The sequence below is a fragment of the Klebsiella sp. CN_Kp091 genome (assembly GCF_040065095.1).
Taxonomy (GTDB): Bacteria; Pseudomonadota; Gammaproteobacteria; order Enterobacterales; family Enterobacteriaceae; genus Klebsiella; species Klebsiella aerogenes.
On record NZ_JBEAIO010000049.1, the window covers coordinates 113,724 to 171,394 of the forward strand.

Annotated in this window: 47 protein-coding genes (2 of these 47 cut by a window edge); 19 read left to right on the forward strand and 28 right to left on the reverse strand. The window is 56.4% G+C overall.

Going from position 1 to position 57,671, the window contains the following annotated elements; all coding sequences use genetic code 11:
* Positions 1-847, forward strand: partial view of an AraC family transcriptional regulator ligand-binding domain-containing protein gene (locus ABLV17_RS21105; protein ID WP_348854594.1) — the 3' portion only. 164 nt of this gene lie to the left of the window's left edge; the window shows 847 of its 1,011 coding nt (coding positions 165-1,011); its start codon lies beyond the left edge, outside the window; the stop codon is at positions 845-847.
* 59 nt (positions 848-906) lie between these two features.
* Here ABLV17_RS21105 and fdhF (ABLV17_RS21110) read toward each other — a convergent pair whose 3' ends face one another.
* Both fdhF (ABLV17_RS21110) and ABLV17_RS21115 read right to left on the reverse strand, forming a co-directional pair.
* Positions 907-3,057: a formate dehydrogenase subunit alpha gene (gene fdhF / locus ABLV17_RS21110; RefSeq protein WP_113375016.1), complete on the reverse strand. Its 2,151-nt coding sequence runs from the start codon at positions 3,055-3,057 to the stop codon at positions 907-909.
* 244 nt (positions 3,058-3,301) lie between these two features.
* Positions 3,302-4,393, reverse strand: a complete 1,092-nt coding sequence (locus ABLV17_RS21115; RefSeq protein ID WP_015705181.1) for a malate/lactate/ureidoglycolate dehydrogenase — start codon at positions 4,391-4,393, stop codon at positions 3,302-3,304.
* A gap of 371 nt (positions 4,394-4,764) precedes the next feature.
* Here ABLV17_RS21115 and ABLV17_RS21120 point away from each other — a divergent pair, with 371 nt between their 5' ends.
* Positions 4,765-5,388 carry a DUF2272 domain-containing protein gene (locus ABLV17_RS21120; protein ID WP_348854596.1) on the forward strand — a complete coding sequence of 208 codons (624 nt, stop codon included), beginning with the start codon at positions 4,765-4,767 and terminating at the stop codon, positions 5,386-5,388.
* Between the two features lie 54 nt (positions 5,389-5,442).
* Here ABLV17_RS21120 and ABLV17_RS21125 read toward each other — a convergent pair whose 3' ends face one another.
* On the reverse strand, positions 5,443-6,135 hold the full coding sequence (locus ABLV17_RS21125; protein ID WP_348854597.1) for a hypothetical protein: 693 nt from the start codon (positions 6,133-6,135) through the stop codon (positions 5,443-5,445).
* Between the two features lie 2 nt (positions 6,136-6,137).
* Positions 6,138-6,812, reverse strand: coding sequence for a hypothetical protein (locus ABLV17_RS21130; RefSeq protein WP_348854598.1), 675 nt, complete (start codon positions 6,810-6,812; stop codon positions 6,138-6,140).
* 522 nt (positions 6,813-7,334) lie between these two features.
* Here ABLV17_RS21130 and ABLV17_RS21135 point away from each other — a divergent pair.
* From ABLV17_RS21135 to ABLV17_RS21145, 3 genes are all read left to right on the forward strand, one after another.
* On the forward strand, positions 7,335-8,423 hold the full coding sequence (locus ABLV17_RS21135) for an ABC transporter substrate-binding protein (RefSeq protein WP_348854599.1): 1,089 nt from the start codon (positions 7,335-7,337) through the stop codon (positions 8,421-8,423).
* A gap of 125 nt (positions 8,424-8,548) precedes the next feature.
* Entirely contained in the window at positions 8,549-10,318 is a 1,770-nt protein-coding gene (locus ABLV17_RS21140; RefSeq protein WP_316424622.1) for an iron ABC transporter permease, read from the forward strand.
* A complete protein-coding gene (locus ABLV17_RS21145) occupies positions 10,311-11,381 on the forward strand; it encodes an ABC transporter ATP-binding protein (protein WP_348854601.1) in 1,071 nt (356 codons plus the stop codon). Before ABLV17_RS21140 ends, ABLV17_RS21145 begins: the two co-directional genes overlap by 8 nt.
* 7 nt (positions 11,382-11,388) lie before the next feature.
* Here the strand turns inward: ABLV17_RS21145 and ABLV17_RS21150 are convergent, their stop codons facing one another.
* Positions 11,389-11,760, reverse strand: a complete 372-nt coding sequence (locus tag ABLV17_RS21150) for a VOC family protein (protein ID WP_020079032.1) — start codon at positions 11,758-11,760, stop codon at positions 11,389-11,391.
* A gap of 510 nt (positions 11,761-12,270) precedes the next feature.
* On the opposite strand from ABLV17_RS21150, the gene ABLV17_RS21155 reads away from it, so the two are divergent.
* The 4 genes from ABLV17_RS21155 to ccmI all read left to right on the forward strand — a co-directional run bounded on the left by ABLV17_RS21155 (position 12,271) and on the right by ccmI (position 18,946).
* Positions 12,271-13,020: a gluconate 2-dehydrogenase subunit 3 family protein gene (locus ABLV17_RS21155; RefSeq protein WP_183269031.1), complete on the forward strand. Its 750-nt coding sequence runs from the start codon at positions 12,271-12,273 to the stop codon at positions 13,018-13,020.
* Between the two features lie 2 nt (positions 13,021-13,022).
* Entirely contained in the window at positions 13,023-14,807 is a 1,785-nt protein-coding gene (locus ABLV17_RS21160; protein ID WP_015366945.1) for a GMC family oxidoreductase, read from the forward strand.
* Positions 14,808-14,817: 10 nt separating this feature from the next.
* The gene (locus ABLV17_RS21165; RefSeq protein WP_164513135.1) at positions 14,818-16,161 is read left to right on the forward strand and encodes a cytochrome c; all 1,344 of its coding nucleotides are present in this window, start codon (positions 14,818-14,820) and stop codon (positions 16,159-16,161) included.
* A gap of 79 nt (positions 16,162-16,240) precedes the next feature.
* A complete protein-coding gene (ccmI, locus tag ABLV17_RS21170) occupies positions 16,241-18,946 on the forward strand; it encodes a c-type cytochrome biogenesis protein CcmI (protein WP_308958415.1) in 2,706 nt (901 codons plus the stop codon).
* A 181-nt stretch (positions 18,947-19,127) separates the two neighbouring features.
* On the opposite strand, the gene ABLV17_RS21175 is transcribed toward ccmI, so the two are convergent.
* Genes ABLV17_RS21175 through budA form a run of 3 tightly spaced genes read right to left on the reverse strand, consistent with a single transcriptional unit; the run spans position 19,128 to position 22,389 of the window.
* The gene (locus ABLV17_RS21175; RefSeq protein ID WP_087857867.1) at positions 19,128-19,898 is read right to left on the reverse strand and encodes a (S)-acetoin forming diacetyl reductase; all 771 of its coding nucleotides are present in this window, start codon (positions 19,896-19,898) and stop codon (positions 19,128-19,130) included.
* A gap of 22 nt (positions 19,899-19,920) precedes the next feature.
* Complete coding sequence (gene alsS, locus ABLV17_RS21180; protein WP_308958416.1) at positions 19,921-21,600, reverse strand: acetolactate synthase AlsS; 1,680 nt, start codon at positions 21,598-21,600, stop codon at positions 19,921-19,923.
* 9 nt (positions 21,601-21,609) lie between these two features.
* Positions 21,610-22,389 carry an acetolactate decarboxylase gene (gene budA / locus ABLV17_RS21185; protein ID WP_015366940.1) on the reverse strand — a complete coding sequence of 260 codons (780 nt, stop codon included), beginning with the start codon at positions 22,387-22,389 and terminating at the stop codon, positions 21,610-21,612.
* Positions 22,390-22,495: 106 nt separating this feature from the next.
* Here budA and ABLV17_RS21190 point away from each other — a divergent pair, with 106 nt between their 5' ends.
* Entirely contained in the window at positions 22,496-23,368 is an 873-nt protein-coding gene (locus ABLV17_RS21190; RefSeq protein WP_048228686.1) for a LysR family transcriptional regulator, read from the forward strand.
* A 63-nt stretch (positions 23,369-23,431) separates the two neighbouring features.
* On the opposite strand, the gene ABLV17_RS21195 is transcribed toward ABLV17_RS21190, so the two are convergent.
* Genes ABLV17_RS21195 through ABLV17_RS21220 form a run of 6 tightly spaced genes read right to left on the reverse strand, consistent with a single transcriptional unit; the run spans position 23,432 to position 29,157 of the window.
* On the reverse strand, positions 23,432-24,202 hold the full coding sequence (locus ABLV17_RS21195) for a 3-hydroxybutyrate dehydrogenase (RefSeq protein ID WP_015366937.1): 771 nt from the start codon (positions 24,200-24,202) through the stop codon (positions 23,432-23,434).
* Positions 24,203-24,225: 23 nt separating this feature from the next.
* Complete coding sequence (locus ABLV17_RS21200; protein ID WP_308958417.1) at positions 24,226-25,617, reverse strand: GntP family permease; 1,392 nt, start codon at positions 25,615-25,617, stop codon at positions 24,226-24,228.
* Between the two features lie 47 nt (positions 25,618-25,664).
* Positions 25,665-26,588, reverse strand: a complete 924-nt coding sequence (locus ABLV17_RS21205; protein ID WP_308958418.1) for a 3-hydroxyacyl-CoA dehydrogenase family protein — start codon at positions 26,586-26,588, stop codon at positions 25,665-25,667.
* 11 nt (positions 26,589-26,599) lie between these two features.
* Positions 26,600-27,781 (reverse strand): acetyl-CoA C-acetyltransferase, encoded by a 1,182-nt coding sequence (locus ABLV17_RS21210; protein WP_308958419.1) that lies wholly within the window; start codon positions 27,779-27,781, stop codon positions 26,600-26,602.
* 9 nt (positions 27,782-27,790) lie between these two features.
* Entirely contained in the window at positions 27,791-28,447 is a 657-nt protein-coding gene (locus ABLV17_RS21215; RefSeq protein WP_087857861.1) for a CoA transferase subunit B, read from the reverse strand.
* 2 nt (positions 28,448-28,449) lie between these two features.
* Positions 28,450-29,157, reverse strand: a complete 708-nt coding sequence (locus ABLV17_RS21220; protein ID WP_308958426.1) for a CoA transferase subunit A — start codon at positions 29,155-29,157, stop codon at positions 28,450-28,452.
* 140 nt (positions 29,158-29,297) lie between these two features.
* Between ABLV17_RS21220 and ABLV17_RS21225 the strand changes: the two genes are divergently transcribed.
* Positions 29,298-30,188, forward strand: coding sequence for a LysR family transcriptional regulator (locus ABLV17_RS21225; RefSeq protein WP_020079025.1), 891 nt, complete (start codon positions 29,298-29,300; stop codon positions 30,186-30,188).
* Between the two features lie 45 nt (positions 30,189-30,233).
* Here the strand turns inward: ABLV17_RS21225 and ABLV17_RS21230 are convergent, their stop codons facing one another.
* Positions 30,234-30,374: a hypothetical protein gene (locus ABLV17_RS21230; RefSeq protein ID WP_015705194.1), complete on the reverse strand. Its 141-nt coding sequence runs from the start codon at positions 30,372-30,374 to the stop codon at positions 30,234-30,236.
* A gap of 315 nt (positions 30,375-30,689) precedes the next feature.
* On the opposite strand from ABLV17_RS21230, the gene ABLV17_RS21235 reads away from it, so the two are divergent.
* Positions 30,690-31,604, forward strand: a complete 915-nt coding sequence (locus tag ABLV17_RS21235; protein WP_087857858.1) for a DUF535 family protein — start codon at positions 30,690-30,692, stop codon at positions 31,602-31,604.
* A gap of 320 nt (positions 31,605-31,924) precedes the next feature.
* Complete coding sequence (locus tag ABLV17_RS21240; protein WP_308958420.1) at positions 31,925-34,324, forward strand: membrane-bound PQQ-dependent dehydrogenase, glucose/quinate/shikimate family; 2,400 nt, start codon at positions 31,925-31,927, stop codon at positions 34,322-34,324.
* A gap of 68 nt (positions 34,325-34,392) precedes the next feature.
* Here ABLV17_RS21240 and ABLV17_RS21245 read toward each other — a convergent pair whose 3' ends face one another.
* Positions 34,393-34,851, reverse strand: coding sequence for a helix-turn-helix domain-containing protein (locus tag ABLV17_RS21245; RefSeq protein ID WP_087857856.1), 459 nt, complete (start codon positions 34,849-34,851; stop codon positions 34,393-34,395).
* A gap of 60 nt (positions 34,852-34,911) precedes the next feature.
* On the opposite strand from ABLV17_RS21245, the gene ABLV17_RS21250 reads away from it, so the two are divergent.
* On the forward strand, positions 34,912-35,142 hold the full coding sequence (locus ABLV17_RS21250; protein WP_113375027.1) for a tautomerase family protein: 231 nt from the start codon (positions 34,912-34,914) through the stop codon (positions 35,140-35,142).
* A gap of 17 nt (positions 35,143-35,159) precedes the next feature.
* Here the strand turns inward: ABLV17_RS21250 and ABLV17_RS21255 are convergent, their stop codons facing one another.
* The 7 genes from ABLV17_RS21255 to ABLV17_RS21285 all read right to left on the reverse strand — a co-directional run bounded on the left by ABLV17_RS21255 (position 35,160) and on the right by ABLV17_RS21285 (position 42,026).
* The gene (locus ABLV17_RS21255) at positions 35,160-36,152 is read right to left on the reverse strand and encodes an oligopeptide/dipeptide ABC transporter ATP-binding protein (protein ID WP_113375028.1); all 993 of its coding nucleotides are present in this window, start codon (positions 36,150-36,152) and stop codon (positions 35,160-35,162) included.
* Complete coding sequence (locus ABLV17_RS21260) at positions 36,149-37,129, reverse strand: ABC transporter ATP-binding protein (protein WP_348854602.1); 981 nt, start codon at positions 37,127-37,129, stop codon at positions 36,149-36,151. Before ABLV17_RS21260 ends, ABLV17_RS21255 begins: the two co-directional genes overlap by 4 nt.
* Positions 37,126-38,073, reverse strand: coding sequence for an oligopeptide ABC transporter permease (gene opp4C, locus ABLV17_RS21265; protein ID WP_183269029.1), 948 nt, complete (start codon positions 38,071-38,073; stop codon positions 37,126-37,128). Before opp4C ends, ABLV17_RS21260 begins: the two co-directional genes overlap by 4 nt.
* A 2-nt stretch (positions 38,074-38,075) precedes the next feature.
* Complete coding sequence (locus tag ABLV17_RS21270) at positions 38,076-39,032, reverse strand: ABC transporter permease (RefSeq protein ID WP_271031829.1); 957 nt, start codon at positions 39,030-39,032, stop codon at positions 38,076-38,078.
* Positions 39,033-39,075: 43 nt separating this feature from the next.
* The gene (locus tag ABLV17_RS21275) at positions 39,076-40,779 is read right to left on the reverse strand and encodes an ABC transporter substrate-binding protein (RefSeq protein WP_308958422.1); all 1,704 of its coding nucleotides are present in this window, start codon (positions 40,777-40,779) and stop codon (positions 39,076-39,078) included.
* A gap of 183 nt (positions 40,780-40,962) precedes the next feature.
* Positions 40,963-41,613 carry a CatA-like O-acetyltransferase, family 1 gene (locus tag ABLV17_RS21280; RefSeq protein WP_213793711.1) on the reverse strand — a complete coding sequence of 217 codons (651 nt, stop codon included), beginning with the start codon at positions 41,611-41,613 and terminating at the stop codon, positions 40,963-40,965.
* Between the two features lie 29 nt (positions 41,614-41,642).
* Complete coding sequence (locus tag ABLV17_RS21285; protein ID WP_113375034.1) at positions 41,643-42,026, reverse strand: VOC family protein; 384 nt, start codon at positions 42,024-42,026, stop codon at positions 41,643-41,645.
* Between the two features lie 92 nt (positions 42,027-42,118).
* On the opposite strand from ABLV17_RS21285, the gene ABLV17_RS21290 reads away from it, so the two are divergent.
* From ABLV17_RS21290 to ABLV17_RS21300, 3 genes are all read left to right on the forward strand, one after another.
* Positions 42,119-42,889: a DeoR/GlpR family DNA-binding transcription regulator gene (locus ABLV17_RS21290; RefSeq protein WP_015705204.1), complete on the forward strand. Its 771-nt coding sequence runs from the start codon at positions 42,119-42,121 to the stop codon at positions 42,887-42,889.
* 289 nt (positions 42,890-43,178) lie between these two features.
* The gene (locus tag ABLV17_RS21295; protein WP_308958423.1) at positions 43,179-46,394 is read left to right on the forward strand and encodes a molybdopterin cofactor-binding domain-containing protein; all 3,216 of its coding nucleotides are present in this window, start codon (positions 43,179-43,181) and stop codon (positions 46,392-46,394) included.
* Between the two features lie 43 nt (positions 46,395-46,437).
* The gene (locus ABLV17_RS21300; RefSeq protein WP_045367023.1) at positions 46,438-46,896 is read left to right on the forward strand and encodes a (2Fe-2S)-binding protein; all 459 of its coding nucleotides are present in this window, start codon (positions 46,438-46,440) and stop codon (positions 46,894-46,896) included.
* Positions 46,897-47,108: 212 nt separating this feature from the next.
* On the opposite strand, the gene fdhF (ABLV17_RS21305) is transcribed toward ABLV17_RS21300, so the two are convergent.
* From fdhF (ABLV17_RS21305) to ABLV17_RS21315, 3 genes are read right to left on the reverse strand one after another with little or no spacing between them, the layout of a single operon-like run.
* Complete coding sequence (gene fdhF, locus ABLV17_RS21305; RefSeq protein WP_348854603.1) at positions 47,109-49,256, reverse strand: formate dehydrogenase subunit alpha; 2,148 nt, start codon at positions 49,254-49,256, stop codon at positions 47,109-47,111.
* A gap of 11 nt (positions 49,257-49,267) precedes the next feature.
* Positions 49,268-49,396, reverse strand: a complete 129-nt coding sequence (locus ABLV17_RS21310) for a hypothetical protein (RefSeq protein WP_015366915.1) — start codon at positions 49,394-49,396, stop codon at positions 49,268-49,270.
* Between the two features lie 2 nt (positions 49,397-49,398).
* Complete coding sequence (locus ABLV17_RS21315) at positions 49,399-50,868, reverse strand: nucleobase:cation symporter-2 family protein (RefSeq protein ID WP_015366914.1); 1,470 nt, start codon at positions 50,866-50,868, stop codon at positions 49,399-49,401.
* 532 nt (positions 50,869-51,400) lie between these two features.
* On the opposite strand from ABLV17_RS21315, the gene ygfT reads away from it, so the two are divergent.
* On the forward strand, positions 51,401-53,338 hold the full coding sequence (gene ygfT, locus ABLV17_RS21320; protein WP_308958294.1) for a formate-dependent uric acid utilization protein YgfT: 1,938 nt from the start codon (positions 51,401-51,403) through the stop codon (positions 53,336-53,338).
* The gene (locus ABLV17_RS21325; protein WP_308958295.1) at positions 53,338-53,814 is read left to right on the forward strand and encodes a 4Fe-4S dicluster domain-containing protein; all 477 of its coding nucleotides are present in this window, start codon (positions 53,338-53,340) and stop codon (positions 53,812-53,814) included. The genes ygfT and ABLV17_RS21325 overlap by 1 nt, the downstream gene beginning before the upstream one ends.
* A 132-nt stretch (positions 53,815-53,946) precedes the next feature.
* Here the strand turns inward: ABLV17_RS21325 and ssnA are convergent, their stop codons facing one another.
* Positions 53,947-55,281 (reverse strand): putative aminohydrolase SsnA, encoded by a 1,335-nt coding sequence (gene ssnA, locus ABLV17_RS21330; RefSeq protein WP_308958296.1) that lies wholly within the window; start codon positions 55,279-55,281, stop codon positions 53,947-53,949.
* Positions 55,278-57,671, reverse strand: the 3' portion of a protein-coding gene (gene ygfK, locus ABLV17_RS21335; RefSeq protein WP_087858450.1) for a putative selenate reductase subunit YgfK. Its footprint extends 711 nt past the window's final position; 2,394 of the gene's 3,105 nt are visible here — the last part of the coding sequence; its start codon lies off the right edge, out of view — the gene reads right to left on this strand; it ends in the stop codon at positions 55,278-55,280. The genes ssnA and ygfK overlap by 4 nt, the downstream gene beginning before the upstream one ends.

Below are 57,671 nucleotides of genomic sequence, written 5' to 3' on the forward strand. Positions count from 1 at the left end.
TTTAGAGGCTGAGGCAAGTGATGCCATGTTTCCCTTACGCATTGTCGAGACTCTCTCGGCTGATTCTTTCAACCCACCACTATTCGCTGCCCTGTGCAGCGCGAATCTGGTACAGGCTATGCAGCGCCTCGCCAAATACAAGCAACTTGTGGCGCCCATGAGCCTGGAAGTCAATACGGGTGACGCAGGCGAACTGGTCGTGACGCCTCGCTGGTTGTCGATACAAACCGAGGTACCTTACTCGCTGCAAGTGGCTGAGATTGCGTTTTTTGTGCGACTAGCCAGACTGGCTACCCGTGAGCACATTAAGGCGTATCGCGTTATCCTGCCGCGACTTCCATCCAGTCATTATCTCCGGCGTTACGAGAATTTCTTCGGCGTACCTGTGCAAAAAGGAGAGTATCCAGCAATCGCTTTCGCCGCTGTGGATGCTTTGCGTCCATTCCTGACGGTCAACGAAAGCATGTTTCACGCGTTCGAACCCGATCTTCGCCGTCGGCTCAGTGAACTCGATTCGACGGCGTCAACGGCGGAACGCGTGCGTGCTGTCTTACTGGAGCTGTTGCCTGGTAACGCGGCTACCATTGAGAAGGTCGCGGAGCGACTGGGCTTGAGCAAGCGTACGCTTCAACGTCGTCTCGAGGAAGAGGGGGAAAACTTTCGCGCCCTGGTCAATATGGTGCGGGAGAGCCTTGCCCGACACTACCTGGCAAATACCACGATGTCCGGCGCAGAGATCGCTTTCCTCCTGGGATTCGAAGATCCCAATTCCTTTTATCGCGCATTCCAGGGGTGGACTGGGAAAACACCTGACAGCGTGCGTCATGCCAAAGAAGGCCTATTTTGATGTCAATCCAGACAACGTCAGATTCCAGGGAGAAGCTAAGCTTCTCCCTGAATTTACCCTCAGGCGTTTGCCGCCGCCTTTAACCGCGCCTTCATCAGGCTATAGGTCGTCCAGGCGTACCGTTCCGCCCAGTCCTGGTCGGCAATAGCCTCTACCTTCACCGCGCAGTACTTGGTTTCCGGCGTTTTCGAGATAGGATCCAGATTATCCTGGGTAAGCTCATTACAGGCGCCGACCCACCACTGATAGGTCATGTACACCGCGCCGGGGTTGATCCGCTCGCTGAGATCGGCGCGAGTCATCACTTTGCCGCGCCGCGAACTCACCCATACCAGCTGACGATCGGCGATACCCGCCCGCTCGGCATCAGCAGGGTGCATTTGGATCCGGCCCGGTTCGTCCGCCAGCGACTGCAGCGCCGCGCAGTTGCCGGTCATTGAACGGCAGGAGTAATGGCCGACTTCGCGCACCGTGCAGAGCACCAGCGGGAAATCATCGTCCGGCGTTTCCGCCGGCGCGCGCCATGGCGCGGCGAACAGTTGCCCTTTGCCCGATGGGGTATCAAAGTGATTATCCTGATACAACCACGGCGTGCCGGGGTGATCGAGCGTCGGGCACGGCCACTGCACGTGGCCCATATCGCCCATTTTCTCCCAGGTTACGCCGTAGAACAGCGGGCAGAGTTCGCGCATTTCATCCCAGATTTGCTGGTTACTGGTGTAATGCATTGGATAGCCCATCTCGCTGGCCAGTAGGCTGATAATTTCCCAATCGCGTTTCACGTTACCTGTGGGCGGAATAGCCTGTTCAAAACGCTGGAAGCCGCGGTCGGCGCAGGTAAAGACGCCGCCGTGCTCGCCCCAGGATGTCGCCGGCAGCAGTACGTCAGCCACTTCCGCCGTTTTAGTCATAAAGATATCCTGCACCACCACGAAATCCAGCGCTTCCATCCCTTTGCGTACCAGCCCCAGATCGGCCTCGGTTTGCAGCGGATCCTCGCCCATGATGTAGTAGGCTTTGATTTCTCCCGCCAGCGCTTTATGCGGGACTTCAGTGATACGGGTGCCGATTTGCGTATCCATTAGCGCCGGATCGATGCCCCAGGCATTGGCGAATTTGGCGCGCACCGCGGCGTCGGTGACGTCCTGATAGCCCGGGAACTGGTTGGGTAGCACCCCCATGTCGCAGGCGCCCTGGACGTTATTTTGTCCGCGCACCGGGCCGACGCCGACGTTGGCCCGTCCGAGGTTGCCGGTCAGCAGCGCGAGGCTGGCGAGACCGCGGACGACATCAACCGCCTGGCCGAACTGGGTTACGCCCATTCCCCACATAATGGTGGCGGAAGGGGCGGCGGCGAAGGTGCGCATCGCCCGCCGGATGGCCAGCGCGGGGACGCCGACCAGCGCTTCCACAGCTTCGGGAGAGTAGTCTTTCACCGCCTCGCGGTAGGCCTCCAGCCCTTCGGTATAACGCTCAACGTAATCGTGATTGTAGAGATCTTCTTCCAGCAGGACATAGGCGAAGGCGTTGACCAGCGCCATATTGCTGCCATTGTTGAGTTGCAGATGCTGGTCGGCGATGCGGGCGGTTTCAATGCGCCGCGGATCGCAGACGATGATTTTCGCGCCGTTGTCGCGGGCTCTCAGTACCCGTCTCGCCACGATAGGGTGAGAATCGGCGCAGTTATAGCCAAAGACCAGCAGACATTTTGAGTTCTCAATATCGCTTATCGAGTTGCTCATCGCGCCATTGCCGAGAGAAGCCTGTAGGCCGGCGACCGACGGCCCGTGGCAAACGCGGGCGCAGCAGTCGACGTTATTGGTATTGAGTACCGCACGGGCGAATTTCTGCATCACGTAATTGGTTTCATTACCGGTGCCGCGGGACGATCCGGTAGTCATAATGGCGCGCGGGCCATATTTGGCCTTGATCTCGCGGAGCTTAGCGGCGGTGTAGCGAATCGCTTCTTCCCAGCTGACCGGGGTGAACGGGCCGCCTTTCTGATAACGAATCATCGGCTGCTTGAGGCGAGGCGTGAGAAGCTGCGTGTCGTTGAGGAAATCCCAGCCGTAGTAGCCTTTCAGGCATAGCTGGTTTTGATTGGTGACGCCGTCAGCGGCCTCGGCGCGAATGATTTTATCATTTTCGACAACCAATTTGAGTTTACAACCCGCCCCGCAATAGGGGCACACGCTGGTAATTTTATTCATCAGTAACAGACCTGTTAACAGTGAAGATAGGGCGATAGCGCGCCGGGCCCGGCAGGCTACCGTCAGCAAACGCGCGACGTCGAACGTCGTGCGATGCACTTCGATTGCATAATGCGTGCCAAAGTGAAAATAGCGCTGATGACGCGGGATGAAGGTGATGAAGACGCGGGAAAATCACTGACGTCGTCACAAGTGACGATGACGCGGGACGCCGTGGCTGACGATCGCCCCGCGGGGGCTGAGGTTAAGCGTTGACTTCCATGTTCTGCTGCAATTGGTTCAACGTCTCCTGCGACATCCCGGCCTGGCGCGCGGCGGCGCAGATCGCCTGCCAGCTACTGGCATCGAGCGGAATACCGTTTGCCAGCCGCTGCTGACGATTGGCCGCTTCCCACTCACCCGGCGCCAGAATAGGCGTATCGGCATCGTGCGGCGACTGTTTACACCAGTCGATAAAGGCCTCGGTTTCGCGCTGCATCTGCGGCGCATCGAAGGCTTCCGGGCTGAGAATAATGGTAGTCATGCAGTTGAAGATGGCGTCGACGCAGCCCTGCAGGCTATCCTGGTGGGTCGTTTGTCCGCCCGAGACCGCGCCGCCGAGCACCTCGCACAGCGTCGCCAGGGCATAGCCTTTGTGTTGGGCAAAGGTGAGCAGGGCGCCAAGCGGCGAGGTCTGCATCACCGCCGGATCGGTGGTCGGTTCGCCGCGAGAATCAATCAATGAGCCGGCAGGCACCGCTTCGCCTTTATGCCATGCGACGCGGGTTTTGCCAAAAGCGATGGCGCTGGTGGCGTAATCGAGCAGCAGCGGCGGGTGGCCTTCACGCGGGAAGACCACGCAGAGCGGGTTAGTGCCGAAGCGGCTATCTTTGCCGCGAAATGGCGCCACCATCGGGTCGCCGACGACGCTGACGAAATGAATGGATATTAACCCCTGCGCGGCGCACTGTTCCGCCCAGTAACCGATGCGCCCGATATGGTGAGCATTGCGCAGCGCCACGGCGGCCAGGCCGTGCTGTTTGGCTTTTTCAATCCCCAACTGCATGGCTTCATGGGCAACGACCTGGCCGAAACCGGCGTTGCCGTCGAGGGTGACGACGGCGCCGGCGTCTTTCATCACGCTGGCGTGACGGTTAAGTTGCAGAAACCCTTCGCTATGGGATTTTACGTAACTCGGGATCATGCCGACGCCGTGGGAATCGTGTCCGGCAAGGTTGGCGGCGATCAGGTGGTCTGCGACCAGAGCGGCTTCGGTTGGCGTACTGCCCAGCTGCGTGAACAGGGTAGTGACGAAGTGGTGTAGCTCCGTGGGGCGAAATCGATGTCCTGTAGGCACGGATAGTCTCCTCGATGTATGTTGTTGTTTTGTTGCGTTTGCCGTTCCATGCTGCGCCGCAAGGCGCAGAAGATCAAGGAGCTAGCCGTAGAATTTAGGTTTAGAGATAATAAATCGGTATACTTGTTCGTGTAAAAAATAACCGATATATCATATGGATACGATCTTCTTAGTAAAGTGTTGTTTATAGGAGATAGTAAATAGCGATACCGCCTTTATTTATTGAGGCTTTATATCTAGAGTTATATCTGTGACGCATCAAATGCGCATCTGGCATTCGCCTGCATACCAATAAATATGCTCAGAGTATTTTCTTAAAAGCATGGAAACTAACACTAATGATATTCTACCTTATCATATAGAGGTTTATTATGCCGTTTTCTGCACAGCAATTATCTCAGGTTGTTATTAATGAGTGGGACAGATGGGGAACCTATCCAGGAACGCCGAATTTAAAATCCCAACATTTGGAGTCACAGGCTAAGTTCTCGCCTATTGTTCATCAATACTGGCAATCTATAGGTGCTGATTTGGACGGAACGAGCCCTTATGCATGGTCGGCTGCTTTTATTTGTTTTTGTATAAAACAGATAGGCTATACTGGCCATGATTTTCCACTAAAATCGTATCATTCCGAATATTGCGCCTATATCTATGCGGGGAAATATCCAAAATTTTCATTGTTAGATCCAGAACTTACCCCGGTGCAAGTAGGCGATATCATTTGTAAAAGACGGCCTGATGCGAATGGCAACTATCATGAGCCATTAACCTACTATAGTGCAATTTCCTTTTATAATAACATTCTTGTTGACGATAATAATAATTTTGATTCTCACAGTGATATTGTTATTGAGGTTAACAATGGTACGATTTTAGCCGTAGGGGGAAACGTTAGCGATGCAGTTGCTTCATCAACCTATGATCTGACAAGTAATGGCGGGCTGAACATGAATGATGCTCCTTTTTTAGCTATTATTAGAATAAACTCATAATATAGCTAAGGTAAATGACAGGGGAACATCAATGATGTTCTCCTGGTTTATATCCTAGTTCAGTTTGGTTTCGCATTTTTTCATTTCGTTGAATAGCTCGTTGGTTTCCGCTTGGGACATATCAGAAACAGTATTTGCATTATTTCCTGTAATCACTGGAGTTGGCATTTTATATGGGTTGTTAATAATGGCGATTAAGCCAGAAATATCGGGGGTGCCGAGTACCATCGAATATTGCAACTGTCTTAACTTCCCTCTGACATTAGTTAATGAGTCCAGCGCTGCGTTACGAATGGCATGATTATCAGGAAACTTACGGTCTTTGAAAGGCAATGTTGCCATATACAGACACTGCATCGCCTGAGAAGCCAAATCGTAATTATGCGATTGCACTTCAAGGCGGTATCGCTTGCTGTATAGGGTACCTGCCGCACCCACTGACGCGCCAGCAATCACCGTCTCAGGGGATTTAGTGGCTAGTCCGACAGCACTGGCCAGTAATCCGTAAAAGGTTATTTCATCTGCTGTTTGCGATTCCAACTTTTTGGTATCGGCAACGTGTTCCCATTTTATGGCGAAGGCTTTGTATGCACCAACTACCTTTTTAAAAGAATCCAGACCATCGGCATAATTATGACATGTACGAGCGTTCTGAATACACTCTTTATCGGCATCAATAACCGGAACCGGGAGTGGTGAGCTGCAGGAGATAAGCATTGATAACCCGGACAACAGCCAGTATTTCATAGTTAATGATGCTTGGTGGGGAGTAACGGGAATCCCGGCGTGGCTTTACCGGGCCAAATTTCATACCTGACGGCGATTTCATCAATACCTCCGTGTCGCGGATTTCCGCTTACCCCTAGCGCCTCTGCTGCAGCAATACTTAATTCACCAATACCATTGCCGCTACTATCTGCAACCACGCAATTTATAGATTTATCTTTCCATGTTACTCTCGCCTGGCATCCAATCACTGTGCCTTTTGTTTGCGCGATCACTATCTTTGGTACGGCAATGTAAAGAACTGTCGCTGCATCGATATAAGCTTTGGGGTCATCTAATGAAATATGTTGATAATGTAATGATGTTTTAGATGCAATAATTCCTTGCGGAAATATTTTTGGTTGACCATTGCTTTCTAAGATGGCATTAACTCCACTTGTAGGGTTTATTTTGTGGAATACACCATTGGAATCTATTTTTAAATTAAGGCTAACTAAACGATCGCTGCCGATTTCCTTAAAATGGTCATTTATTTGGTAAGCAGCGGGAGAGCCGTTTTGCCCATTGGCGCCATCCGCATCAATACTGGCATCCGCCGTATAATAGACATATTCGCCTTCCTCAGTATTTTCAAGGTGTATATCAACCGGGGTTTTATGTTCTTTTTGGACGACATAAAGTGTACCAATAATAGGCATAAGATTTGCTCCAGATTAAATAGAGATAGATGACTTGTTAAAAGTAAACGGAATTGCACTCGCTTAAAATATTCAACATCAACAGACTGATAGCCGCAAATTGCTATCAGGTGATTTATGAAAAACGGTCAACGAAAAATACGGCAGATAAAAATGTTATTGTCGATTAAAATGAGTCTGGCACAAAAGCAAGAAAATACAATGCTGGCCGTTAAAAATAATTTCGCATAGTAACTTTATGTATTTATAAGAAATTACCATGATGACTGTATAGGCTCGTGACTGAGACCCGCAGTTAGTGGCCGACTATAGGCGCTGGATAAACAGGCTTCAATACGCAGCATTAATCTGTGACCTCGCTCGCTGTTTTCACTATTCGCTGAATAAACTCCATAAACACTACTTTTTAAACTACACCACTGTCACAAAAGCCATAAAAACCCCACCCGCAGCGTTGCAGAGGGTGTTGTAGCACTATATGTTAAATTTGTGTTTAATTATTGATGCTTAGGGGTTGATTTTATGTATAATAAAATCGGTGGTTTAGTGGTTTCACTGACGACAGTCTTCTCGTACTCCGCGCTGGCGGAGGTGCCGCAGGGCTACCCGGCAGATTATCAAAAAGTCGTTGATGCCGGGGTGAAAGAGGGTAAAGTCGTGGTTTATTCCACAACGGACACCAAAGCGGCAGGGCCGTTAATTAAAGGCTTTGAAGCGCAATATCCTGGGATTAAAGTTGAATATAACGATATGAACAGCACCGAGCTGTACAACCGTTATATTAGTGAACAAGCCGCCGGCGGCGGGAGCGGCGACGTGGTGTGGAGCTCTTCCATGGACACGGCGCTGAAATTAGCCACCGATTATGCGCAAGAGTACGCTTCACCGGAAGTTGGCAAGCTGCCGAAATGGGCGGTCTGGCAGCAAAAAGCCTACGGCACAACCTATGAGCCGGTGGTCTTTATCTATAACAAACGGCTGATCCCACAAAATGAAGTGCCGGATTCACATACCGCATTGGCCAAACTTATCGCCGGGCAGGCTGATAAATTTAAAGGCAAAGTCACTACCTACGATATCGAGAAATCGGGGCTTGGTTTTATGCTGGCGGTGCAGGATAGCAAAGCTGACGCCAACTACTTCGCCGACCTGGCGAATATCGCCAAAGGCGGCCTGACGGTGCAATCTTCTACCGGCACCATGATGGAGCGCGTCTCCTCCGGTGAAAACCTGATCGGCTATAACATCCTGGGATCCTATGCCGAAGCGCGCGCTAAAACCGACCCGTCATTAGGCATTGCCTATCCGAAAGACTACGTGCTGGTGCTGTCCCGCGTCTCATTTATTACTGCGGAAGCAGGACACCCTAATGCGGCGAAACTGTGGTTCGACTACGTACTGTCGGAAAAAGGGCAAACGATTCTTGCCTCTCAGGGCGATATCCCGTCAATTCGCAACGACATTGAAGGTAAAAATGATATCGACGGGATGACCAAATTACTGGGCAATGCGCTGAAGCCGATTCCGGTGGATGAAAGCCTGCTGCAATATCTGCAACCCAAACAGCGTCTGGAATTTATTAAGCAATGGCGTGCCGCTGCTGCGAAATAAAGTAATTACCTATGAAACTTCCCCTGGAACGTATCCGGGGGAATGATCGTATCAGTATTCAGTAAATAAGTACTCATTATCTCTTCTTGATAATTTATCTCTGCACTTTGCCAGGGGAATTAAAGATGAACATTTTACGCAGAAAGTGGCAAGGGCTACCGCGTGGCATGGTGGTATTGATAGCGGCACTGGTAATTTACGTTCCGCTATTATTTATCGTGGCGCAAAGTTTTCTTTCAGCACCATTTTTTGCCCGCTCTAAAGAGTGGAGCCTCGAAGCCTTCGGTTTTATTTTTACCGACCCGGATTTTTACCTGGCCTTACGCTCTGGATTTATCCTCGCTTTTGGTCTGGTCATTATCGCGATTCCGCTGGGCGGAATTCTGGCCTTTTTAATGGTACGTACCGATTTACCCGGCAGGCGCTTTATTGAGCCGCTGATCCTGGTGCCGATTTTCGTCTCGCCGATGGTGTTGGGCTTTGGTTATGTGGTGGCCGCCGGGCCGGTCGGTTTCCTGTCGCAGTGGGCGCAGGCGTGGCTGGGTTTTGTGCCCTGGAATATCTACTCGATGTTCAGCATCGTGGTAATAGCCGGTTTAACGCACGTTCCGCACGCCTATCTTTATATCTCCTCGGCGCTACGTAGCGTCGGTTCGGATGTGGAAGAGGCGGCGCGTACCGTCGGCGCCACGCCGCTGCAGGTGATGACCTCGGTGAGCCTGCCGATGGTACGGCCGTCCATTCTCTACGCCTGCGTGCTGCTGTTCTTCCTCGGCCTGGAGGTCTTCGGCCTGATGCTGGTGCTCGGCGATCCGGAAGGCAACATGGTGCTGGCGACCTATCTCTATAAGTTGACCAATAAACTGGGAACGCCCTCTTACCATCTGATGGCGGCGGTCGCGGTGGTGTTAATCTGCATTACCATTCCGCTGGTGATGTTGCAGCGCCGGTTGATGCGTACCGCCAACCGCTTCGTGACCATGAAAGGTAAAGCGTCGCAGTCGCGCGCCTTGCCGCTGGGGAAATGGCGTTGGGTCGCGGGCGCGGTCGTGGTGGCGTGGCTGACGGTGACCATTGGCGTCCCGCTGCTGGGTGTGGCGCTACGGGCCTTTATTTCCAACTGGGGCGTTGGCGTTTCACTATGGGATGAGCTGTCGCTGGCGACTTTCCGCAACATCTGGCAGCAGCCGAATCTGCTGCGGGCGATCGTCAACTCGATGGCGATCGGGATTATCGGCGGCGCGTTGGCGGTGGTGTGCTATCTGTTTGTCGGTATCGCCATGCACCGTAAACCGGATAACGTCACGCGCTTTCTCGACTACAGCGTGCTGGTACCTCGTGCGGTGCCGGGCCTGTTGGCCGGTTTGGCGTTTCTGTGGGTGTTTCTGTTTGTGCCGATGTGGCTCGATCAGTCATTGAAAAATGGCTGGCTCTCGGCGCTGCCGGTCGCCGACTGGCTGCGCGAACACCTTATCGTGCAACTGCGCGCGCTGCGCAACACCATTTTCAGCGTCTGGTTGGCCTATACGGTGGTGTGGATGGCCTACGGCCTGCGCCTTATCTCATCAACGCTGCTGCAGGTGGCGCCGGAGCTGGAGGAGGCCGCGCGCAGTACCGGCGCTTCTCGCGGACAAATCACCCGCCACGTCACCATTCCGCTGGCGCGCTACGGGCTAATCGGTTCCTGGCTGCTGATGTTCCTGATCTTTGAACGCGAGTATTCAACCGGCGTTTATTTGTTGTCGCCAGGCACCGAAACGATCGGGTCGATGCTGGTCTCGTTGTGGGCGGCGGGCGCCATTGATATCGTCGCGGCGCTATCGTTTATCAATATTCTGCTGGTGGTAGTCGGTCTGGGTATCGCCCTGCGCTTTGGAGTGAAATTACATGATTGAGTTATCGGTAGACAATTTGCATCTGACCTATGGCGACAACCCGGTGCTGAAAGGGGTGTCGATGGAGCTCAAACGCGGGGAGGTGGTGTCGCTGCTTGGCCCTTCAGGTAGCGGGAAAACCACGCTGCTACGTGCGGTCGCCGGGCTGGAGAAACCGACCGCCGGGCGGATCAGCATCGGCAATAGCGTGGTTTATGACGGTAGTCCGCGTAGCGAAATCCCGGCGGAAGAGCGTAATCTCGGGCTGGTGTTCCAGTCCTACGCCCTGTGGCCGCATAAAACGGTATTCGACAACGTGGCCTATCCGCTGAAACTGCGTAAAGTGGCCAGCGGCGAGATTAAACAGCGGGTGCAGAGCGTACTTGATCAGTTAGGTCTGGGACATCTGGGCAACCGGCACCCGCATCAGCTTTCCGGCGGCCAGCAACAGCGTGTGGCGATAGGACGGGCGCTGGTCTATAACCCGCCGGTTATTCTGCTGGATGAGCCGCTATCCAACCTCGACGCCAAGCTGCGTGAAGAGGCGCGGGTATTCCTGCGCGAGCTCATTATCAAGCTGGGCCTGTCGGCGCTGATGGTCACCCACGATCAGAATGAAGCGATGGCGATTTCCGATCGCATTTTGCTGCTTAACAACGGCGTGATTGAACAGCAGGGGACGCCGCAGGAGATGTACGGTAACCCAGCCACCCTGTTCGCCGCCGAGTTTATGGGCAGCAATAACCGCCTGCACGGTAAGGTGACGGCGCTGGAGAATGGGCGAGCGCGGGTTGAAGGCGCCAGTTGGGCGCTATGGGGGCGCGCGGGCGAGGGGGTCAGCATCGGTCAGCCGGCGACGGCGGTGATCCGCGTCGAACGGCTGCGCCTTGACTGCTCGCCGCAGGACAACAGCCTGGAACTTCCGCTGCTGACCAGCATGTACCTCGGCGATCGGTGGGAATATCTGTTCCGTACCGAGGGCGATGACTTTGCTATCCGCGCCTACGGCACGGCCCTGCGTGATGCCGAACATTGTCATCTGACGCTGCCCGCGGATGATGTGTGGATTTTCCCGCAGCGATAAACTTTGCTTAGGGCGCCAGATGACACACCGCTTCGATATTGTGTCCATCTGGCGCAATGACAAAGGCGGCGTAGTAATTGGCGTGGTAATTAGGTCGTAATCCCGGCGCCCCGTTATCCTTGCCTCCGGCGGCCAGCGCCGCGTGCCAGAAGGCATCAACCTGCTCGCGGCTGTCGGCGCAAAAGGCGATATGCAGCGGCGCGGGTTTATCTTCGCTTTGATAGAGGCATAAAGAGGCGTCGTTCGCTCCGGCTAACTCCGCGCCGTAAGCTGGCTCGCCTTCGCCTGCCAGCGTCACGCCGAGCGGCGCCAGCGCCTGTAAAAAGAATGCCTTGCTCGCGGCATAATCACTGACGCCAAATTTGACATGATCGAACATAAATTCTCCTTGTGGTTGGGAATATCTGTACGACATCACCGTGTCGTTAAATTGATAAGGGAACCAGTATCGATTTAATTAACAACGGTGATTAACTAATTTAACAGCTCGAATTGTTTAATTATTCATTAAGCGAGTATTTACAGGTGCTTAATCTGCCATGTACCATAAACAAAAAATAACAAATGTGATACATATCACCCTTTATTGGCGCTTTGGTAAAACCAAAGGCGCGAAATTTCCGCATGACTTACCGCACTCAGGTTATTAAATGCCCGATCTTATCGTGACAACCCGGTGAATATTTGCGCCATTTTCCCGCGTTGCGTTGAGAATCGTCTAATATCCAAACGATAACCCTATAAATCTTATCGCTATTGGCGATTTATTGTACGTCTTATTGGCCAGAGCCAGAGGGTCTGTTGCGTAATCGCTGAATGGTATCGGTACCAGAGCGAGATTTGCTGGGCTTGTAAGCGTCAAAACAGTAATTTAATTGACAGGAATGTGATTATGTCGAGCGAGAAAACCAACAATTCGAGGCGTGATTTTTTAGTAAAATCAATGGCCTTGATTCCAACGGTCGTCATCGGCGGCGGTAGCGTGGGCGCCATTGGCGTGGCGACGAGCGCCACGGCGCAGGCGGCTTCCGCACCCTCTGCCGGTGGCAACGCCGCATCCAGCGACTGGAAGCCGCAATTCTTCAACGATCGTGAGTGGCTGTTTATCAACGCCGCCGTCGCTCGCTTAATCCCAGCCGATGAACTCGGTCCAGGTGCTAAAGAGGCCGGTGTGCCGGAGTTTATCGACCGTCAGCTCAACACCCCTTATGCCACCGGTTCCATCTGGTATATGCAGGGGCCATTTAACCCCGACGTGCCGAAAGAGATGGGCTACCAGCTGCCGCTGGTACCAAAGCAGATTTATAACCTCGGTATCGCCGATGCCGAAGAGTGGTGTCAAAACCAGTATCACAAGAGCTTTGCTGAACTGAGCGGCGAACAGCAGGATGAGGCGCTCGGTCTGTGGGAATCCGGCAAGGCGCAGTTCAAACAGCTGCCGGCCTCGCTGTTTTTCTCCTATCTGTTGCAAAACACCCGCGAAGGCTTCTTCAGCGACCCTATCCATGGCGGCAATAAAGGCATGGTCGGCTGGACGCTGATTAATTTTCCCGGCGCGCGCGCCGACTTTATGGACTGGGTTGAACGAGGCGAACGCTATCCCTTCCCGCCGGTATCAATTAATGGGGAGAGGGCGTAATCATGGCGACCGTATTGAAAAAAACCGATGTAGCGATCGTTGGCTTCGGCTGGGTTGGCGCGATTATGGCCAAAGAGCTGACGGAAGCGGGGCTCAACGTCGTCGCGCTGGAGCGCGGCCCGATGCGCGATACCTGGCCGGACGGCGCTTATCCGCAGGTTATCGATGAGCTGACCTATAACATCCGCCGCAAGCTGTTCCAGGATCTCTCTAAAAGCACGGTGACGATTCGTCACAACACCAGCCAGCAGGCGGTACCCTATCGCCAACTGGCCGCCTTCCTGCCGGGGACCGGCGTTGGCGGCGCGGGTCTGCACTGGTCCGGCGTGCATTTCCGCGTCGATCCGATCGAACTTCGTATGCGCAGCCATTATGAAGAGCGTTACGGCAAAAACTTCATTCCCCAGGATATGATCATCCAGGATTTCGGCGTCACCTACGACGAACTGGAACCGTTCTTCGATAAAGCGGAAAAAGTCTTTGGCACCTCCGGTACCGCCTGGTCGGTTAAAGGGAAGGTTGTCGGTAAAGGCCGCGGCGGTAACGCCTTCGCGCCGGATCGCTCGGACGATTTCCCGCTGCCGGCGCAGAAAAATACCTGGTCGGCGCAGCTGTTTGAAAAAGCGGCGCTGGAAGTGGGCTATCATCCCTATAACCTGCCTTCCGCAAACACCTCCGACTCCTATACCAACCCGTATGGCGCGCAGATGGGGCCGTGTAACTTCTGCGGTTTCTGCAGCGGCTACGCCTGCTACATGTATTCGAAAGCCTCGCCGAACGTGAACATCCTGCCGGCGCTGCGCCAGGAAAAACGCTTTGAACTGCGTACCAACGCCAACGTGCTGAAGGTCAATCTGACCGACGATAAATCCCGCGCCACCGGTGTGACCTATGTCGACGGTCAGGGCCGTGAAATGGAACAGCCGGCGGATCTGGTGATTATCGGCGCCTTCCAGTTCCATAACGTGCATCTGATGCTGCTTTCCGGGATCGGTAAACCGTACAATCCTGAGACGGGCGAAGGGGTGGTCGGGCGTAACTTCGCCTATCAGAACATGACCACTATCAAGGCTATTTTCGATAAAGATACCTTCACCAACCCGTTCATCGGCGCGGGCGGCAACGGCGTCGGCGTCGATGACTTCAACGCCGATAACTTCGATCACGGCGCGGCGGGCTTCGTCGGCGGTTCGCCGTTCTGGGTCAACCAGGCGGGGACTAAACCGATCTCCGGCGTGCCGGTGCCTCCGGGTACCCCGGCGTGGGGCAGTAAATGGAAATCGGCGGTGGCCGACACCTACACCCACCACCTGTCGATGGATGCCCACGGCGCGCATCAGTCCTATCGCCAGAACTATCTCGATCTCGATCCGAACTACAAAAACGTCTTTGGTCAGCCGCTGCTGCGCATGACCTTCGACTGGCAGGAAAACGACATCAAGATGGCGCAGTTTATGTTCGATAAGATGGCGCCGATCGCCAAAGCGATGAAGCCGAAATATATGCTCGGCAGCCCGAAAAACGCCAATAGCCACTTTGACACCACCAGCTACCAGACCACCCATATGAACGGCGGCGCGGTGATGGGCGAAGATCCGAAAACCAGCGCGGTGAACCGTTATCTGCAGAGCTGGGACGTGCATAACGTCTTCGTCATCGGCGCTTCCGCTTTCCCGCAGGGGCTGGGCTACAACCCGACGGGGACCGTTGCTGCGCTGGCCTACTGGTCGGCGAAGGCTATCCGCGAACAGTACCTGAGAAATCCGGGTCCATTGGTGCAGGCATAAGGGAAAGCAAATCATGAAAATGCAATGGTTATCGGCACTGGTTCTCGGTGCGTTAAGCTGCGCGGCGTTCGCCGAAGAGGCGCCTGCGGACAGTAATCTGATTAAGCAGGGCGAATATCTGGCGCGTGCCGGCGACTGCGTGGCCTGCCACACCAACGGTAAAGAGGGCAAACCTTTTGCCGGTGGTCTGCCGATGGAAACGCCGATCGGCACCATTTATTCCACCAACATCACGCCGGACAAAGCGCATGGTATTGGCGGTTATACCTTCGAAGAGTTTGACGATGCGGTGCGTAAAGGCGTGCGTAAAGACGGCTCAACGCTCTATCCGGCGATGCCGTATCCTTCCTTCGCCCGTATCAACGAAGCGGATATGCGCGCCATGTACGCCTACTTTATGCACGGCGTGGAGCCGGTTAACGTCGCCAACAAAGACACGGACATTCCGTGGCCGCTGTCGATGCGCTGGCCGCTGGCGTTCTGGCGCGGCATCTTCGCTCCGTCCCCGAGCGACTTTGTCGCCAATCCGCAGGTGGACCCGGTACTGGAGCGCGGCCGTTACCTGGTGGAAGGGCTTGGCCACTGCGGCGCCTGCCACACCCCGCGTAGCCTGACGATGCAGGAAAAAGCGCTTAGCGAAAGCGAAGGTGATAACTACCTGGCGGGTAGCAATGCGCCGATTGACGGTTGGGTGGCATCCAGCCTGCGCGGTGAAAATCGCGACGGGCTGGGAAGCTGGAGCGAAGCTGAACTGGCCGAGTTCCTGAAAACCGGGCGCAATGATAAATCCGTGGTCTTCGGCGGCATGAGCGACGTGGTTGAGCACAGCCTGCAGTATCTCTCCAATGACGATATCACCGCTATTGCCCGCTATCTGAAGTCGTTACCGCCGCGCGGCGGTAAACAGACGCCAGCTCCGGTGGAAGATAGCGTGGCGAAAGATCTGTGGAAAGGCGATGACAGCAAAACCGGCGCGGCGCTGTACGTCGATAACTGCGCTGCCTGCCACCGTACCGACGGCGTCGGTTATAAACGCGCTTTCCCGTCGTTGAAAGGCAACCCGGTGGTACAGACCGAAGATGCGACCTCGCTGATTCACATCATTCTGACCGGCAACACCACGCCGGCGGTGAAGGATGCGGTCTCGAACCTGACTATGCCGTCATTCGGCTGGCGTCTTGACGATCAACAGGTTGCGGATGTGGTCAACTTCATCCGCACCAGTTGGGGCAACAACGCGCCGCCGGTGAGCGCCAGCGATGTGGCGAAAGTACGAAAAGATAAGTCGATGATTCGCGACGAGAAGGCGTTAGGTAACGCCGACGTCTCGAAACTGCCGGCTGCTGCAGAGTAACTGGGCCGGGGCGGGGCACTGGATTCGCCCCGCCTGAGGTAAAAAACGTGATGACACCTGAACAACAGGGGACACAGCCATGATGCCGGAACTGGGCAACTACCTGCTGTGTCTGGCGGCGGGGCTGGCGCTGCTGCTAAGTATCTTTCCGCTATGGGGCGCGGCGCGTCAGGAACGATGGCTGATGGCATTAGCCCGGCCGCTGGCCTGTGCGCTGTTTATCTGCATCATCGGCGCGTTTGCGCTGCTGGTGCATGCCTTTGTAATCAATGACTTCACCATCCGCTACGTGGCGGAAAACTCCAACAGCGCGCTGCCGGTGTGGTACCGGGTGGCGGCTACCTGGGGAGCGCACGAAGGCTCTTTGCTGCTGTGGGTGCTGCTGCTCAGCGTGTGGACGTTCGCCGTCGCGATCTTCAGTCGCCAGATGCCGCCCGACGCGGTAGCGCGGGTGCTGGCGGTGATGGGGATGATCGCCTTCGGTTTCCTGCTATTTATCCTGTTCACCTCCAATCCGTTCAGCCGCAGCCTGCCGCTGTATCCCGTAGATGGCCGCGATCTCAATCCTATGCTGCAGGATATTGGGATGATTTTTCATCCACCGATCCTCTACATGGGCTACGTTGGCTTCTCGGTGGCCTTCGCCTTCGCGATTGCGTCACTGCTGGCGGGACGGCTGGATACCGCGTGGGCGCGGTGGTCGCGCCCGTGGACGCAGGCGGCGTGGATGTTCCTGACACTTGGGATCGTGCTGGGCTCGGCGTGGGCCTATTACGAACTGGGCTGGGGCGGCTGGTGGTTCTGGGACCCGGTGGAAAATGCCTCGTTTATGCCGTGGCTGGTTGGCACCGCGTTGCTGCATTCACTGGCGGTAACCGAAAAGCGCGGCAGCTTCCGCGCCTGGACCGTGCTGCTGGCGCTGGCTGCGTTTTCGCTATGCCTGTTGGGGACTTTCCTTGTGCGATCTGGCGTGCTGGTATCGGTGCACTCCTTTGCCTCCGATCCGGCGCGCGGGATGTTTATACTGGCTTTGTTGACCCTCGCGATTGGCGGCTCGCTGCTGCTGTATGCGGTGAAAGGCGGGCGAGTGCGGGCGCGAGTGGAACATACGCTCTGGTCGCGCGAGTCGTTCCTGCTTGGCAACAATATTCTGCTGATGGCTGCGATGCTGGTGGTGCTGTTAGGCACGCTGCTGCCGTTGGTGCATAAAGCGTTGGGGCTGGGGACGATATCGATCGGCGAACCGTTCTTCAATACCATGTTCACCGCGCTGATGGCGCCGTTTGCGCTGCTGCTGGGGCTAGGGCCGCTGATTCGTTGGCGCCGCGATGAGCCACGTAAACAGCTTAAACGACTGGCGATATCGCTTCTGGTGACGTTGTCACTTTCTCTGGTCTTACCATGGCTTCTTCAGGACCGCATCACCGCGATGGCGGTTATCGGCCTGATGATGGCGCTGTGGGTGCTTATCTTCGCGCTGATTGAAGTCCATGAACGGGCCACGCATCGCCACGGCTTCTGGCGCGGCCTGCGTACCTTAACCCGCAGCCAGTGGGGCATGGCGCTCGGCCATGTTGGCGTGGCGGTAACCGTCATTGGCATCACCTTCAGCCAGAACTATAGCATCGAGCGCGATGTCCGCATGCGGGCTGGCGACAGCCTCGATATTCATCGTTATCACTTCGTCTTCAAGGGCGTGCGTAATATCGTCGGGCCGAACTGGAGCGGCGGCGAGGGGGTGATTGCCGTCAGCCGGAACGGTCGCCCGGAAGCCACGCTGTATGCCGAAAAACGCTTTTACACCGCCAGCCGGATGATGATGACCGAAGCGGCCATCAGCGGCGGGTTTACCCGCGATCTTTACGCCGCGCTGGGAGAAGAGCTGGATGATGGCAGTTGGGCGGTGCGTCTGTACTACAAACCGTTCGTGCGCTGGATCTGGTACGGCGGCGTACTGATGGCGCTGGGAGGGCTCTGCTGCATGCTCGATCCGCGTTACCGCCGGTCGCGGCAACAGAAAACAGCAGTGGATCGCAATGACATAAACCGCTCGCTGTACCAGTCCCGACTGCGCGAACTTGAGCAGGAGCGTACTGACGGTAATGAGGAGATGATTGTCGAGCTGCAACGTACGTTGCTGGCGGATATCTCGCCGCAGGAACCAACGCGCGTTCGGCCGCTTAGCCGCTGGTTGCTGCTACCGGGGGCGCTATTGTTGGTCTTCGTCAGCGGCGGGCTCTATCTGAAAACCAGCGATGTGGGTCAGGTGCTGCTGTGGCGACAAAGCGAGCGTCATTATCCCGCGCTGCTGGCGCAGGCGAAGGATCCGACCGCTGCGCCGCTGCGGATGGATGAGTTGGCTCAACTGAGGCTTGGGCTGCGCAGCCATCTGCAGGATAGCCCTGACGATCTCGCCGGCTGGCAACTGCTTGGGCGGCTCGGCCTGCTGCTAAACGATGGCGAGACGGCGATCGGCGCTTTTGGACGGGCGCATAAGCTGGCCCCGGCTGACCCGGCGGCAGGCTTTGATTATGCCAGCGCGCTGGTGCGGGCGGGCGATAACGCGCAGATGCGGATGGGCGAGCTGTTGCTGCGCGAGCTGCATCAGCGGCAGCCGAAAAACCTGCCGGTGCTGGAGATGCTGGCGCTCAGCGCGGTCCGCAATGAAGACTATCCGCAGGCGGTAGCGGCGCTACAGCAACTGCTGATGTTGTTGCCGGAGGGCGATGCCCGCCGTGAGGCGATTGCCCGCCAGCTGGCGCAGGCGCAGCAGCAGGCGCGGTAAATATTTGCTTTTGCACTGCTCCCCGGTCGCGCTGTCGCTTACCGGGGCTACAAATGGCAGTGACCGCGCGAACGGTAGGCCGGATAAGGCGCAGCCGCCATCCGGCAAAATAACGCCGTAACAGACGAAAAAAAGCCCCTGCGAACAGGCAGGGGCAAACCATGTCAGAGCTTATTTTTTATTAATTGAACACCATGCCGCCATCGATCAGCAGCGATTGACCGGTCATATAATCGGAATCCGGGCTGGCAAGGTAAGAGACGCAGGCGGCGACATCTTCTGGTTCCGACAGGCGGCCGAGGGTGATGCGTTTGGCGAATTCGGCGGTGCCATAGCCCAGAGGTTTTCCGGCCGCTTCGGAGACCTGACGATCGATCTCGGCCCACATCGGCGTTTTCACAATCCCCGGGCAGTAGCCGTTGACGGTAATACCCAGCGGCGCCAGGTCGCGGGCGGCGGTTTGCGTTAAACCGCGTACGGCGAATTTGCTCGAGCTGTAGACCGCCAGTTCCGGGTTGCCGACGTGACCGGCCTGGGAACAGGCGTTGATGATTTTGCCGCCGTGACCCTCTTTTTTAAAGGCATCGACTGCCGCCTGAATCCCCCAGATCACCCCTTTAACGTTGATGTTGTAGACTTTGTCGACAATCTCCGGCGTAATGGATTCGATAGGCGTTGATGGCGCAACCCCGGCGTTGTTGACGATGACGTTGAATCCGCCCAGCGTTTTGCGCGCCTGTTCGACGGCGGCAAACACCTGCTCGCGGTCGGAAACATCGACTTTGACCGCGATTGCTCGCCCACCGTGCTGATTGATTTCATCCGCCACGGCTTTTGCCGTAACGTCATTGTAATCGGCGATCGCCACGGCAAAACCGTCCTTCACGAGGCGTAACGCGATAGCTTTACCAATGCCCTGACCGGCACCGGTGACAAGTGCGACTTTTTTCATTTCCATTTCCTTTTGTGATGACTTAAAGAATCTGACTCAGATGTAGCTGGCCCATCAGCAGCGGGTTATCGCGGTAATCTACGGGGATGGCGACCACCGCCGGGCCGTCGACATCCATCGCCGCGCGTAGCGTTGGCTCCAGCGCATCAGCGCTTTCCACCGCAAACCCTTTCGCGCCGAAGGATTCGGCATAGGCTTTAAAATCCATTGGTCCGAACTCGACGCCGGACAGGCGTTGATATTTTTTCTCTTCCTGGATAGCGACCATGTTGTAGCCGTTATCGACCCAGATAAGATGCAGGATGTTGGCTTTCAGGCGGACCGCCGTTTCCAGCTCCATACTGGATTGCAGAAAACCGCCATCGCCGGAGACCGAGACCACTTTGCGCTGCGGATTGACCAGCCAGGCCCCGATGGCCCACGGTAGGGCGACGCCCATGGTCTGCTGACCGTTGGAGATCATCACCTGACGGGCTCGGAAGCTGTAGAGATAGCGGGCGATCCAAATATGAAAGCTCCCCATATCGACCGTCAGCGTGACGTCGCTATTCACGATATCCTGCATGGCGCGGACGATGCGCAGCGGGTGCAGAGCAAACTGATTCAACTGCGCCCCGCGGCGATCGAGCAGTTCGCGCTGATGCTGGCGGTCGTGGAGGATTTCAGCGGCCTGCGGCGAGAGCACCAGCCGATGATCGATATTTTGCGCCAGCTTGTTCAGCGTGCCGGCGATATCGCCCACCAGCTCGACATCCGGCGTGTAGTTACGCTCTTCATAGGCGGGCAGCACGTCGATGTGTACCAGCGTCGCGTTGCCGCTGTTCCACATCGCCGGCTCGTATTCCACCGGGCTATAGCCGATGCAGATAACCAGGTCGGCCAGTTGCAATAAGCGGTCACCGGCCTGATTGTTAAACAGCCCAACGCGCCCGGCGAAGCGCGAGAAGTTATCCTGATTGACCGCTCCGGCGGCCTGATAGGTGCTGGTGACCGGAATATGGCTGGTTTCCAGCAAACGATGCAGCGCGGCGCTGTTTTCCGTCTGGCTGGCCATTAATCCAAGCAGGAACACCGGATTCTTCGCCTGGGTAATCAACTTCGCAACCTGATTGATTGCCTCGTCAGGCGCGGCGCCCATCTGCGGCGCGCTGCTGGCGGGCAGCACTTTGCCGGTCGCCGGGCCATCGACGATATCCTGCGGCAGGCTGACGAAGGCGCTGCCCGGGCGACCCTGCTCGGCGGCGCGAAAGGCATTGGAAACCACCTCGGCCAGCGCATCCGGCGAGGTCACTTCTACGGCGTATTTGGTGACCGGGCTGAACATCGCCACCGTGTCCATACTCTGGTGTACCTGTTTGGCTTTATCGGCGCGTTTGACCGCGCCGCCCAGCGCCACCACCGGGTCACCTTCACTGTTAGCGGTGGCCATCCCGGTTATCAAGTTGGAACAACCGGGTCCGGAGGTCACCAGCGCGACGCCCGCTTTGCCGGTAATGCGCCCGACCGCGGCGGCCATAAAGGCGGCGTTGGCCTCGTGGCGCACCGGAATAATGCGGATTGAGGAGTCCAGTAACGAGTCGAAAACCTTATCGATTTTAGCGCCGGGGATCCCGAAGACCTGGCGTACGCCTTGCGCTTCCAGTTGGCTGACGACCAGATCGGCGCCGTGCGCCCACTGGCGCAGCGGATACTGTTTGTCCATGTGAACCTCCTAACTTTCTACTGAACGGATGGCGGCATCGAGATTATCGGGATGCAGATTGGCCTGCAGGAACGCGCTGTCGGCGGGAAGGTCGATCATCAGCTTATGAATTTCGCCGAAGGTCAATACCCCACGGTCGAGCTGGTAGTCCAGCAGGTGGCCGCCGCCCTGGCGGTCATCGGTGATGAAGTGTTCGTGATAGCCGGCGACGTTTATGCCCTGCATATGCTGCGGGGTACGAAAACCGACCAGTACGCCGTCACGCTGGTTAAAGCGGAAAACCGGCTGATCGTCGAGCACGTCGGTCATCGCCCGGTAGGGCGGCGTCTGACGAGGCACGGTGCGGGTATGGGCGTGGCGGAAATGACCATCGATTCGCAGCGCGCAGAACAGATTGTCGGAAGGAATTTGCTGGTCAATAACCTCATGCAGTTGCTGGCGGCTGACCGGATGGTCAAAGGTTTTACGGTACTGCGGCTGGAACCAGGTCATCACAGCAAACGGCGTTTTCTGTTCCGGCCGCGCTTTACGCGCGCTGCCGTCGGCACGCAGTTGATACACCTGGCTGCTAAACGCGATCAGCTCGCCGTCGAGTTCATTAAAGGTGCCGAGGCCGAAATCGCCGTGCTTCAGCAGGTCCGCAATGGTGGTGGTACCTTCGTAGACGCCGCTGAGCAGGGCGCTCATCAGCGAAGTTTGATATAGCACGCTATCGGGATGCTGGGCGGAAAACGCGCGTAGCGTTTCACACAGACTCTCTTCGCAGGTGCAATCTGAAGCATGATTCATGAGCCACTTCCTCGTTCAACAAATATAAGAAAGGTTAAATAAAGGTTGACCCGATTCAGCTCACAGTTCCAATATAGAAACCATGCTGGTTTGAGACGTTTTCGATATGGAACTTCGTTATCTACGCTATTTTGTCGCCGTCGCCCGCACGCGGCACTTCACCCGGGCAGCGAAAGAACTGGGTATCTCACAGCCACCGTTAAGTCAGCAAATTCAGCGACTTGAGCGTGAGGTTGGTACTCCGCTGTTGCGTCGGCTAACCCGCGGGGTGGAGCTGACCGAAGCCGGGGAGTCCTTTTATGAGGATGCCTGCCAAATCCTCGCGCTGAGCGATGCGGCGCTGGAAAAGGCCAAGGGCATTGCTCGCGGAATGAACGGCAGCTTGTCATTAGGCATTACAAGTTCTGATGCTTTCCATCCGCAAATCTTCACCTTGCTGCACCGTTTTCAGCTCGATCACCCAGGCGTCGTCCTCCATCAACGGGAGGGCAACATGGCGAATTTGATGGCGGCGCTGAGCGAGGCGGAGATCGATATCGCCTTTGTCCGTTTGCCGTGTGAAAGCAGTAAGGCGTTTAACTTGCGTATCATTGATGAAGAGCCAATGGTCATTGCGCTCCCGCGCGATAATCCATTGTCAGCGGAACCGACGCTGGCGCTGGAACAGTTGCGGGACGTCGCGCCGATCCTCTTCCCGCGCGAAGTGGCGCCGGGCTTGTATGAGCTGGTGTTCAATAGCTGCCTGCGCGCCGGTATCGATATGAACCGCGCCAGGCAGTCGTCGCAGATTTCATCGTCGCTGAGTATGGTTAACGCCGGATTTGGTTTCGCGCTGGTGCCGCAGTCGATGACCTGCATCGCGCTGCCCAACGTCAGCTATCAATCGATACAGGGGACGCCGGTCAAGACCGATATTGCCATCGCCTGGCGTCGCTTCGAGCGCTCGCGTACGGTGAAGCGATTTTTAGAGATGTTCTAATTCCCGGGACGCATAGCGCGACCCAACGGAGATACGCTGATCTTTTCTCCGTTGGGTTACCCGTTACTGCGCCACCCAGCCGCCATCCATATTCCACGCCGCGCCGCGCACCTGCGCGGCGGCGTCGCTGCATAAAAATAGCGCCATTTCACCCAGTTGCTGAGGCGTCACGAATTCTCCGGAAGGTTGTTTTTCAGCAAGCAGCTGCGCTCTGGCCTGCTCCGGGTCGGCCCCCTCTGCGATACGTTTATCGATCTGCTGCTGAACCAGCGGCGTCAGCACCCAGCCGGGGCAAATCGCGTTGCAGGTTATACCGGTACGCGCGGTCTCCAACGCCAGCGTTTTGCTAAAGCCAATCACCCCATGCTTGGCGGCGACGTAGGCGGATTTCTCTTTCGAGGCGACTAACCCATGCACGGAGGCAATATTAATAATCCGCCCCCAGTTGCGCTCGCGCATGCCCGGCAGCGCCAGGCGGCTGGTGTGGAAGACGCTGGACAGATTTATCGCCAGAATATCGTTCCACTTTTCCACCGCGAACTGCTCCACCGGCGCCACATGCTGGATACCGGCGTTATTAATCACAATATCGACGCCGCCAAATTCGCTTTCGGTATAACGCATCATCGCTTCAATTTGCCCGACGTCACGCAGGTCGGCATCGTGATAGCCGGGAATTTTACCCAGCGCGGCAACCTCGGCTCGCGCGCTCGTGCTGTCGCCAAAACCATTCAACACCAGCTGCGCGCCGGCCTGCGCCAGCACTTTGGCAATGCCTAAACCAATACCGCTGGTGGAGCCGGTGACCAGCGCCGTTTTACCGTTCAAATTCATTTCGTTACTCCTTAAATCAGGCATCAGACAATACCGGTTAAATAGAACACGGCAATGACAAACAGAACCGCGAGGCTTTTGATGAGCGTGATGGCGAAAATGCCGCCGTAAGCCTGGCGATGGCTTAAGCCGGTGATTGCCAGCAGCGTGATGACGGCGCCGTTATGCGGCAGGGTATCCATGCCGCCGCTGGCCATTGACGCGACGCGGTGCAGTACCTCAAGCGGGATATTGGCGGCATGCGCGGCGGCGACGAAAGTATCGGACATTGCCGCCAGCGCGATGCTCATTCCGCCGGAGGCGGAGCCGGTGATCCCCGCCAGCACGGTGACGCTAATTGCCTCGTTTAACAGGGGATTGGGAATAGCGGTCAGGGCTTTCGACAACACCAGAAAACCCGGCAGGGCGGCGATTACCGCGCCGAAACCATATTCCGAGGCGGTGTTCATCGCCGCGAGTATTGCCCCACCGACCGCCGTACGGCTGCCTTCCGCCAGACGGCCGCGAATATTACGAAAACCGAACACCAGTACCACGACGATGCCGGAGAGCAGCGCGGCCTCGACGGCCCAGATAGCGGTGATTTTACCGACCTCGGTGACGATGGGCTTAGCCAGCCCGGGTAGCGTCAGCTCGTGGCTGGTCCCGTACCAGTGCGGGATCCAGCGGGTAAACAGCAGGTTCAGCACGCCGACCAGCAGCAGCGGGGCAATGGCGATCAGCGGATGCGGCAGATTGATGTTATCCGGCGTCTGCGGCTCGTTTTGCAGATCGGTACCGTAACCCTCGCCATTCGCGAGCGCTTTACGCCGCTGTCGTTCCAGCCACAGTAAACCGAAGGTGATGATAAACAGTGAACCTATCAACCCAAGCCAGGGGGCCGCCCAGGCGTTGGTGCCAAAAAAGCTGGTGGGGATAATGTTCTGGATCTGCGGGGTGCCCGGCAGGGCATCCATGGTGAATGAGAACGCGCCCAGCGCGACGGTTGCCGGGATCAGCCGCTTCGGGATACCGCTTTGGCGAAACAGTTCGGCGGCAAAGGGATAGACCGCAAAAGCCACCACGAACAGCGAAACGCCGCCGTAGGTCAGCAGGGCGCAAACCAGCACAATCACCGGGATCGCATGTCGCCGCCCGAGAATCTGAATCGCGGCGGCGACGATGGAGCGCGAGAAGCCCGATAGTTCAATCAGCTTGCCAAAGACGGCGCCGAGCAGAAATACCGGAAAATAGAGCTTCACGAATCCGACCATTTTTTCCATAAACAGGCCGGTAAAGGTCGGGCCTACCGCGCTCGGGTCGGTGAGCAGAACCGCGCCAAGCGCGGCGATAGGGGCAAACAGGATAACGCTGTATCCACGATACGCAGCCAGCATCAGTAATGCCAGCGCGGCCAGGGCGATCAACACACTCATTACGACTCCTCACTATCATTGTTATTGTCGGGGTACAAAACGAGAAGTTACGGTTTCAGGGCATAGCGCAGCTGATGTTCGCGGCGCGACTGTATTCGTTTCTGCCGGGTCTCATCCCAGCGATAAAAACCTTGCCCACCGCGGGAGCCGGTATCGCCTTGCGCGACTTTGTCGGCGACCAGCGACATCATGTCGCTGCCCGTGGCCAGTTCCGGCAGCAGGTGCTGGCAGATATCCTGAACCGTCGCCAGACCGGTCATATCCGCGGCTTCCAGCGGGCCGACCATCGCGTAACGGCGGCCGAGCGAGGCGCGCATCACTTTGTCGACCACTTCCGGCGAAGCGATGCCGCTCTTGACGATATGCAGCGCTTCGCGCAGCAGGGCGAACTGTAGTCGGTTGCCGACAAACCCCGGCGCGGCGCGGTTGAGTACCACCGCTTCCAGCGCGCAGGAGGATAAAAAGTCGCTGACCTGGTTGGCGAGATGCGCCACGGTAGCGCTACCCGGCACCACTTCCACCAGCGGGATAAAATGCGGCGGATGCCAGAAGTGGGCGATTAACAAGCGCTCCGGATGCCGCATACCCTGCGCCAGCCGATCCGGCGGTAGTCCGCTGGTGTTGCTGGCGATGATGGCTTCGTCGGCGATCAGCGTTTCCAGTTCGCGGTATAAGGCGTGCTTGAGCGCCAGACGTTCCGGAATCGCTTCGATCAGCAAGGTCGCGTCAGCAAGATCGCCTAATGCCGTGGTGCCGGAGAGGAGCGAGAGCACCGACGCACGCTGAGCGGCGTCAAACTGCCCGCACTCTTCGAGCTCGCGCAAAATGGCGGCGGCGACGCTCTCGATCTCGCTAATGCGCGCCGGGTCGGTGTCGTAGAGGCGTACGGCGTGGCCGTGGCGGGCAAAATGGCAGGCGATGCCGACGCCCATCAGGCCAGCGCCCAGTACCGCCAGTTGTGGTGTAAACATAGTGGCTCCTGTTAACGTTCTATGGTCATCGCGATACCCTGACCACCGCCGACGCAAAGCGTCGCCAGGCCTTTGTTGACATCGCGGCGCTGCATCTCGTGCAGCAGACTAACCAGAATGCGACATCCTGAGGCGCCAATCGGGTGGCCGAGCGCGATAGCGCCGCCGTTGACGTTGACTTTCTGGCTGTCCCACTCCAGCAATTTGCCAACGGCCAGCGCCTGCACGGCAAAGGCCTCGTTGGCTTCGATGAGATCCACCTCGTCCAGCGACCAACCGGCGCGTTGCAGCGCCTTCCTGCAAGCGCTTACCGGGCCGATACCCATCACGGACGGATCGACGCCGGCCACCGCAGAGCTGACTATTCGCGCCAGCACCGGCAACCCAAGCTGCCGCGCTTTATCGACGCTCATCAATACCACTGCCGCCGCGCCATCGTTGAGCGAAGAGGCATTGCCCGCGGTGACGCTGCCATCTTCCGTGCGGAAGGCCGGGCGTAACTGCGCGAGCTGTTGTTCGCTGGTTTCCGGGCGCGGCTGTTCGTCTGCGTCCACCATGCGCGGCGCTTTTTTACCCTGAGGGACGCTAAGCGGCACTATCTCAGCCTGAAAGCGCCCGGCGGCTATCGCGGCGGCGGCTTTGCGCTGCGAAAGGGCGGCGAAGGCATCCTGCTGGGGGCGGGAGATGTCAAAGGCGTCGGCGAGATTCTCGGCGGTGATGCCCATGTGATAGTCGTTAAACGCATCCCATAATCCGTCCTGAATCATACTGTCCTGCATACTGGCATGGCCGAAACGCAGGCCATCGCGCGCCCCCTGAACCAGATACGGAGCATTGCTCATGCTCTCCTGGCCGCCGGCGATCGCGATCTCCGCCTCGCCGCTGCGAATGGCTTGTACTGCCTGTTGCACGGCTTTCAGCCCGGAACCGCAAACCAGATTGATGGTAACGGCCGGAGTTTCAACCGGTAGCCCGGCGCGCAGCGCGGTTTGTCGCGCTGGATTCTGTCCGCAGCCGGCAGTTAATACCTGGCCAAAAATCAGTTCGTCAACGGAGCTGGCCGGTAGCTGTGTGCGTTCAAGCAAACCACGCACTACGGCGGCGCCAAGCTCGACGGCGGAAAGGGAAGATAAGGCGCCGCGAAAACTGCCGATTGGCGTACGTAGCGCGCAGACGATAGCGACTTCTTTCATATTGTCTCCTTAGTTGAAGCGCATTTCGCGGACGTCATCGGCAATGACCAGCCGTCCAGCCGTTTTATGGGCAATTTCGTCAATGCTGACGCCGGGGGCGTATTCGCGCAGAACAAAGGCGCCGTCGCTAATTTCCAGCAGCGCGAGATCGGTCAGTACCCGGCGAATACAGCCCGCGCCGGTGAGCGGCAGGGTGCACTGCGCCAGCAGCTTGGATTCGCCGTTTTTCGAGGCGTGAGTCATCACCACGATGATGTTTTGCGCGCCCGCCACCAGATCCATGGCGCCGCCCATGCCTTTCACCATTTTTCCTGGGATCATCCACGAGGCGATATTACCCGCGACATCGACTTCAAAAGCGCCAAGGACCGTGAGATCGACGTGGCCGCCGCGGATCATGGCGAAGGACTGGGCGGAGTCAAAGATAGCAGCCCCGATTTGTGCGGTAACGGTCTGCTTACCGGCGTTAATCATGTCGGCATCAAGCGTTGACTCATCGGGAAATTCGCCCATCCCCAACAGGCCGTTTTCCGACTGCAGCATCACTTCAATACCGGCGGGAATATAGTTTGCGACCAGCGTGGGAATGCCGATACCGAGATTGACATAATCGCCGTCGCGCAGTTCCTGGGCGACGCGCATCGCCATTTGTTCGCGAGTTAACATGTTCAGTTCCCTCCGGCGCGCAGCGTGCGCTGTTCAATACGTTTTTCGAATTGCCCGACGATCAGCCGGTCGACATAAATACCGGGCGTGTGGATAGCGGAAGGGGGGAGTTCGCCCGGCGCGACGATTTCTTCGACTTCCACTACCGTGATGCGTCCGGCGGTGGCCATCAACGGGTTAAAATTTTGCGCGGTATGGTGGTAGACCACGTTGCCGTACCAGTCGGCTTTCCAGCCCTTCACAAGGGCGAAATCGCCGCGAATGGCTTCTTCGAGAATGTAATTTTTACCGTCGAACTGACGCACTTCTTTGCCTTCCGCCACCGGCGTGCCGTAACCGGTCGCGGTATAGAATCCGGGGATCCCGGCGCCGCCGGCGCGAATTTTCTCGGCAAGCGTCCCTTGCGGGGTCAGTTCCACCGCCAGCTCGCCGCTCAGTACCAGGTGTTCAAAGAGGGCGTTTTCGCCAACGTAAGAGGCCACGACTTTGCGTACCTGGCGCGTTTCCAGCAGCATGCCGAGACCAAAGCCATCAACGCCGCAGTTATTAGAGACGACCGTCAGCCCCTGTACCTGGCGGCGTTTGACCTCGGCGATTAAGTTTTCCGGGATGCCGCACAGGCCGAAGCCGCCGGCCAGTAACGTCATACCATCGGTTAATCCGTCCAACGCCGCTTCATAGCTGGCGACGCGCTTATCCAGTCCTGCCATCATTTTTCTCCTGCCTTGCGATGGCTCTATCATTAAAGGTGCGAACTGATTTGATAATTTTGAATTTGTGACCCACTCATTTGGTTTTTTTATTAATTTATCGTTAACTAAATTCTTTCAATTAGTTAACAGGCAGAAAAATGAGAATGAGTGTCAAACAGTTACGCGCGTTTCTAGCGGTAGCTCACACTCTTAATTTCGCCCACGCCAGCGAGCGCCTGAACCTGTCGCAGCCGGCGCTGAGTTTGACCATTAAGGGGCTGGAAGAGGCGCTTGGCGGAGCATTGCTGCAACGCAGCACCCGCAAAGTGACCTTAACCCAGGAGGGAGAGACCTTTTTGCCGATGGCCCGCCAGCTGCTGGCGGACTGGGATAATGCCGAAGAGGCGATGCGGCAAAGTTTCACCCTGCAACGGGGAAAGATCTCCGTTGCCGCCATGCCGTCGTTTGCCGCTAACGTGCTGCCGGAAGTGCTTAAAGCCTTTCGTGACCGCTATGCGGGAGTCAACGTCACGGTGCATGACGTGATTAATGAGCAGGTCATTGAGATGGTGCGCGAAGGCCGGGTGGAGATGGGGATCGCGTTTGAGCCATCGCCCGGCAACAATCTGTTGTTTACGCCGCTGGCGGTGGATCGCTTTGTGGCGATCGTGCCAAAAACGTCGCCTTTGGCGAGCAAAAAGCAGTTGAGCTGGCGTGAACTACTGACGCTGGATTTTATTACCCTGCAGCGGCCGTCGGCGGTGCGTTTGATGTTGGAAGAAGAGCTGGCGCGTAGCGGCAGCCAGTTAGACGTGGCGCTGGAAAGTCATCAGTTGGTCACCGTCGGGCGGATGGTCGCCAGCGGTCTGGGCGGCAGCGCGGTGCCCGCGTTATGCCAGTCGCAGATGCAGTCGCTGGGAGCGGTTTGTCTACCATTAAGCGATCCGCCGATTGAAAAGTGTATTGGCGTTATTCACGCCGGACATATGCAGTTGTCGAAAGCGGCGCAGGCGCTGCTGGAAACGCTGAAGGGTTTTTTGCCCGCTTAGGTCGTTTACAGATAAAAAAACCGGCCTCTTCAGCCGGTTTAATCATCAGATTTTGCAGGCATCGCCGCAATCATCATCGGCAACAATCGCCTGTGCTTTTTTGTCCGCTTCATCCAGGCGTTCAGCGTTACGTTCTTCCGCTTCTTCCAGGCCGCTAAACACCAGGTTGTCGAGATCAATTTCCATGAGTTACCCACTTTGCTACTGTTTTGACTGTCGGCAGAGTATAGGTCAAAACGATGGAGGGTGGCACCCCACGGCCGAAGCTATCGCACAGAGCGTTAATCGTCAGCTTGTTTCAGATAGCGGAGCGGCGGAGCATGAGTTAATAACCGCTATTATTTATAGTTGACATTATTTGTTTATTATAATGAGAGCATAAAAGGATAATTTTCAGATTGTTTCTTAAATGAAATGACAACGAACCAGTAAATAACCATTGACCCGTTTCAGATATGGTAATATGGCCGCGATTATGGATGAGTCTATGGACCTTGATCAATGGTATCGATAACAGCATCTGCCATCAAAGAATGGCGGAGAAATAATAAAGTCATTTGTCACGTTAAACTTAAATATAAAAAGGTGTTGCGTAAATGCCGCGAAATACCTTTAACAGGAGGTAAGTACAAAGAATATCAACGGCTTTGCCAGACATTCAGCTGTGCAAAATTGACCAGTGCGACGCCTGGACTGGTACATTTTGAAGATAAGCCTTTCAAGGCTTATTTAAATAAGCGAATGTCGAAAAGAGCTAAACTGAATATTGCCCATGGCGCTTTGAATTTTATTGAAAAAAGCTTTCAGGCGGAAATATTACCGCAGTTGTATAATGTGTCAGCGTTCGGTTGTTCGATGATTGCCATCCCGCTGAAGAATGGAACCAGCCTGGAAGTGAAACTTCTGGCCTCGCCGTTCCAGGAAGAGGGGGAACTGATGCTGCAGATGTTCTTTGAAAATAAACGCGTGTATAGCGTCTGTTTTTCCTGTACGGATCAGGGCAGCGCGTGGATTGGCGGTATTCAGGGCGGTAAAGACATTAGCAACGACGAAGTGAAAGCGTTGACCAAAGAGCTCTATGGCACGCGGCCAAAAAACCTGATTATCACTTTGCTGTACGGGTTCTTGCGCCACTTTAATATCCGCGAGATCTACGCCATCGACAGCGACTACCATGTGAAGAGCGACAAGGTGAAAGCCAGTTACTCAGAGTTGTGGTTAGAAATCGGCGGCGAGAAGCAGCGGCGCGGTTGGTACAAATTACCTGCGCAAGAGATTAAAAAAAGTCTTGAAGAGGTGAAAAGTAAACATCGCAGCCAGTTCATTAAACGTGAAAATTTAAAAGAGCAGGCGCAGCTGGAACTGATCGCTGCATTACGGCAGATTAGCGTCGGTGAAAACACCACCCAACCATAATACTGGATTGCCGATTCGCCGGGGGCGGCGGGTCGGCAAGCCATGATTGATGCCAGCTCCTTCCTTGCGTCTGCGTCTAACACCGCTCTCCTTTACAACCTGCTCATCTATCAAATCCAGTTTATAAATTAAAAGATTTTAAACATTTTATGCGGTTAAATTTTACATAATATTTACATGTCCATATACTTTCTTACGTTCTTCGCCCTGGTTTGGGGCGTCCAACCAACAGGTTAACTGCGCTGTACGGCATCGCTTATCGATCGGCGCTTTAAAATAAATGCTTTGGTTATATCGACATATGTCGAATGGGATGAAATATGGACGAACAAAAAGGTCATGGTCGAAGGATCTTCTTCACCATATACCGATTGCTTTTTGTGTTACTGAGTTTTGGCATTGGGATTTTCTTAACTATCTGGGGGGGCAAGCTGCTCTCGCTCGGCGGCAGCGCCTGGTATCTGTTAGCCGGTCTCGCTTATCTCATCATCGCCGTCGGTTACTTCACTCGTAGTCAATACGCGCTTCCTCTTGCTGTTCTTACCTTTCTGTTCACGCTGGCCTGGGCGCTGTATGAAGTGCAGCTCAGCTACTGGGGCTTGATCCCTCGTCTGGTGGTTCCTGCGCTCATGCTGATGTTGGCTCTGTGGCTGGCGGCGGCGATGCCGGTGGCTCGCGTGCGTCTGGCGAACTGGAGCGCCACGGTTATCTTTATTGCGCTGCTGGCGACGCTGGTTTCGGCGTTCTACCCGCACGGCGGCATCCATAATGGCGTCGTGAAAGCAGCGAATGGCAACAGCGCGACGCAGGCGGCAAAAAGCGATAACTGGGAGTTCTTCGGCCGCGATGCCTCCGGCACCCGTTTTGCGCCGTATACCGATATTACCCCGGAAAACGTACATAAGCTGAAAGTCGCCTGGACCTACCACACAGGCCGCCGCCTGACCGGCCCGGCCATCGGCGTTGACGAAAATACGCCGCTGCAAATTGGCGATACGCTGTATTCCTGTACGCCGCTCAACGTGGTGACCGCCATTGATGCCGATACCGGTAAGGCGCGCTGGCGCTTTGACCCGCACGCGCAGACGGCGGAACATGTGACCTGCCGCGGCGTGGGTTACTATGATGTGCAGAGCGACGATACGCTCAGCGCGGAAGAAAAAGCGAGCCCGGCGCTGCAACAGTGTCCGCAGCGGATCATGGTATCGACCGTGGATGCGCGCCTGCTGGCGCTGAATGCAAAAACCGGCGAACTGTGCGATGACTTCGGCGACCACGGCAGCGTGGATCTGAAGCAGGGCATGGGCGACACCGAAAACAGCAAACGCTACCATCCGACTTCAACGCCGGTGATCATGGGGCACATTGCGGTGCTGGGCGGCTGGGTACGCGATATCGTACACGGCGAGCCATCCGGGGTCGTACGCGCATTTGACGTACGCGATGGTAAAGTCGTCTGGGCCTGGGATGTCGGCAAGCCGGAGAATATCACCGACCCGGAAAAAGGCCGCGTTTATACCCTCGAAACGCCGAACGTGTGGACCATTCCCGGCTTTGATAAAGAGCTGAATCTGGTTTATCTGCCGACCGGTAACGGGCCGCCGGACTACTGGGGCGGCGATCGGAATGAAGCGAAAGAGAAATATGGCTCCGCGGTGGTAGCGGTGGATGCCAGTACCGGTAAAACAAAATGGGTCTTCCAGACCGTTCACCACGATATCTGGGATTATGACCTGCCATCGCAACCGGTACTGTTCCACATGAAAAACGAGCAGGGCGAGGACGTCCCGGTTCTGATCCAGACCACCAAAACCGGACAGATATATGTGCTCGACCGCCGCACCGGCAAACCGGTGACCCGCGTCGAAGAGCTGCCGGTCGCTCATCAGGGGGCGGAGGGCGAACATCTGTCTGCCACCCAGCCGTTCTCCACCGGCATGCCGCAGTTAGGCGTCGAGCCGCTGAGCGAAAAATCAATGTGGGGCGTGACGCCGTTCGACCAACTGATGTGCCGTATCGATTTTAAAGAGTCGACCTACCTTGGCATGTATACGCCGCCGTCGGAGAAACCGTATATCGAGTGGCCAAGCCTGCTCGGCGGCATGAACTGGGGCGGCATCACTATCGATGAACGTACCGGTACGCTGTTCGTCAACGATATGCGTATGCCGTTGCGGATGTCGCTGGTGCGCAAGGAAGAGATGGCGAAATACAAAGTCTCCACCGACGAAGTCCCTGGCTTTATGGGCACCGTTCGCCCGCAAGTTGCCGGGCCTTACGGCGGCGTGCGTATCGATATCCTGCAGTCCGCGCTGGGCGTGCCCTGTAATACCCCGCCGTTTGGTACCATGAGCGCCATTGACCTGAATAGCCGTCAGCTCCTGTGGCAGGTGCCGATGGGCTCAGTAGAAGATACCGGGCCGCTGGGGATGAAAACCCATCTGCATATCCCGCTGGGAATGCCGACGCTTGGCGGCCCAACCTCTACCGCTTCTGGCCTGGTGTTCTTCGCCGGCACCCAGGATAACTACCTGCGGGCGCTGGATTCCGCCAGCGGTAAAGAGCTGTGGCGCGCTCGCTTGCCGGTTGGCGCGGTAGCGGCGCCGTTGGTCTACAAATCGCCGAAAACCGGCAAAGAGTACGTGCTGATTTCCGCCGGCGGCGCCAGCCACTCACCGGACGTCGGTGACGATATCATCGCCTACGCGCTGGAGGAATAACCTCCCTACACGAAACAGGTCCCGGAAACGGGACCTGTTACTGGCTAACAGCCCGCGCGTTGCAGGGGTCAATCCTGGACTTTTACTATCTGAACATCGCTCTGCGCAATACGCTGCCCTGCGGCATTGACGTAGGCCAGAGACACCGGCGCACCGGTGGTTTTATCGACTAACTGGATATGCGGCGACGTATGCAGGAGTTGCTGATGTCCCCATTCCATCAGGGCAAAAAGGACCGGCGCCAGGCTGCGGCTCTTTTCGGTGAGCGTATATTCATAACGCTCGCGCGCACCTGCTTCGCGATAGGGGAGCTTGCGTAGTAGCCCCACATCAACCATCAATTTTAAACGCTGAGTTAACGTCTGTTTGCTCATTCCGGTATGAGCGCGAATCGTTTCGAAACGCGTCACGCCGTAAAACGCCTCTCTTAAAATCAATAAAATCCATTGATCGCCAACAATTTTAGCGCTTTCCGCCAGGCCGCAAAGTTCCGCGGGCAGGTAGGGGGATGAATTATCTTTTGACATGATTTAGGTTATCTCCTAACCTGAGTTTGAAATATAGACTCAGTTAATCAGGAGAATACTGTGCCTTTTGTTAATGTGCAAACGATTAAAGGGATCATGACCGCTGAGCAGAAGAATGAACTACTGCGTCGCATGACTGACCTCATGGTGGAAATTGAAGGCCGGGGCGACCCGCAATTCCGCCAGTCCGTGTGGGTCCGCATTGATGAACACGAGCCGGAACAGTGGAGCCTCGGAGGAATACAGCCAACGTCAGAGATGATAGCGGCAAGATTTGCCGCTAAACGATGATTTTATTGCCGTTATTGTTATGCGATAACCACGCGTGATTCAGCCTCAATTTCATGACAGGCGACCTTGTGCCCCGGCGCGATTTCGCGAAGACGCGGCGGCTCGCGACGGCAACGGTCGTTTGCCAACGGGCAGCGAGACGAAAAACGGCAGCCTGCAGGCGGTCGGGAAGGGTCGGGAATTTCCCCCTGAACGACCGCCTGCGGTTCGCTTTCGGGATCGAGTGTGGGTACCGCGGCCAGCAGCGCCTGGGTATAGGGATGAAGAGGGCGGCTAAACAGCGCATCGCGGCTGGCGGTTTCCACCAGTTGACCGAGGTACATCACCGCCACGTCGTCGCACAAATGCTCTACAACTCCAAGGTCATGGGAGATGAATAGAAAGGTGACCCCACGCTCGTCGCGCAGGTCGGCAAACAGATTGATAATCTGCGCCTGAATCGACACATCGAGTGCGGAAATGGGTTCATCGGCGACGATAAAGTCCGGATTGAGGATAAGCGCGCGGGCGATGCCGATGCGCTGCCGCTGACCGCCGGAAAACTCATGCGGAAAACGGTGGTAATGCTGAGGCGCCAGCCCGCATATCTTCATCACCGCAATGACTTTCTCATAGAGTTCAGCGCGCGTGCACAGTTTATGCTGCAACATCGCTTCGCCAATCGCCTCGCCAACGCGGATGCGTGGGTTTAGCGAGCTATAGGGATCCTGAAACACCAGCTGAATTTTTGGCCGTAGGGCCTGTATTGCGGCCGCTGGCAGTTCGGATAACTCCTGACCGCGGAATTTAATGCTGCCGGCGGTTTTGTCATACAGGCCAAGCAAGGTACGGCCAACGGTCGTTTTGCCGCTACCGGATTCTCCGACGAGACCGAAAATCGTTCCCGGACGGATATTAAAACTGACGTCATCAACCGCGCGCAGTTCACCGGTCTGTTGGCCGAACAGGCCGTCGCGCAGCGGGAAATACTTTTTCAAACCATTAACTTCAATGATATAGGGCTGATTCATGCCACCGACTCCGCGAATTCACTATAAAAACAGGCCGCCTGGTGAGAAGACCCCAAAAGAGGTGGTGTGTCCTGACGGCAGCGCGCGGTTGCCTGTTGGCAGCGGTCGGCAAACGCGCAGCCTGCAGGCAGTTGCGCGAGATCCGGCACCTGGCCGGGAATGGAGTACAGCCGCCGGCGCCGCGCGCCAGGCACCGGGCGAGAGGCTATAAGCCCGCGGGTATAGGGATGCTGGGGCTGGCGCAGTACCTCGGCGGTGGTTCCCTGTTCGACGATCCGCCCGGCATACATCACCACTACCCGTTCGGCCATCTGTGCGATCACTCCCAGATCGTGGGTGATCAGCAGCATCGCCATCTGGCTTTCGCGCGCGCGGTCGCGCAGCAGGCGCAGGATCTGCGCCTGTACGGTGACATCCAGCGCGGTCGTCGGTTCATCTGCTATTAATAATTGTGGCCCGCAGCTCAACGCCATGGCGATCATCACCCGTTGCAGCATACCGCCGGAAAGCTGGTGCGGATAGTTCGCCATCAGGCTTTCGCTGCGTGCCAGCCCCACCTCGTTTAACAGCCGTATTGCGCGCTGCCAGGCGGCTTTCGGCGAGTCGCCGAGATGGCGGATGAGCGGCTCGCAGAGCTGTTCGCCTATGGTCAGTACCGGGTTGAGCGCCGACATCGGCTCCTGGAAGATCATCGCCAACTGGTTACCGCGCAGATCGGCCATTTGACGGGCTTTCAGCTTGAGCAGATCGCGTTCTTCGAAAAGGATCTCGCCGCCGTCAATACGCGCGGCATGGGGAGGCAATAAGCCCATTAGCGACATGGCGGTCACGCTTTTGCCGCAGCCGGATTCACCGACGATACCTACCGTTTGCCCGGCCTGAATCGAGAAAGAGATCTCCTGTACCGCGCGTACCCGGCTACCTTCAGCAGCAAAAGAGACAGAAAGTTGCTTAAAAGAAATTAATGGTGCGCTCATTTCAGCCTCTGTTTCATTTTCGGGTCCATCGCGTCGCGCAGGCCGTCGCCCAGCACATTAATGGCAATCACGGTAATAAAGATGGCAATACCCGGAGGCATCCACAGCCACGGTCGCCGCTGAAAATCAATCAAGCTGTTAGCGGCATCCATCATATTGCCCCACGATGGCGTCGGCGGTACTACGCCGAGACCGAGATAGCTCAGCGCCGATTCGCTCAGAATGGCGTTAGCGACCGCCATTGTCGCCATTACCACCAGAATCGGGATGGTATTGGGCAGCAGGTGACCGAACAGCCGGCGACGCGCCGACAGTCCCAGTACCTGCGTCGCCAGCATAAAATCGCGTTCGCGTAGCGACAGGCACTGCCCGCGTACCAACCGCGCCAGCTTCGGCCACTCCAGCAGGCTGAGCATAATCACCACCATCCAGATGCGGGAATCCGCTGAAAAGTCGAGCTCGGAGAGCATCGCGCCTGCAACGATTAACAACGGCAGGCCGGGTATCGTCATCACCAGGTCGGCCAGACGCATAATCAGTTTATCGGTGACGCCGCCGACATAGCCCGATAGCGCTCCCAGTAGATAGCCAAGGGTAACCGACAGCAGCATAGTCAGCAGGCCGATTATCAGTGAAATGCGCCCGGCCAGCAGCAAACGTGTATAGATATCGCGGCCAAGAAAATCGGTACCCAACCAGTGTTCGGCGCCTGGCGGCTTGTTGATCATCAGCGCATCGGTGGCGTCATCTTTCCATGGCGACCATATCGGCCCGAGTACGCACCACAGGGCCATCACCACAAGCAGGATTAAACACAGCATCGCCATCCGGTTGCGGCGTAGCTGGCGCCAGGCCTGATACCATGGAGAGGGCGTTATTTGCGCAAGCGCGGGGATTGTCGCCTGGCGCAGGCGGCGACGGTGACCAAATAGGGAAGTTATCATCATTATCTCACTCGAATGCGCGGATCGGCCCACGCGTAGAGCACATCGGCCAGTAAATTACCGATGATCGTCAGTACCGCCAGAAATAGGGTAAACCCCATCAGTACCGGATAATCGCGGGCGGCCAGCGAATCGATATGAATGTGCCCGGCACCCGGCCAGTTAAATACTTTCTCGGTAATGATGGCGCCAGAGAACAATCCCGGCAGTTCGAAGCCAAGCAGGGTGATGACCGGCAGTAACGCATTGCGTAGCGCGTGTTTCATAATAACCGTGCGTTCTCGCAGCCCTTTAGCACGGGCGGTACGAATGAAATCCATCTTCACCACGTCAAGCATGCTGGCGCGAAAATAGCGCGTCAGGCTGCCGGCCTGCAGCATTACCAGCGCCAGTACCGGCAGTACCAGATGAGCGGCGACCTGCAGCACGTACCGCCAGCCGCTATCGTCGCTACCGGTATTGGTCATCCCGCCTACCGGCAGCCAGTGCAGGTCGACGGCAAACCACTTAATCAGCAGCAGGCAGAGGAAAAAGGTGGGAAAGGACATGGCGGCAAACACCGCGATACTCACCAGATGATCGAACCATGAATTAGGTCTGAGCGCGGAGACCACGCCAACCGTCAGGCCGATCCCCCAGTAGAAGACCAGCGCCACGCTTGCCAGCAGGAAGGAGTTCCAGATGTACTGGTTCAGTAACTGGCTGACCGGGATCTGGTATTGCAGCGAGAAGCCTAAATCCCCGCGCAGCAGTTGCCCCAGCCAGTGAAGGTAGCGGGTGAAAAGCGGTTGGTCGAGGCCGTATATCGCCTTCAGTTCGGCGGCGCGGGCGGCCGTCAGGGTGATGTTGCCATCGATAAAATCGCCGGGGGTTTTAGCAAAGAGCATAAAAATGATAAAGGAGGCCAGCAGCAGCATCGGCAGCGTTTGCAATATGCGCCTCAGGATGAAATTTTTCATAACATTCTCACATCAGCCGCCGGGTGGCCGGCGGCTGGGGGATTTACTTCACGATTTTCACGTCCGGCAAACTGCCGGTGAGGCCGTTATAGATATCCGGCTTAAAGCCGGTCACCCGGGCGCTGCTGGCGGAAAGAATTTCCCGGTATCCAAGCAGGATAACCGGCGGATCCTCGGCCAGCACCTGGTATAGCTGGTGATAGATAGGCTTGCGTTGTTCGACATCCAGCACCGCGTTGCCCGCATTGATAAGCTTATCGACTTCAGCATTGTGGTAGCCCGACTCTTTGGCTTCGCTGCTGTAGAAGTCCCACACGCCGTCATGTGGATCGTTGAGAGTGCTGGTGCTAAACGACGCCAGATCGTAATTACCCGCTTTGCGCTGCGCCATCAGCGCGTTGAAATCAACCACCTGCGGTTTCAGCAACACGCCGATCTGCCGCCAGTTCTCTTTGGCAATCGGGATCAGCGCATCGTTAATGACTTTTTTGCTCGCAAGCAAGGTCAATTCCAGCCGTTTTCCGTCTTTCACGCGGATGCCATCGGCGCCAGGCAGCCAGCCCGCTTCATCGAGCAGTTTTTTCGCCTGCGCCGGATCGTAATGGTAGGGGTTGACGCCTTGCGCGTTGAAGGCCCAGGAGATAGGCGCGATCGGTTCAATGGCTACCTTGCCGTACCCCTGATACACCACGTCGATTAACTTCTGCCGGTCAAGCCCGTAAATCAACGCCTGACGCACTTTTTTATCCTGCAGCGCCGGGCGATGGACGTTGAACTCCACCTGGCTGTAGTCGCTGGAACCGTAGAGGTTAATATTGGCAAAACCGAGCATCTTAAGCTGCTCAATATCATCCGGGCGCGAGGTGAAGGCGTCGTAGTCGGTTTCGCCGGTCTGGAATAACTGGAAATTGGTAGACGGATTGGTCACGCGATAGATAAAGCGCGGCGTGGGCGGCGTACCGCGGTAAAAATGCGTGTTGGCGTGGAAGCGAATCTCCTGACCGGGAATATATTTATCGTAGACATAAGGGCCGTTACCGAGCGGTTTTCCGTGCAGAGAACGCAGATAATCCAGATTTCCGCGTTGATACCCTTTACCGTACCAGGCTTTCGATAATACCGGACCGCCGATTTTCGCCAGCGTTGTCGCGCCAGGCTGGGTGGTAGTAACCTGCAGGGTCAGCGGATCGATAACTTTCAGGCCGCTCACGCTATCGGCTTTACCGGCTTTATATTCCGCGCCGCCGGCGATATTAGCCAGAGTAATATCGGTGTCGCCGTCATATTTCGGGTCGAGCAGAACGGTCAGCGTAAAGGCGACATCTTCCGCGGTGAGCGGCGATCCGTCGCTGAAGGTCAGGTTAGGGCGCAATTTGATGGTATAAACTTTGTTATCCGCGCTCACCGTCCAGCTCTCAGCTAGCCCCGGCACCAGCTTACCCTGACTGTCCCAGTCAATCAGGCGCGAGAAAATAACGTTGGTGACGTTCTCATCCCAGCCGTTGACGAAGAAGTAAGGGTTAAAGATCCCCTGCGGTTCGGAAATGCCGGCCACCACCGTGTCTTTACGCAGTTTGGCGCTGGCCGGGATCTGGCTGGCATCGGTTGCGGGTGTGATCCCTTCTTTGAGAATATCGTCGGCGTTGGCGACAGAAGAAAATGCCACCATGCTACCGAGTAGCGCCACTTTCAACGCCAGCGCGAAGCGCGTTTGTCTGGTTTTTAATCCTTGCCGTAATCTGGACAAAAGTGCTACCTCATCAAATGATTGCGTTGTTATTTACAATTCATGACGAAGATAAGAGGCGCGCTGAATACTGTCTAACAACGAAACGCTATGGTTTATAGCTATTTCGCATTAGCAAAAAACCGGCAATATAATGCCGGTTTTCGGGGAAGTCATAGTGAATTGTTCTTTATACCGCGGCAGCTACTCGCGGGCCTCAACCGGCAGCCACAGGGCCTGCGGGTTAGCGAAATAATATTCGACTTCGGCATAAAAACGGCTGGCGTGCAGGCCATCCACAAAAGCGTGATTAAATCGGCCGGCAACCGGAATGATGCCATTTTTCAGTTTTCCCCACGTCAGGGCGGGCACCGCCGCGCCAACGTAGTATTCCGCATGGGTCATGGCGCTAAAGTGCAGCCACGGTAGGCAACTGGCGCAAAAGAAATTTTCTTCTTCCACAATAAGCGGTGAGGGATTGGTGCTTCTTGCGGCCTCAATGCGCGGTGTCGCGGCGGCGCTAAACGCGGGGAAATCAGCGGCGTTATCGCACCATACCTGGCGAAAACCTTCGCTGGCCGTCATGATCGGCGTCATCACCGAGATGGCGTCATATTCGATGATATCTTCGTTGCGCAAGCGCTGTTTTAGCTGCGGTACGGCGTTGGCCGCGCGCAACAGGCCGAATAATGCCAGTTGGAAGAAGGAGACGCCCCGGTCCTTCGCGCAGGTGTACAACTGTTGCGCTTCTACCGGTACGCACAGATTGAAGCTGGGATTGGCAAAGGTACGGTAGAACGTAAAATGATCCAGGCGAGGCCAGCTCGCTTTATCAATGACGCGATAATGTGCCACGGTCGACTCCTTCATGTGGATTTGCCTTACTATGCGACGATTTCCACCAGGTTTCCATCAGGGTCTTTAATAACCGCCTCATAATAGCCATCGCCGGTAGTGCGCGGGGCAGAGACTAAAATGCCCGCCATTTCAGCGCGTTTGGCTAACGCATTAACCTGATCGACGCCGCCGACGGCGATCGCCAGATGCGCCCACCCCGTATGGTTGTTATCGCGGGGCGAGTCCTGTAAGCCGGGTTTGCTCATTAACTCAATGGCCACGTCAGAGCCAATTTTTACAAAGTAGGATTCAAAACCAGGATTGGTTTTACTGCGGTACTTTTCGTTGATTTCGCCAGCAAAAAATTCCACCCAAAAGCGTGCTTGCTGCTCAAGATGACGGGTCCAGAGGGCGATATGGGCAACTTTCATGGTTTACCTCGTAAAGGGTCGGGTTGACAGCATGCGCATGAGTGAATGATTATGCTCTTTGCTGCTCGTTATGTTTATTTAAAGGAGTTATTGTGCTCGATTATGCTGCTTTTCCTCAGCAACGACAAGCGCTGATTTGTCAGATCCTGCAGGAGGACGGTAGGGTCGTCTGCGCCGATCTGGCCCAGCGCTTACAGGTCTCTGAACACACTATTCGCCGCGATCTTCATGAGCTAAGCAAAGACGGATATTGTAAGAAAGTCTACGGCGGTGCGGTGATGACCCTGCCGGAATCCATGGAGTACAACGAACGTAAAGAGAAAAATAGGGCAACAAAGAGCAGGATCGCTCAGAAATGCGCACAGCTAGTTAAACCGGGCGGCTGTATTTTTATTGATACCGGCACCACCAATCTGGCAATGGCGGAAGCGCTACCGGGCGAACTGGCCTTAACCGTGGTTACCAATTCCCCGGAAATTGCGGCGGTTCTGCTTAAAAAACCGCTTTATGAGGTAGTGATGCTTGGCGGTCTGGTGCAACGCGCGGCTGGCGGTTGTGTCGGCGCATCGGCGGTGGCCCAGGTGCAGGGGATCCTCTTCGATCAGGGATTTATTGGCGGCTGCGCGATGGCTCCGGAGTCAGGTTTAACCGGCTTTGATCACGCCGATTGTGAATTTAAGAAAGCGGTTATCAAACAGTGCAGTGAAATTATCGTTGGCTTAACCTCAGATAAAATCCCCGCCGTCGCGCGTTTTGTGGTAGCTGAAAGCAGCGCCATTGACGTGCTGGTCGTGGAGGAAAACATCAGCCGTAAATACCGGGATGCTTTCCGTGAACACGAGATCCGTATCTATACCGTCTAGCACACGGGAAAATTATTAATTTGAGAAAACCGGGCTATCACTTTGATAAAAATGGCGGCGAAATGTTACTGACCTGCGAGCCGCGGCCTCAGCAGCGCTATTTTCTCCGCACTTTAGCCGCATTTTGCGCGGCGACTCACAAAAACGAAGCTCAAGCAGCACCTCATTGATTTCTGGCACAAATCTTGGATTTGTTATCGCTGATGTGGCTTTTCCCATGGGTTGTGGATAGCGCGACGTTTAGCGTACCCGGGATTGCCCGCAACGGATAATCATTGAGGGGACTGTTATGTGTGCTTCACCTTCAGCGCCGCTACGGCGCGTGGATGGACTGGCGAAAGTCAAAGGAACGGCCGTTTATGGCGACGATATTACCTTACCGGGCATGCTGTATGGCGTTTGCCGTTTTGCGGATATACCCGCCGGGAAAATCGAGGCGATAGATCTCAGCGAGGCGCTGAATGTTGCAGGCGTGGTAAAAATCGCCACCTGGCAGGATATCCCCGGTACGCCGGTCGTGGGGATTATCGTCAAAGATTATCTGCCCATCGTCAAAGACGAGGTGGTCTTCCACGGCGATGTCGTCGCCGTGGTGGCGGCAACCAGTTATGAAGCTGCCTGCGAAGCGGCGGATAAAATACATGTGCGCTACACGCCTTATGAGCCGCTAACGGATGTAGAAGCCGCTCTGGCGTCGGATGCCCGGCGAATTCACCCGGAGCGCAGCGATAATATCGCCGCTCATCACCACACCGTTAAGGGCGACATCGCCAAAGGCTTCGCCGAAGCTAGCCACGTGATTGAACGTGAATATGAAGTGGGCTTCCAGGAACATGCCTACATCGAACCGGAAGTCGTACTGACCTGGCTTGACCCCACCGATGGCAGCCTGATTATCTCCGGCTCTATTCAGAACCCGCACCGCGTACGCAGCTTCGTGGCTAAGTTTATGGGCTGCCCGCAAAGCCAGATTAACGTCAAACGCGCGGTGATGGGCGGCTCGTTCGGCGGCAAAGATGACATCATCGATCATCTGGCCTGCCGTTCCGCATTGATGACGCGCCTGACCGGTCGCCCGGTGAAATTTGCCTACACTCGCGAGCAGTCCATTATCGAAAGCTGTAAGCGCCACCCTTATAAAATGAAGTATCGGGCTGGGGTGGACGACAACGGACGCATTCTGGCGATCAAAATCGATATTCTTGCCGACAGCGGCGGCTATGCGGCGTCCTCCCCGTTCGTCACCTGGCGCTCTTCGGTACAAGCTGCCGGGCCGTATAATATTGATAACGTCCATATTGACGTCAAAGCCGTCTATACCAACAACAGCTATACCTCGGCGATGCGTGGTTTTGGCTCACCACAGGTGGTTTACGCCAATGAATCCTTTATGGATGAAATTGCCGAAGCGCTCAATCTCTCGCCGGTGGCGGTGCGTGAAGTGAACGCGCTGCGTCAGGGCGATACCTCGGTCACCGGCCAGCGGTTTGATAAACACACCGTCTCGGCGATTGAAGTCCTGAGCAAGGCGGTGAATGCCTCGGAATTTGCGGCAAAACGCCAGCACTATCGTGAATTGAACCAACAAGGCGATGTTTATCGATATGGTATTGGCCTGGCGCTGAGCTACCGCGGCTGTTCCATCGGCGCGGAAGGGGTAGATACCTCGACGGCGCTCATTCAGGTGAATGAAGACGGTAGCGTCAATCTGGCGACATCGGTATCGGAAAACGGTCAGGGTCTGCAAACCGCGATGTCGCTAATCGCCGCGGAAGCCTTTGGTATTCCTCTATCGGAACTGCATTTTATGGAGCCGCCGACCTCGGTTATCGGCGACGGCGGATCGACGGCGGCCACCCGCGGAACGATGGTCGGCGGCGGGGCGATTCTTGACGCCGCCGACAAGATAAAGCGCCGTATTCTCAGCGTCGTCGGCGACAGCATCGGCACCCGCGAGTTGGAAGAAACCCTGTGGCAGGATGGCTTTATCATCAACGCCCAGGACAGTGAACGGCGTATTGACTTCAAAACCGCGGTCAATAGGACCAAATGGGCCAGCGTCAGCCTGACCGAGTACGGCTGGTTTGTGCCGCCGCCCATTCATTGGGATGAAGAAAAAGGCTGCGGCAGCCCGTACTTTACCTGGGTCTACGGCTGCCAGGTGGCTGAGGTACGGGTGAACACCAGCACTGGTAAAACCGATTTGCTGCACGTTACCGCCGCCCATGACGTGGGCCGGGTACTCAACCCGGTGGGTTTTGAAGGCCAGGTTTATGGTGGGGTGGCGCAGGGTTTCGGCTATGCGCTGCTGGAAGACTTCAACATTGAAAACGGCCAGGTCAAATCGGAAAACTTCGACAGCTACCTGCTGCCGACGATGAAAGACATTCCGCCGATGACGATTATCGGCGTAGAAAACCCGGATATCGCCGGGCCTCTGGGGGCGAAGGGGATTGGCGAGCCGGCCACTGAACTCGCGGCGGCGGCTATCAATAACGCGGTGAGTTTTGCCCTTGAGCAGCGGTTTAATAAATTACCGCTGACCCTCGAACAGGTGATCCTCGGCTACAACCTGAAGAAGCCGGTTCGCCAAAGCGAAATGATGCTGGAGGCGGAAAACAAGAAGCAGGTGCTGCGCCTCACTGACGTGGAAGTGACTCGCGCGAAAAGCCTGCAGGAGGCGTTAACCCTGCTGGCGCAAGAGGGCGTGACGGCTATCGCCGGCGGTACCGATGTGATTGTGCAGGGGCGTTTGCAAACCCGCGCGATGCGGTTGGTTGATATTTCCCGTCTGCCGGAGTTGACGCAGGTGAGCGAGGATCCGGTCAGCCATGAGGTCATCATTGGCGGAGCGATGACTTTTAACCGTATTACCGATCATCCGCTGCTGCGCGAACGTTACCCGCTGCTGGTGCAGGCCTGTCATACCGTCGGTTCGCACCAGATCCGCAACCGCGCCACCATCGGCGGTAATATCGTCAACGCCGCGCCCTGCGGCGATTCCATTCCGCCTGCCATCCTCTATGACGCGCGCATCGAACTGCGCTCGTTAAATGGCGTACGTACCCTCGGTCTGGCCGAGTTCTTGCTGTCTGGCTACAAGACCCAGCGCCAGCCGGATGAGCTTTTGACCAAAGTGATACTGCCGCCACCGGCGCGTCCGCAGGCCAAAGGTTTCTATCACCAGTTAGGGCGGCGCAACGCGCTCAACATCACCCGTCAGAGCCTGAGCGCGCTGCTTGATTTTGCCGATGATGGCACGGTGAGCTACTGCCGTCTGGTGGATGGCGCGCTGTTCAGTAAACCGCAGCGGCTGCTGGATATTGAACGATGCCTGCTAGGGAAACCGTTAAATAGCGACACGATTAATAGCGCCTGCGAGATGCTGGACAAGCTTATCTATGCGGCCATTGGTAAGCGCTGGTCGGCGGCATATAAGCAGCCGGTATTCGTCAATATGTTCCGCGACATGATGGCCGAGGCGCAACGGGCCTCAGGGATTTAATGATTCAATCAGGGCGCCAGAGCGCCCTGTACAGGATAAAGCTATGAGCACAATTAAAGTGAAGGTAAACGGCAAGCTGGTGGAAGCAAAAGTAGAAGGCAATATGCGCTTATTGGATCTGGTGCGGGATACATTGCATCTTACCGCCACCAAAGAGGGATGTTCGATTGGCGAATGCGGCGCTTGCACGGTGCTGATGGACGGTAACGCCGTTTGTTCTTGCCTGGTACTGGCCGAACAGTGTGATGAAGCGGAGATCGAGACGCTCGAAGGGTTAAACGATAATCCGATTACCCAGAAATTACAGAATGCATTTATTGAGAAGGGCGGTGTGCAGTGCGGGTTCTGTACGCCAGGAGTATTGGTGAGCGCCACCGAATTATTAACCAAAGAGCCGCATCCGGACGAAGCGCAAATAAAGGATGTATTAGAAGGCAATATGTGCCGCTGTACCGGCTATCAGCCGATCATTGACTCCATTCAACACGCGATTAAATCGTGATCTTATACCGGGGTTACAGCGCTGTGTGACTTGGTCGCCGGCAAAGCGCCATGCGCCGCCTCGGGGAAAATCCCCGGTGGCGTTAGTGTCGACCGGGGCTACAGCGTTGTGCGATTGGGTAGCCCGGACAAGGCGCCATGCGCCGCCTCCGGGAAAATCCCCGGTAGCGCTAGCGCTTACCGGGGCTACTCAATGGTACAAAGGCTCGAACCTTAACCCATCGCGCTTTCGCGCAGGCGGGCTTTCAGCTTGTTGTACTCGTCGATCACGTACTGTTCCGCCGCGCGCTGATCGGCAATCCGCTCAACGTTAACCGCGCAGTACTTGTACTCCGGCGTTTTGGTTATCGGGCTCAGGTTCTCCGACACCAGCTCGTTACAGGCGCCGATCCACCACTGGTAGGTCATGTACACCGCGCCTTTATTCGGCCGATCGCTGACCTGCGCGCGGGTGATGATGCGCCCCTTACGCGAGTTGACCCACACCAGCGCTTCATCCTCGATGCCTAACCGTTCGGCGTCGGCGGTGTTGATTTGCGCATAGCCCGGTTCATCGGCAAGCCTGCTTAAGGCCGCACAGTTACCGGTCATCGAACGGCAGGAGTAGTGGCCGACTTCGCGCACCGTCGACAGCACCAGCGGATACTGTTCAGAAAGTTTATCTCCCGGCGCGACCCAGTCGCAGGTGAAAAACTGGGCTTTACCGCTCGGTGTAGAAAACCTCTCTTTAAACAGATACGACGTCCCCTGGTCGGCGTCGGACTCATCGCGGCATGGCCACATGACATAGCCAAGCTCGCCCATTTTTTCATAGGTAGCGCCGTAGAAGTCCGGGCACAGATGCCGCAACTCATCCCAGATCTCCTGGGTGTTGTTGTAGTGCATCGGATAGCCCATCCGGGTGGCGATTTCGCTGATGATCTGCCAGTCGGTTTTCAGGTCCCACTTCGGCTCCACCGCTTTAAAGAAGCGCTGGAAGCCGCGGTCCGCTGCGGTATACACGCCTTCGTGCTCGCCCCACGAGGTGGACGGCAGGATGACGTCGGCCGCGGCGGCGGTTTTGGTCATGAAAATATCCTGGACGATAACCAGTTCCAGCTGTTCAAACGCCTTGCGCACCGCGGAAAGCTCGGCATCGGTCTGCAGCGGATCCTCGCCCATAATATAGGCGGCGCGGACTTCGCCGTGTTCGGCGCGGTGCGGCAGCTCGCTGATGCGATAACCGGTATGTTCCGGCAGGCTGTCGACGCCCCAAGCTTTAGCGAACTTCTCGCGGTTTTCCGGGAACTTAACGTACTGGTAGCCCGGATAGGTATCCGGCAGCGCGCCCATGTCGCAGGCGCCCTGGACGTTGTTCTGCCCGCGTACCGGGTTGACGCCGACGCTTGGCTTGCCGAGGTTGCCGGTGAGGATCGCGAGGCTGGTCAGCGAGCGCACGGTCTCCACGCCCTGGTAGAACTGGGTGACGCCCATGCCCCACAGGATGGCGGCGGATTTGGCGCTGGCGTACATCCGGGCGCAGGCGCGGATCTCCTGAGCGCTGACGCCGGTTATCTCTTCCACCGACTCCGGCGTGTAGCCTTCGACGATTTTGCGATACTCCTCGAAGCCTTCGGAACGGCTGGCAACGAAGGATTTATCGTACAGATCCTCTTCAATAATGACGTGGCCAATGGCGTTGAGCAGCGCGATATTCGAGCCGTTCTTCAGCGCGATGTGCATGTCGGCGATGCGCGCGGTTTCAATTTTGCGCGGGTCGCAGACGATGATTTTCGCCCCGTTGCGTTTGGCGTTAATGACGTGATTCGCCACGATAGGGTGGGAATCCGCCGGGTTGTAACCGAAGATAAACACCAGGTCGGTGTTATCAATCTCCGTGATGGCATTACTCATGGCGCCGTTACCGACCGACTGGTGCAGACCTGCAACCGAAGGGCCGTGTCAGACGCGAGCGCAGCAGTCGACGTTATTGGTGCCAATAACGGCGCGCGCGAATTTTTGCATCACGTAGTTGGTTTCATTGCCGGTCCCGCGGGAGGAGCCGGTGGTCTGGATCGCGTCCGGGCCATATTTTTCTTTAATGGCGCCAAGGCGGGTGGCGACATAATCGAGCGCCTCGTCCCAGGAGACGGCTTCCAGTTTGCCGCCACGCTGGCGACGGATCATGGGGGTTTTGAGACGCGGGGTCAGGATCTGGGTATCGTTAATGAAGTCCCAGCCATAATAGCCTTTCAGACACAGGGTGCCCTGATTGTTTTTCCCCATGGCCGCTTCGGCGCCGACGACCATGCCGTCGTCCGTAACCAGCCGCAGCTTACAGCCAGCGGCGCAGTAGGGACAGACGGTGGTGACTTTTTCCATCGTGTGACTCCTTAAAAATAGTACGGCAACAGATAGATAAAACGGCTGTTAATTCCGAGGGTAATGGCGTCCTGGATGGCGGGAACCGCCATCAGGGCCATCATCAACAGTGCAAAAAGCAGACGTTGCGACATAGACATAATCACTCCTGGCCGTCAGCGGCGGTTTGACCTTTCTGTACCTTGCGCAGCAGCAGCCACATGCGCACCGTACGCACGGCCATGTTGCGGGCAGCCGCGCTCGGCGGCGCCGGGTCCGGTTCCGGGACATCGTGAGAAATACGGAACGGCACGCTGCCGTTCAGCGTCAGGTTGGCGACAATTGCTGTCAGGGTGCCGATAGTGATGCCGCTATGCAGAAACAGCTGCATCATTGGCGGGAACTGGGTAAACAGATTCGGCACCAATACCGGCATCATGCCGAGACCAAGGGTGAGTGCGACGACCATCCCGTTGTTATTGTTGCGATAGTTGACCTGACCAAGAGTACGAATACCGGAAACGGCAACCATGCCGAACATAACGATACCGGCGCCGCCGAGGATCGGTTTCGGAATCAGTACCACCAGCGCCGCCATTTTGGCGAAAATGCCCATCAGCATCAGAATGACGCCGGAGACCGACACCACGAAGCGGCTGCGTACGCCGGTCAGGCCAATCAGGCCGACGTTTTGCGCAAAGGCCGCGTAGGGAAACAGGTTGAAGAAGCCGCAGATCGTCGTCGCCAGTCCGCAGGTATTCAGGCCGTTACGCAGCATGCTGGCCGTGACCTGTTTACCAACGATATCGCCGGTCGCCATGATGGACGACATGGTTTCGACCATCACCACCACCATGACCATCGACAGCAGGGCGACGGGCACGATATGAAACTCAGGCCGGGCGAACTGCATCACCTGTGGCAGATGCAGCCACGGCGTAGCATTGACGAGGTTAAAATCCAGCGGCTTGAAGAAGCTCCATAAAATAGTGCCAATCACCAGACCGATCAGCACCGAGGTGTTTTTGACCACGCCGGTGGCGAAAGTATAAAGGTTAAGAATAATGACCAGCGTGATGGCCGCCATCAGCAGCGAGAAGAGATCGCCGAAACCGGCCATCTCGCTACTGCCGCCGCCGATCCACCCCCCCGCGACCGGCATAATCGAGAGGCCGATCAGCGTTACGATGCCGCCCATCACCACCTTCGGAAAGAAGCGAATGAGACGGCTAATCCACGGCGCGCAGCAGAGGATAAAAATACCCGAGACGATAACCGAGCCGGAGATCGCCCCGATACCGTACTCTTTACCGATAAGCACCATCGGGATCAGCGCGGCGAAAGTACAGCCCTGGATCAGCGGTAGGCGGCAGCCCAACCACTGCTTGATGCCCATCGATTGCACGATGGTCGCGGCGCCGCAAATAAACAAATCGGCGCTGATTAACAAAATAATATGCTCCGCAGGCAAACCGACCGCGTTACCCACCACCAGCGGTACCGCCACCGCCCCGGCGTACATCACCAGCACGTGCTGCAATCCATAGAGAATCATTTGCGTAATTGGCAGGACCTCATCGACCGGCGCGACAGTCGCCGTATTGCGTGAGGCCGGAATGGCAAAATCTTTCATGAAGTAGTTGTCTCCTTTACGACTTCTGCCCGTGCCGAACTGAAAGGGGAGAAGTTACGATTCGAAGGCCATTGCCTCCCTCTGCTGATGATGTTCATCAGCGTATAACGCGCACGGAGTTGCTTATGCGTTAGGAGGGTTATGCGTAAGCTGTGCCAAAAATGAGCGATGCGGCAGTGGAATAATATATTTGTGAAATCAATCACGGGTTGGCATGTTTATTTCTTGCTGGCCTGTTTAGCGCTGCGAGCGGGCATCAGAAATAAAAATGGCGAATATCAGTTTGAGATATATGCAGTCTCATTTTGGTAGGCGAAATAAGCGCTAAGAAGATAAAAATGATAAAAAGTCAGGGCTGGCTTGAGATGCCATCCCGGTGATTTGATGAGCTTTTATTTATTCGAAAGTAACAGGAGAGTAATAATTTGAGCTGACTCGCAAAAATGAATAGCAGCAGAAGGTGAGCGCCCAATATCGCCCGAATATTGCAATCGATCCCTAAGACTATTCCAGAAGAATAAAAGGGAAGCAAATGAATCGATTTATTGTGGCCGATGTTGCGAACTGTATTGGATGTCATGCCTGCGAAGTAGCCTGCGTCACGGCGCATCATCAGGATGCCTGGCCGGCACAGCGCAGCGCGTTTGTTCCGCGCATCCATGTTGTCTTCCACCGGAATACCAGTACTGCGACCACTTGCCACCATTGCAACGACGCGCCTTGCGCCACCTCCTGCCCGACTCAGGCGCTGTATGTCGCCAACGACAGCATCCAGTTTACCCAGTCCGAGTGTATCGGTTGCAAAAACTGCGTCGTCGCTTGCCCATTTGGCGCAATCGAGATGGTCGCCAGCGGGGAAGATGGCCCGCAACTGGCGCAAAAATGCGATCTTTGTCGCGACCGCCCCTCAGCAGAGCAGGCCTGCGTGGCCAGTTGCCCGACTCAGGCGCTGCGCGTAATGGACGAGAGCGGGCTGAAACGGTTGCAGCGGGAAAGACAAATCCGCTCCGCCCAAGGGCAGCCGCTGGCCGAGCGTCGTGGCGCAAGGCGCGAAGCGTTCCTGGATAAAGCGCCGCGGGTGGGGGCGAAGAAGCTTGCCGCGGAGGAGCGAAAAGGGCATTTTGCCGAGATCTACCAGCGCCTTAGCGAATGTGATGCCGAATATGAAAGCGAGCGTTGCCTGTACTGTGCGCAAAAAGCCTGGTGCAACTGGACCTGCCCGTTACACAACCACATTCCCGATTTCATCAAACTGGTACGTGAGGGAAAAATTATTGAGGCCGCAGAACTCTGTCATCAAAGCAGTTCACTGCCGGAAATTTGCGGCCGGGTCTGCCCACAGGACAGGCTATGTGAGGGCGCCTGTACGCTGAAAAACGAAGGCGGCGCGGTGGCGGTTGGCAATCTGGAGCGTTATATCACCGATACCGCGCTGGCGATGGGCTGGCGGCCAACCACAGGCGAGGTGGCGCCGCGTCGGGAGCGTGTGGCTATTATCGGTGCCGGCCCGGCGGGACTGGGCTGCGCGGATATTCTTGCGCGCGCAGGGGTGCAGGTTGATGTTTTTGATAAACATCCTGAAATTGGCGGGCTGCTGACTTTCGGCATTCCGTCTTTCAAGTTGGAAAAAACGGTAATGGCGCTGCGGCGCGAGATCTTCAGCGACATGGGGATTCGTTTCCATCTCAATCAGGAAGTGGGGCGCGACGTGGACTTTAGCGAACTGCTGGCTAACTACGATGCGGTCTTTTTAGGTGTCGGCACCTACGGACTGATGGGCGCGGGTCTCGATGGCGAAGACGCGCCGGGTGTTATTCAGGCGCTGCCGTTCCTGATTGCCAATACCCGTGAGGTGATGGGTCTTGAAGAGAGCGCCGAATATCCGTTAACCGACATTAAGGGGAAGCGGGTGGTGGTGCTGGGCGGCGGCGATACGGCGATGGACTGTTTGCGCACCGCGGTGCGTCGCGGAGCCGAGAGCGTGACCTGCGCCTATCGTCGCGATGAGTTAAGCATGCCGGGCTCGAAAAAAGAGGTGGTGAACGCGCGAGAGGAGGGCGTGGCGTTTCAGTTTAACGTTCAGCCGCAATATATCCTGCGTAACCGTAAAGGCCAGGTCAGCGCCGTCGGGATGATCCGTACCGAAATGGGTGAACCAGGGCCGGATGGCCGCCGCCGCCCGCGGCCAATTGCCGGTTCAGAATTCGAACTCCCGGCCGAAGTGCTGGTGCTGGCGTTTGGTTTCCAGGCCCACGACATGCCTTGGCTGCGGGGGCACGGCATCAAACTTGACCGCTGGGGGCAGATTGTGACGGGCGGCAAAGGTCGCGGCACCACGCAGACCAGCCATGACAAAATCTATGCCGGCGGCGATGCGGTACATGGCGCCGATCTGGTGGTGACGGCAATGGTTGCCGGGCGCCAGGCCGCAAGCGAAATGCTGGCGCGATTTGACCATAAGGAGCGGTGATGACCCATTTTATTCTTGCCAGTTCACAGGCCTGTATCGGCTGTCGTACCTGCGAAGTCGCCTGCGCACTGGAGCATGTAGCGGAAGGGGCGGAATTTCATCCGCGATTGAAGGTGATGCGACTCGATGCGTTGAGCGTGCCGGTGATGTGCCATCAGTGTGAGAACGCGCCATGCGTCGGGGTCTGTCCGACCGGCGCATTAGCGATGGGCGCCGAACGGGTCGAGGCCGATGCCGGGCGCTGCATTGGTTGCCAGAGCTGCGTCGTCGCCTGCCCATTTGGCGCGATTACTATCGAGACATCGGCAGTGCATCCGCCGGTTATCGTGAAGTGCGATCTCTGCGAGCAGCGAGAAGATGGCCCGGCCTGTGTATCGGTGTGCCCAACGGCGGCAATATCGCTGATGACCGGTGAGGCCCTGGCGGCGCTGCAGAAACAGAGAACTATCGCCAGCGCTAGCTTGTTGAGCTTGTAGGAGAGTCCCGGATGGCGACGCGCTGCGTCTTATCCGGGCTACCCAACGATGTTCCTGCGCTATTTATAGCCCCGCTAGAAGCCAAAAAATAAACCCGGTACAGCGACCGGGTTTTGTTTTTGCGTGATGGGATTACGGCAATGCATCCATCCGCTGCCACATCTTCTTCGCCACCTTCCGCGCTTCGGCGAAAATCGTATCGCAATCAATAGCGAACTGCCGATCCTCATAGACCATGACGCCATTCACCATCACGCTATGAACGTGGCTGGCCCCCATACCGAAGGCGATGTGCCCGGCGAGATTAGCCGCCAGCAGCGGCGTCGGCGGAATATAATCGCTGATGGTTAAATCCGCCTTATAGCCTGCCTCAATACGCCCAAAACGGTCGTTAAAGTTGCGGCTAAGCAGCGTGTTACCGTTGCTTAATGCCCGCGCAAAGCTATCCGGCCACAGCGGCCCGCCGGCATCGCGGTGTTTAAAGAAAGCGAACTTGAGCTCTTCGAACATATCGGAGCCGATGCCGTCGGTGCCCAGCGCCAGGTTGCGAAACGCCGTCAACTGCTGGTTATAACCAACGTGGTTGTTCATGTTAGAGCGGGCGTTATGGACAAGGAAACCATCACGCGCGTTCAGCAGTTCAATATCAGCTTCCGACAGATACAGCCCGTGCGCTACCAGCGTTTTACTATCGATGAGATCGAACTCCGCCAGACGTACCAGCAGATCTTTACCGTAGTGATGGTGGCTATGAGAAACGTCGTAACGGTCTTCCGCCATATGAATATGCAGGCCGCGCCCGGTTGTTTTTAATGCTTCGCGAAGCATTAATAGCCCCTCATCAGGAACCGTAAACGGCGCATGAGCCCCTATATGCGCTTCTACCAGATACGGCTCGTCGCCGCTTTCCCGCGCCCGATCGATTTCGCGGGCAAAGCGGATATTTTCCTCGACGCTTGCCTGAAGTTCCTGCAGCCCGCCGTTACGGTCGGTGGTTTCAAAGCAGGTCATGCCGCGCAGGCCGACCTTGATGAAAGCGTTACGCAACTGGCTTAACGAACCGGCGATATAGTTCGGCGACGCGCTGTGGTCAATGACGGCGGTGCAGCCGCTGCGAATGGCCTCCAGCGAACAGATAAGCCCGCTGTAGTATAAGGATTCCTCATCGAGCGCGCGGTCGAGCCGCCACCACAGATTTTTCAGCGTCGAGATGAAATCGGGACTCGGCGCAATATTGGCCTGAATCCCGCGCGACAGGCCGGAATAAAAATGGTTATGTGAGCAGACCATCCCCGGCATCACCAGCCGACCGCGCATTTCTTTAATACGCGCCTGCGGATAACGCGGGCTCAGGTTCGCGCCTGTTTCGAGAATTCTGTCATTTTCGATGACGATATCGATACCTTCTTCCACTTTTGCCGGGTGAAGCTGGGCAAGAGTGGCATTTTTAAGCACTAAGATACTCATACTTCGACGGCTCCCAGCAAATAGTGATGATGTTGATGAACGTGGCTGATGATGCGGCACATGGCATCCAGCTGCGGCGGTACTTCAACGAACTGACCCTGAGTATCGATTTCCAGCTGCCAGATCAGACCGTCCTGACGGACATGAACCCGCTGCTGTTCCACGAGGAAACCCGGATTACTGCTGTTGTTGAAATCCTGTTCGAGGCTAAAAACGGTGACCTTGTCTTTATAAGGTTTGCCTTGCCATGGGCAGAACTGCGCGCAGTTGCCGCATTCGTTGCAGTACGCATCGAGGTGCAGCGTCTGGAAGCGGTTGTCGAACCCCGGTACCGCAATTGAGACATTGGCGCGGTTCGGGCAGACATCAACGCACTTGCTGCAGACGTAATTACATTCGAGGCAGCGTTCCGCCTCCTGCGCGACAAAAGCATCGCGGTCGTCTTTATCAACCTGAGCGATAGCAATGGTCCCTTTGCGGCGGTAGATGTCCGCGGGATCGACGTTATTCCACTGTTTATCGCCGAAGTGGCTGCGGATATTCTCGCGCTTAAGGATTGCGTCGCTGGCGCGACGGGCGTTGCCTATCGCCGAGACGATTGAAGAAGGGCCACGCTGTACGTCGCCAATCAGGAAGACGTTAGCCAGACGGCTTTCGCCATCAGCGTTAACTTCAGGCCAGCCGTGGTCGTTGAGCGGGATCCCCATAGCCGCCAGCGCTTCGCCATCCTGCTGTTCACCGATGGCGGTAATCAGCGTATCGACCTGCAGCGTCCAGGTTTCATCGGTGGGCATTGGGCGACGTCGACCTTGTTCATCAGGCTCGCCGAGGGCCATGGTGCGGACGGTCAGCGTGCCGTCAGCGGCGAAATGCTCCGGGTTACTGAGAAAACGGAACGTAACGCCATCCTGAAGGGCTTCTTCGTACTCCTCGCGCCATGCCGGCATCTCCTGCTGGGAGCGGCGATAAATCACCGTCGCTTTCTCAACGCCCGGGATGCGCAGCGCCGCGCGGGCGCAGTCCATAGCGGTGTTACCCGCACCGACAATGGCCACGTGTTTACCCACGTTCAGGCGATCGCCTTGGTTGAACGCCCGCAGGAAGTTGAGCGACTTATGAATATTCGGATTGTCGCCGCCAAGCTTCACGCCGCTGTTTTTGTCGGTGCCGGTGCCGATCAGTACATAGCGATAACCCTCCTGACGGAGTTTTTCGACGGTGAGATGCGGGTCGCAGCCGTAGACAATGTTGACGCCGTGATTAACAACGAACTCAATATCCTGCTGGATAAGTTCAGCGGGAATGCGGAAATGCGGAATGATATTTTTTACCACTCCGCCCGCGTTGGCTTCGCGTTCAAAGAGCGTGACCGGGTGGCCGGCGCGGGCGAGGAAGTAGCCCGCCGCCAGCCCCGCCGGGCCTGCGCCAATCACCGCAACCGGATTTCGGCTGCCGGAACCTGCCGGTTTATGCCAGCGGCGTTGGTATTCCGGCCAGCCTTTCTCAAGGGCGATTTTTTTCAGCTCGCGGATATTTAACGCGCTGTCATAATCAAGACGCGTACAGTTGTACTGGCACTGGTGATCGCAGATGTGACCGGTAATCGCCGGCAGCGCGTTACGTTGATAGATAAGCTCCAGCGCATCGGCATAGCGCTGTTCGCCCATCAGGCGAATGTATTCCGGAATATCCTGTTTGATGGCGCAGGCGCTGACGCAAGGGGCGACGTAGCAGTCGGTTAACGGCAGCGGCTCGCCAACGTCGATGCGATCGTCAGGCTTCCAGTGTTTTTGCGTGTACTCCATGCTGACCGCTTTTTCCGCCAGCGCGTTCAGGCGCTTGACGTCGACCTGATTCATCTCCCAGCCATCGGCCTGCTCCAGCTCGCGCATGCACTGGCTAAGACGCAGATAACCACCGGGTTTCAGCAGGTCGGTCGCCATGGTAATGGGGCGGATCCCGGTTTCAAAGATATCGCGAATATTGAGCTGGCTGGCGCCGCCGGAGTAGGAGATCGGGAGTTTGCCGTCGAATTCACGCGAGAGCAGCGCCGCAACGTTGATGGAGAGCGGGAACAGCGCGCGGCCGGACATATACATCTCATCGCCGGGCAGTGCGCCTTTATTGTTGACCGTGCCGAGGGTGTTGGTCAGCTTCACGCCGAAGCCAAGTTGTTTACTTTTCGCCAACGCCATCAGGCGCGTCAACATTTCCAGCGCCTGGCCGATTTTAAGATCGTGTTCAAAAGATTCTTCATTCAGACCGATATAGTCAAAGCCGCAGGTGTCGAGAATTTCGCGTACCCGCGGGTAGCCCAACAGCGTCGGATTGAGCTTCACGAAGGTGTTGAGTTGTTTCTCTTCCAGCATATAGCGGCAGATCGCTTCGAT

Excerpts from the sequence above, each read along its gene's own strand:
- ABLV17_RS21295 (WP_308958423.1), top strand. The coding sequence starts at position 43,179 with ATGTGTGCTTCACCTTCAGCGCCGCTACGGCGCGTGGATGGACTGGCG.
- ABLV17_RS21145 (WP_348854601.1), top strand. The coding sequence starts at position 10,311 with ATGATTGAGTTATCGGTAGACAATTTGCATCTGACCTATGGCGACAAC.
- ABLV17_RS21205 (WP_308958418.1), bottom strand. The coding sequence starts at position 26,588 with ATGTTTACACCACAACTGGCGGTACTGGGCGCTGGCCTGATGGGCGTC.
- ABLV17_RS21120 (WP_348854596.1), top strand. The coding sequence starts at position 4,765 with ATGCCGTTTTCTGCACAGCAATTATCTCAGGTTGTTATTAATGAGTGG.
- ABLV17_RS21125 (WP_348854597.1), bottom strand. The coding sequence starts at position 6,135 with ATGAAATACTGGCTGTTGTCCGGGTTATCAATGCTTATCTCCTGCAGC.
- ABLV17_RS21175 (WP_087857867.1), bottom strand. The coding sequence starts at position 19,898 with ATGAAAAAAGTCGCACTTGTCACCGGTGCCGGTCAGGGCATTGGTAAA.
- ABLV17_RS21255 (WP_113375028.1), bottom strand. The coding sequence starts at position 36,152 with ATGAATCAGCCCTATATCATTGAAGTTAATGGTTTGAAAAAGTATTTC.
- ABLV17_RS21325 (WP_308958295.1), top strand. The coding sequence starts at position 53,338 with ATGACCCATTTTATTCTTGCCAGTTCACAGGCCTGTATCGGCTGTCGT.
- ABLV17_RS21220 (WP_308958426.1), bottom strand. The coding sequence starts at position 29,157 with ATGGCAGGACTGGATAAGCGCGTCGCCAGCTATGAAGCGGCGTTGGAC.
- ABLV17_RS21160 (WP_015366945.1), top strand. The coding sequence starts at position 13,023 with ATGGCGACCGTATTGAAAAAAACCGATGTAGCGATCGTTGGCTTCGGC.
- fdhF (WP_113375016.1), bottom strand. The coding sequence starts at position 3,057 with ATGAATAAAATTACCAGCGTGTGCCCCTATTGCGGGGCGGGTTGTAAA.
- ccmI (WP_308958415.1), top strand. The coding sequence starts at position 16,241 with ATGATGCCGGAACTGGGCAACTACCTGCTGTGTCTGGCGGCGGGGCTG.
- ABLV17_RS21235 (WP_087857858.1), top strand. The coding sequence starts at position 30,690 with ATGGTATCGATAACAGCATCTGCCATCAAAGAATGGCGGAGAAATAAT.
- ABLV17_RS21230 (WP_015705194.1), bottom strand. The coding sequence starts at position 30,374 with ATGGAAATTGATCTCGACAACCTGGTGTTTAGCGGCCTGGAAGAAGCG.
- alsS (WP_308958416.1), bottom strand. The coding sequence starts at position 21,600 with ATGGACAAACAGTATCCGCTGCGCCAGTGGGCGCACGGCGCCGATCTG.
- ABLV17_RS21245 (WP_087857856.1), bottom strand. The coding sequence starts at position 34,851 with ATGTCAAAAGATAATTCATCCCCCTACCTGCCCGCGGAACTTTGCGGC.
- ygfT (WP_308958294.1), top strand. The coding sequence starts at position 51,401 with ATGAATCGATTTATTGTGGCCGATGTTGCGAACTGTATTGGATGTCAT.
- ABLV17_RS21310 (WP_015366915.1), bottom strand. The coding sequence starts at position 49,396 with ATGTCTATGTCGCAACGTCTGCTTTTTGCACTGTTGATGATGGCCCTG.
- ssnA (WP_308958296.1), bottom strand. The coding sequence starts at position 55,281 with ATGAGTATCTTAGTGCTTAAAAATGCCACTCTTGCCCAGCTTCACCCG.
- ABLV17_RS21150 (WP_020079032.1), bottom strand. The coding sequence starts at position 11,760 with ATGTTCGATCATGTCAAATTTGGCGTCAGTGATTATGCCGCGAGCAAG.
- ABLV17_RS21300 (WP_045367023.1), top strand. The coding sequence starts at position 46,438 with ATGAGCACAATTAAAGTGAAGGTAAACGGCAAGCTGGTGGAAGCAAAA.
- ABLV17_RS21215 (WP_087857861.1), bottom strand. The coding sequence starts at position 28,447 with ATGTTAACTCGCGAACAAATGGCGATGCGCGTCGCCCAGGAACTGCGC.
- ABLV17_RS21260 (WP_348854602.1), bottom strand. The coding sequence starts at position 37,129 with ATGAGCGCACCATTAATTTCTTTTAAGCAACTTTCTGTCTCTTTTGCT.
- opp4C (WP_183269029.1), bottom strand. The coding sequence starts at position 38,073 with ATGATAACTTCCCTATTTGGTCACCGTCGCCGCCTGCGCCAGGCGACA.
- ABLV17_RS21135 (WP_348854599.1), top strand. The coding sequence starts at position 7,335 with ATGTATAATAAAATCGGTGGTTTAGTGGTTTCACTGACGACAGTCTTC.
- budA (WP_015366940.1), bottom strand. The coding sequence starts at position 22,389 with ATGAATCATGCTTCAGATTGCACCTGCGAAGAGAGTCTGTGTGAAACG.
- ABLV17_RS21140 (WP_316424622.1), top strand. The coding sequence starts at position 8,549 with ATGAACATTTTACGCAGAAAGTGGCAAGGGCTACCGCGTGGCATGGTG.
- ABLV17_RS21190 (WP_048228686.1), top strand. The coding sequence starts at position 22,496 with ATGGAACTTCGTTATCTACGCTATTTTGTCGCCGTCGCCCGCACGCGG.
- ABLV17_RS21270 (WP_271031829.1), bottom strand. The coding sequence starts at position 39,032 with ATGAAAAATTTCATCCTGAGGCGCATATTGCAAACGCTGCCGATGCTG.
- ABLV17_RS21200 (WP_308958417.1), bottom strand. The coding sequence starts at position 25,617 with ATGAGTGTGTTGATCGCCCTGGCCGCGCTGGCATTACTGATGCTGGCT.
- ABLV17_RS21195 (WP_015366937.1), bottom strand. The coding sequence starts at position 24,202 with ATGAATTTGAACGGTAAAACGGCGCTGGTCACCGGCTCCACCAGCGGT.
- ABLV17_RS21130 (WP_348854598.1), bottom strand. The coding sequence starts at position 6,812 with ATGCCTATTATTGGTACACTTTATGTCGTCCAAAAAGAACATAAAACC.
- ABLV17_RS21285 (WP_113375034.1), bottom strand. The coding sequence starts at position 42,026 with ATGAAAGTTGCCCATATCGCCCTCTGGACCCGTCATCTTGAGCAGCAA.
- ABLV17_RS21225 (WP_020079025.1), top strand. The coding sequence starts at position 29,298 with ATGAGAATGAGTGTCAAACAGTTACGCGCGTTTCTAGCGGTAGCTCAC.
- ABLV17_RS21210 (WP_308958419.1), bottom strand. The coding sequence starts at position 27,781 with ATGAAAGAAGTCGCTATCGTCTGCGCGCTACGTACGCCAATCGGCAGT.
- ABLV17_RS21240 (WP_308958420.1), top strand. The coding sequence starts at position 31,925 with ATGGACGAACAAAAAGGTCATGGTCGAAGGATCTTCTTCACCATATAC.
- ABLV17_RS21315 (WP_015366914.1), bottom strand. The coding sequence starts at position 50,868 with ATGAAAGATTTTGCCATTCCGGCCTCACGCAATACGGCGACTGTCGCG.